A 55,514-nucleotide genomic window follows, 5' to 3' on the forward strand; every position below is an offset into this window, starting at 1 on the left:
CACGCCCTGATCTTTCCGCACGAAGACTTCGAAGGACCCGGCGGTCCGGACGTTCCGGACCGCCGAAGCGTATGCGAGAGTATTCTATGAACCAGAACACCGACCTCTTGACGCTGCGGTCCGTCTCGAAATCCTACGGCACCGTTCCGGTGCTGCACGACATCGACCTGTCGATCAAGGACGGTGAGTTCCTGACCGTTCTTGGGCCGTCAGGCTCCGGCAAGACCACGGTGCTGCGGCTGATCGGCGGGCTGGAACCACTGACGTCGGGCGAGATCCGGCTGGACGGCCACGACATCAGCCGCATGCCGATCAACCGGCGGCCATTCAACACCGTGTTCCAGGACTATGCGCTGTTCCCGCATCTGACCGTTTCCGGCAATGTCGGCTACGGGCTTTCGGTTCGCCACCTGCCGCGCAAGGAGATTGCGCGCCGCGTCGCGGAGGCGCTGGAGCTTGTCCAGCTCGGGCGTTTCACCGACCGCTTTCCGGCCCAGCTCTCCGGCGGCCAGCGCCAGCGCGTCGCCTTGGCCCGCGCGCTGATCTGCCAGCCGCGCCTGATCCTGCTCGACGAGCCGCTGGCAGCGCTCGACCTGGAGCTGCGCCGGCAAATGCAGGAGTTCCTGAAATCCATCCAGCGCGAAATCAAAACCACCTTCCTGTTCGTCACCCACGACCAGGAAGAAGCGATCGGCATGGCCGATCGGATATGCGTCATGCAGGCCGGCCATATCCGCCAGCTCGGCACACCGCACGAGCTGTACTACAAGCCGAATTGCGAGTTCGTGGCGCGCTTCTTCGGCGAAAACAATCTAGTGGCCGGAAAGCTTGGATCCGTCCAGGGCGAACTGCGATCGATCGAGACGACGCTCGGACGCCTGGTCTGTTCGATCCGTGACCAGCCGCATTTGAAGTCCGCGACGGATGGCGCCAGTGCCTTCGCTGCGTTCCGTCCCGAGGCCTTGCACCTTGCCGACGCAAAGGACACGGACAACCGCTTTTCCGGCACGATCGCCGACATGGCCTTCGCCGGCTCGTCGACCGTTGCCACCATCACGGTCGGCGCCGACCATGCTGGGCAACGCTTGCGGCTGCGCATGCCGAGCCGGGTCGACGGCAGCACGCTGCAATCCGGCGCGACGATCTCCCTCGCGTTTGCGCCGCATGAAGGTCACCTGGTGCTGGCATGAGCGGAACCGGCACGATACCGCTCGCAGAACGGCGATGGTCGCTGCTGGTGACGGTGCTGGCTTTCGCCTTGCCGGTGGTCTTCGTCCTCGTGCCGCTGGCGATCTTCCTCGGCTATAGCTTCTTCAGCGTCGACCAGGGCACGATCGTTCATACGCTGTCACTGGGCAACTATGTCCGCTTCTTCACCGATCCGATCTTTCTTCCGGTATTCTGGAACACCATCGTTTTGTGTCTCTCGGTGGCGGCAATCTGCATTCTGCTCGCCTATCCCGCCGCCTATTTCCTGACGACCCTCAAGGGGCGCTGGCGCTATGCCTTGCTGATGCTGCTGTTGGTGCCGCTGCTGATGAGCTACGTCATCAAGATCTATGCGATCCGCAGCATCCTCGGCCTTAACGGCTTTCTCAACAAGGCACTGGTCGGGCTCGGCATCCTGCAGGAGCCGTCGACGCTTTTCGTGTTCAACATGAACGCCATCCTGCTGACGCTGACGCTGCTGCTGATCCCGTTCGCCATCCTGCCGATCTTCCTGTCGCTGGAGCGGATTCCGCAGGTGCTGCTGCGTGCCTCCGACGATCTGGGCGCAAGCGGCCTGCAGACGTTCCTGCGCATCACCTTGCCGCTCAGCCTGCCCGGCGTCGCCTCCGCGGCGAGCTTCGTGTTCGTATTGGCGATCGGCGATTTCCTGACGCCGCAAATGGTCGGCGGGATCAGCGGCTTCACCTTCGGCCGCATCCTCTACAGCCAGTTCGGCACGGCCTACAATTGGCCGTTCGGAGCGGCGCTGTCAGTGGCGCTGGCTGTCGTGGTGATCGCGGCAATTCTTGTCGGCGAGCGCTTCGGCCGCAACCGGGGGACAGCGATATGACCGCCCTGCCCCGGCTATCCACCGTCTTTCTGGCTGCGATCACGACATTGGTCGCGGTGCTGCTCTACAGCCCGCTGGCCGTGCCGATCGTGTCGTCGTTCTTCACCATTGCGCATGGCAATGTCGACTGGTCTTCGCCGACGCTTGCGACCTATGTCGCCCTGGCCGAAAACCACGACATTCTGGCCGCCTTGCGGACCACGCTGATCGTCGGCGTCTGCACCGTCATCCTGTCGGTGGTCAGCGGAACGCTTCTGGCGCTCTACTATCACAGCCGCCGTTCCGGGCGCACGCTGCTGCAGTTCATCATCTTCCTGCCGTTCCTGATGCCGCCGATCATCAGCGGTCTGGCGTTGCTGATCTTCTTCCGCGAGATCGGCCTTGAACGCTCGCTGCTGACGGTGGTCATCGGACATACGGTTTTCGTGCTGGCGATCGTCTATCGCACGGTGCTGATGCGGCTGCAGTCGATGAGCCGCACGCTGGTCGAAGCATCCTACGATCTCGGCGCCACCGGCTGGCAAACGTTCTGGCGCATCGTCCTGCCGAACCTGTCGAGCGCAATGGTCGGCGGCGCCATCCTGGCTTTCGCGCTGTCGTTCGACGAGACCATGATTACCATCCTGGTCACCGGCACCCAAAGCACGCTTCCGGTGAGGCTGTGGGCGATGATGCGGCTTGGCTTTTCCCCCGACATCAATGCGCTGGTGGCGCTGATCCTGATGTTCACCGTACTGCTCTGCGTGCTCGCCGCCCGTTTTCTCATCCCCAGGCAAGTCGCCACGGAACGGACCTGAGTGCGCGGCAGCCACGGCCGACGGATGTCGCGGTATCGCGTTGATTACAGGCTGGCCGCTATCATCCTGCGAAGGCAAGTGGGACCAGGTCGAAGACCCGGCCCGGATTGAGGATGTTTCTGGGGTCGAGAGCTGCCTTCAGCCGCCGCATCGTGGCGATCTCGGCATCGCTGCGGACCAGATGCAGCCACCTCTTCTTGTCGAGGCCGATGCCATGTTCGGCCGAAACGCCGCCGCCGGCTGCCGCCACGCCGCGATAGACGATATCGTATGCCGCCGCCGGATCCACCGTGCGGACCTGGTAGTGCAGATTGCCGTCACCGAGATGGCCGAAGACGTAGATGTCGGCGCCGGGATCCATGGCATGGATGGCAGCGTCCGCTTCCCGTAGGAAAGTACCCATCCGCGCCAGCGGGATGCTGATGTCGACGCCGACAAGGCCTTTGATCGAAAACAGGACGCGATTGGCGTCCTCGCGCACGGCCCACAGCGCCCGGACTTCGCGCGGCGACTGCGAGACGACCACATCGTCGACCACGCCGTCCTCGACCGCCTGCATCAAGACCTCGGCGAAGCGCTCGCCGTCACGGTCGGGTTCGCTGCCCTGGATCTCGGCCAGCACATAGACAGGCGAACCCGCCGGCAGCGGCGCCGGCATGTCCATGCTGGCGACCATCGCGTCATAGAGCGGCGCGAAGTTGACCTCATAGGCAGACAAAAGCGGGCCGAGCCTTTGCCGCAGCAGCCCAAGCAGGGCGATCGCCGCATCGAGCGATGGGAGTGCGCAGAAGGCGTTTACCTCGGACACCGGCTTCGGATGCAGCCTGAGCGCCGCGCGTGTGACGACGCCGAGCGTCCCCTCCGTGCCGATGAAGAGCTGGCCGAGGTCGTAGCCGGAATTATCCTTGGGCAGGCCCTTCATCGAGGTCAGCACGCTGCCATCGGCAAGCACCGCCTCCAGCCCCAGAACCTGCGCCCGGTACATTCCGTAGCGCAGCACGCGGATGCCACCGGCATTGGTGGCGACATTGCCGCCGATAGTGGCCGAACCGCGTGCGCCGATATCGACGCCGAACATCAGACCGGCGCCGTCGGCTGCCTCCTGCACCGCCTGCAGCGTTGCGCCGGCCTCGGCGAGGATGGTGGCAGCCTGACGATCCGGTGCATCGAGACCTGTCATGCGTTCCAGCGACAGCACAACCTCGCCAGGCTGCACGCGCGCGGCGCCAGTCAGCCCGGTGCGTCCGCCCTGCACGACAACTGGCTGGCCGAGATCGTTGCACGCGGCCAGCGCGGCAGCGACACCCTGGGTGTCGCGCGGACGCAGCACCGCTTCGGGCAGTGCGCCGAGCTTGCCATCGGGATCGTCGCGATAGCGTTGATCCACGTCGGAGCCGGCGAGCACACCGGCCGCGCCCAGCCGGTCGCCTAGAGCAGATAGAAGTTTTTCAGTTTCAGGCGACATTGGCCAATCCTGTTGATGGGCCAATCCTATTCATGATCGCCTGCCGGTCAAACCCTTGTCCGTGCAAACGATATGGTTCTCACGGCCATCCATGTACGAGACAAACTGACCGTCCGGCGTCGATCGCGATGAGATCGGATCGACGCCGGGCGAGAAGTTGTCTTACTGAAGTTTGGCTTGCAACGCGTTGACGTCGTCGGTGGTCATTTCGCCGTCGGTCGTCACCTTGCCGTCGACGATCTTCCAGAGCCGGAAGGGGCCGGTGATGTCGCCATACTTGTCGAAGGCGACGGGACCGATGACGCCTTCGTAACGGATCGGCTTGCCGTCCTTGATCAGGCCGAGCGCCTTGGCGAATTCGTCCTTGCCGGCAAAGATCGGCGTGCCGGCCGGGTCGACCGCCTTGTACATCGCGTCCTTGATCTTGGCCGGATCCTCGGAGCCGGCAATCGCGATGGCGAGGCCGACAATGGCGCCCGCATCATAGGAGCGGTCGGCCGCCGGATTGGACGGCTCGATGCCGGAAAATTCCTTGTAGTTCTTCGTGAAATAGTCGGTGGAGGCCGTCGGGCTGGTGCCGGACGACGTACCATAGGCGTCCTTCAGATAGTCGGCGCCGACGGACTCGATGAAGTCAGGGCTGTTCATGCCGTCATTGAGCAGGAACTTCTGCACGCCACCCTGCGAAATCCAGGTGCGGGCAACCGTCGCGCCGTCAACCGGCGTGCTGACGAGATAGAGCCCGTCCGGCTCGCCGGCCATCGCCGCCGTCACTTCGGAAGCATAGCTCGACTGCTTTTCGTTGTAGGGCGTGTCGGAAACGATGGTGCCGCCGAGCGCTTTGTAGGCGCGCGAGAACTCGGCCACCATGTTGACGCCGAAGTCGTTGTTGACATGGATGATCGACAGCTTCTTGAAGCCCTTGTCGACCGCGTATTTGGCGGCAGCGACGCCCTGCAGCGCATCCGAGGTGATGGTGCGGAAGAAGATGCCATTGGTCTTGCCGTCGCGGCCGAGCGCCGTCAGCGTCGGCGACGACGAAGCCGGCGACACCTGGACGATCTTGGCCGGTGCCGTGACCGAGGTCAGGATCGGGATCGACACCGACGAGATGATGCCGCCGATGATGACCGGCACTTTCTTGACCTGAACCAGCTGGGTGGCGGCGTCGACGGCGATGTTGCCCTGGCTCTGGCTGTCGCGCGTGTCGGTCGCCAGGTCGCAGCCGCGCACGCCGCCGGCGGCATTGATGTCGCGGAAGGCCATCTCTACCGATTTGGCGCCGGCCTGACCATATTCGCCGGCCGGGCCGGTCAGTTCCATGACGAGGCCGACGGTGATCTTGCAATCGGCCGCTTGCGCCGCACCGGCCATCGTTACGAGGGCGAGCGCGGTGGTGAGTTGAAGTATCGTCTTTCTCATTGTTGTTCCCCTTTGAGCTACACGAACTGGATTACATGTCTCTTTGTCTGCGCATCGAACAAACCCAAAAACCGCTTCGCACTTTTGTCGATGCTCCTGTTCAGCGTCCCGGCACCTGCAGCCAGGTTTCATGCAGATGTCGCCATAGGACGCCGTTGGGCGCCGATGAACTGGTGGTGAAGACGGCGCTCGACTGGCGGCGGCTGTGCTTGCCACCGCGCAGTTGCGCCTCGACGTAGAAAACGACGATCGTCTCGGCATCCTGCCAGCCCGGCCGGATGTCCTCGATCGAAATGGCGAAACCGTCGTCACACGTGGCGCGGCTGGTGCGGACATGGCCGACGACCGCGTCGCGATCGAGAACCTGGCCGTCCGGTGCGACCATGGCGAAGCCGTCGCCCATGACGCGCTCGAAGCGGCTGAAGTCCGCTTTATTGGCGCGCGCCGCAACGAACCAGTCGACGAAAAAGCGATGCAGGTCGACGATCTCGGCGCTGGCGCGTGAAAACAGGGAGGGCTCGCCGCTCATTGCTTCCCCGCATTGAGGTTGTAATGCATGATCGAACCGTGGCGGCCCTGGCGGTCGCGCTCCAGCGTGTAGACATCACCCTCGAGGCCGGTGCCTTGCGCGATGACGGCTGCAATCCGCGCCCGGTCCTCGGCATCGAGCGTGACATCCATGATGCCGGCGTTGGCAAGCGCATGTGCCTGGTTGCGAGCACCGACGATGACGGCCGCCACGTGCGGCTGCTCCAGCACCCAGGCGCTGGCGATGGTGGCGATGTCGACGCCGTGGCGGTCGCCGACTGCCTTCAGCGCCTGAAGCAACTGCTGGAACAGGTTCCAGCCGCCAAAGTCATCGATGATCAGCTTGTATTTGACCAGCGAGCGGTTTTCGAGCGGCGTGGCCGGCTCGGCCACGCCTAGCCATTTGTTACTGAGGAAGCCGCCGGCGACGGAACCGTAGCAGAGGAAGCTGACGCCGTTTTTCGCGGCGAGTGCCGCAAGGCTGTTGCCCGGCCTCTGGTCGAGCACGGAATACTGCAGCTGCTGGCTGACCAGCGGGATGCCGGCGGCGAGGATTTCGGCCAGCCGCGGCGTGTCGAAATTGGTGGTGCCGAGATTGCGCACCTTGCCCTCAAGCCGAAGCTCGTTGAGCCAACCCATCGCCTCGACATAGCGCGGCTGCGCATAGTCCCACCAGTGGAACTGCACGAGATCGAGCCGCTCGGTCTTCAGCCGCCGCAGCGACTGGTCGACGATACTCCTGATATAGTCGCGGCTGATGCCGGCCAGCCGTTCGAGGTCGGGCACCAGCTTGGTATGCACCTTCATCCTGGTGGCGACGTCGAGGCCGCGCTCGCTGGCCAGCCGCAGGCGCGCCGCGCCGATCAGCTCCTCGACGCCGGTGTAGATGTCGGCGCAATCATAGGTCCAGATGCCGGCATCGAAGGTGGCGATCAGATCGGTCACCGCCTGCTGGCGGTCGATGGCGCCGTGGCCGCCGGCCAGTTGCCAGCCGCCGCGGATGACGCGCGAGATGGTGTAGCCGGAGCCGAGTTCGAAAGTCTGGGTACTCATTTGTCGTCTCCCCGCTTCGGCAGCGGCACGGCCGTGGTCTCGGCATGGCTGAACCGCCGCTTGGCCACCCTGACGATCCTCAGCCGACTGGCGCAATTGGGATCGGGACAGGCGATCTCGGCGTCCGAGGTCATCCAGTCGTTCGGGTGGGTCGGGCGCTGCTTGGCTGCCAGCAACGGCAACACGGCCGATATCGAATAGATCGAAAAGCCCTGGCCAGCCGGCATCGACAGCATCTCGCCCTTGAGCTCGAAATAGTCGCCGGCCTTGGCGCCGCAATAGATCGGTTTGCCCTCCGGGATGACCGCCTCGACGCGAAGATCGAAGAGCTCGAAACTGTCGTCGGCCATCTAGCCCTCCACCAGGCTGAAGGTGACGTCGCAGGCGCCGTTGCGGCGGATGACGCCGCAGGCGGCGGCGAACCGATCGCGCTCTTCGGCGCGCACTTGCGCCACCACGCTGCCGGCGAACCAGCCGATCGGGAAAAGCAGGCGCGCGCCCTGCCCGTAGTAGAGACCGATGTCGAAGATCGCATTGGGATTGCCGCCCCACATGCGCGGCGGCACATAGGACAACACGATGTCGCCCGGCTGCGGCGTCAGCGTCGCGTTCTCGGCCGGCAAAGGCCTGGCAAAGGGCTGGCCCTCGAGATCGGCAGCGGGAACCGGACAGGAGATTTCCGGTCCCGTCCACATCGCATGGATGCCCGGGACGACGCGTGGCGTGCCGAGATATGCCTTGAGGAAGGCAGCGTTTTCCGGCGCTTTCTGCGGCAGCAACAGCGCCGTTACGGAAAGCTGCGAGCGTGGCTCGTTGATCCTGATGGCGGTCATGTCTGGTCTTTCGCGGCGGCGGATTGCAGCTTGCTGCGCAGGAAGGTGAAGGGCCGGCTGATGTCGGCGGCCAGCGACTCCCGCGCGGCCTGCGCATCCTGGGTGGCCAGTGCCGTGACGATGCGGCGGTGATACTGGGCGGTGTCGACCTCGCCGGCTTCCGAGAAGGCGTAGATGGCGACACGAATGCAGGGGCCCGATTGCAGCCACAGGCTCTCGATCATCGGGATCAGCACGGCCGAGCCGCAGGAGCGATAGATCTCGAAATGAAAGCTCTGGTTGAGCGTCACTTCGCGATCGACATCCTTCTTGTGTTTCAGAGCCCGCATCTCGTCCCATTCGCCGAGAATGGTCTCGATGGTGGCGATCTGGCGCGGTCCCATGCGGGCGGCGGCCAGCGCAATGGCCTCGCCCTCGATCAGGATGCGGGCACGCAAGAGATCGTCGAGGCGTTCAAGCGTGATCGGCGGCACCCTCACCGAACGGTTGGGCAGCGCCTCCAACGCCTTTTCGGTGATCAGCCGGCCGAGCGCCTCGCGCACCGGCATGGTCGAGGTGACCAGCGCGTCGGCCAGACCACGTATGGTCAGCACCTGGCTTGGCTCGAACAGACCGCCGATCAGGGCACGGCGCAATTCCGAATAGACGCGATCCTGCACGGTCTCGCGGCCGACCGGCGCCAGCTGGGCCGCGATGGCCTCGTTGTTCTTTTCGATGGCAGCCTTTTGCATGGAATTCCGTTCTCGGCCGGTTTTCGGCTTGCGGACGAAATTAAAGCCGAATAGCGTGATCAAAGCAAGTGTGATCACAAATCAAAAATCAGGAGGCGACAACGATCGTCTTCGGCCAGAGGGTTTGATGAGCGAGGCAGCGGAACAGCAGGGACAAGAGACCCGTGCGCCGGTCCTGACGGCAAGGAACGTCGTCAGGCGGTTCGGCGGCCTCGTCGCCGTCAACGATGTCTCGTTTGACGTCAAGGCGGGAGAAATCCTCGGCTTGATCGGGCCGAACGGCGCCGGCAAGACGACGATGTTCGATCTGCTTGCCGGCAGCATCCTGCCGACCAGCGGCGATATCCTGCTTAACGGTGCGCGCGTTTCGGGCGAAGCCGCGCATCTGCGCATCGGTCGCGGCCTTGGCCGCACCTTCCAGATCCCGCGTCCGCTGCCCAACCTGACGCTGATCGAAAACATCATGCTGGCGGCGCAGGGTCAGGCCGGCGAAAAGCTGCTTGCCAACTTCGTCGCGCCATGGCGAGTGGCGGCGCAGGAGAAAGCCGCCAGGACCAAGGCGCTAGAACTGCTGGATCTGGTCACCCTCACCCACCTCGCGCATGAACCGGCGCGCGTGTTGTCCGGCGGCCAGCGCAAGCTGCTCGAACTCGCCCGCGTGATGATGGCCGATCCGGCGATCATCCTGCTCGACGAACCGGCGGCCGGCGTCAACGCAACGCTGCTCGAAGTCATTATCGACCGCATCCGCGATATCAACGCGCGCGGCATCACCTTCCTGCTGATCGAACACAACATCGACATGGTGACGCGGCTCTGCCATCGCGTCCTCGTCATGGCGAGCGGCCAGTTGCTAAGCGAAGGCACGGCGGAAGAGGTCGCCAGCGACCCGCGCGTCATCGAGGCTTATCTCGGAGGCGCGGCATGAGCGAGACGGTCCTCGATGTCTGCAATCTCGAGGCTGGCTACGAGCCCGGCGTGCCGATCGTGCGCGGCGCCTCGATCACCGTTAGCAAGGGCGAGATCGTCGTCGTGCTCGGCCCCAATGGCGCCGGCAAGTCGAGCTTCATCAAGGCGATCGCCGGCCTTGTCCCGATCACCGGCGGCACGGTGTTTCTGGACGGCAAAGACATAACCGCCGCACCGGCGCACACCATGGTACGGCTTGGCTTGGCCTTCGTGCCGCAGACCGAAAACATCTTCCCGCTGATGTCGGTCGAGGACAATCTGAAGGTCGCCTGCGGCATTCTCGAGCGGCGCGAAATCCCTGCCCGCATCGACGAAATGTATGCAGCCTTCCCCGACCTCGTCCGCCAGCGGCGGACCGCCGCCGGCAACCTCTCGGGCGGACAGCGGCAGATGCTCGCCGTCGCGCGGGCGCTGATCGTCCACCCCAAGGTGCTGGTGCTCGATGAGCCGTCGGCCGGCCTGTCGCCGAAATTCGTGTCGATGGTGTTCGAGATGCTGGCCGGCATCCGCAAGTCCGGTGTCACCATCCTTTTGGTCGAACAGAACGCCAAGGCAGCACTGGCCATCGGCGACCGCGCCTATGTGCTGGTCGAAGGCAAGGACCGGCACGAAGGCATCGCATCCGATCTGTGGAACGACCCGGTCGTGGCCGAACTCTATCTTGGCCAGCGCCCCCTCAAGGCAGAAAAAACGCCTCACGCCGGGAAAGGAGGCGCGGCATGAGCCTGCAATTCATCGTCGACGGGCTTTTGACCGGCTCGATGATCGGCCTCGGCGCCATCGGCGTGACGCTCACCTATTCGATCCTGCGCTTCTCGAACTTCGCCCATGGCGACTTCATGGCCTGGGGCACCTATGCGACGCTGGCCGTCGTCAGCGCCATCGGCGCGACATTCGGCAAGGTGGCACCGATCGGACCGCTGTCCTTCGGCTGGCCGCTGATCGTCGCACTGATCGTCGGCATGGCCTTCACTGCTTTGCTGGCGCTGCTGCTCGACAAGGTTCTGTTTGCGCGGCTGCGCTCGCAGGGCCAGGCGATCATCGTGGTGATGGCGAGCTTCGGCGCCTCGATGGCGCTCAGAAGCCTGCTCGAATTCACCTTCACTTCGCGGCCGACCTATTTCAGCCGGGCGATCCAGATCGCCATGCCGGTCGGCTTCGGCATCCGCATCACGCCAGACCAGATTGCTCTCTTGCTGCTGACCGCCATGCTGGTGCTCGGCGTGCATCTGTTGATGACGCGCACGCAGACCGGCCGCTCAATGCAGGCGCTCAGCCAGAATGCGGCACTGGCCCGCATCGTCGGCATCGATGTCGCCAGCGTGGTGCGCGTGACCTGGATCATCGGCGGCGCGCTGGCCTGTGTCGCCGGCGTGATGATCGGCATTCTGGTGCAAATCCGCCCGTTCATGGGCTTCGACATGCTGCTGCCGATGTTCGCCGCCGCCATTCTCGGCGGCATCGGCAGCATTCCCGGCGCCGTGCTCGGCGGCCTGATCATTGGGCTCGCCGAAGCCGGCGCGGTGCAGTTGATCGGCGCCGAATGGCGCGCCGCCGTCTCCTTCATCATCCTGATGGCGGTGTTGTTCGTGCGACCAATCGGCCTGTTCGGTGTGAGGGAACGCTGATGGATCTGCTCGGCTACGGCGCCTTCTTCCTGACCACCGCTCTGATCTTTTCGCTGGTCACGCTGGGGCTCAACTTGCAATGGGGGCTGACCGGGCTGTTCAATGTCGGCCTCGCCGGCTTCGTCGCCATCGGTGCCTATACCTCGGCGCTGCTGACCACACCTGACGATGCCGCGCGACTGGGTGGCTTCGGCCTGCCGATCCTTGTCGGTTGGCTCGGCGCCATGGCCGTCGGTGGCATCGCCGCGGCACTTACCGGCATGGCCACGCTGCGGCTGAGATCCGACTATCTGGCGATCACCACGTTCGGCGTCGCCGTCGTCGTGCAGTTGGTCGCGCTCAACGCGCAGGGATTGACCGGCGGCCCGTTCGGCATCGGCTTCATCCCGCGTCCCTTCGGCAGCCTTGCTGAGACACCGCTGCTGTTCAACCTGTCCAACCTTGCCGTCGTCTCGGCGGTGACGCTGGTCGCCTATCTCGCCCTGGAGCACCTGTCGCGCAGCCCGTGGGGACGCGTCTTGAAGGCGCTGCGCGAGGACGAACGGGCGGCGATCTCGTTGGGCAAGAGCGCGCGCTTCTATCGCGTCCAGGCCTTTGCCGTCGGTGGCGCCATCATGGCGCTGGCCGGCGCGCTGCAGGCGCATTTCACCGGCTTCATCGCGCCGGACAATTACCTGCCGATCCTGACCTTCCAGGTCTGGGTGATGCTGATCGTCGGCGGCTCGGGCAGCAATGTCGGCGCTGTCGTCGGCAGCATCCTGGTCTGGGCGATATGGGCTGGATCGGGCACGTTGACCAGCGTGCTGTTTCCGCCGGAGCAGCAGGCCCGCGCCGCCGCGCTGCAGATCGCCGCCATCGGCGTCATGCTCTGTGTCATCCTGCTGATCCGGCCGAACGGCCTGTTCGGCGACCGGCCGCGGCGGCCATGGTTCGGCAAGCGGGCAAAGATGGTTGCCGGCAAGAGCAGTTCCGGGTCATGAATGCCGCGGTCCGGCAGGAAGCGCACGACGTTTCGCTCTGGCATGCCGTCAGCCGCAATCGTCGCGGCAGGCCGGCGCTGCAAGGCGGGCTCGATGTCGACCTCGCCATCGTCGGCGGTGGCTTTTCCGGCCTCTCGACCGCGCTGCACGCCGCCGGGAAAGGACTGTCGGTCGCCGTTCTCGAAGCCGAAATAATCGCTTGGGGCGCGACCGGCAGGAATGCCGGCTTCGTCGTGCCGAACTTTGCCAAAATGGACCCGGACAACATCATCCGCCATCTCGGCCCCGAGCGTGGTGAACGGCTGATCGATTTTGCCGCCGGCAGCGCCGACCTGGTCTTCGGCCTGATCCGCCGGCACGGCATCGACTGCGACGCCGTGCAGAGCGGATGGATTCAGCCGGCGCATTCCCCCGCCGTGTTCGAGAAGGTCAAATCCCGCGCCGGGCAATGGGCGCAGCGCGGCCGGCCTGCCGTTGCCTTGGACCGGCAGAGCGTCGAGGCACTGACCGGCGCGCGCGGCTATGTCGGCGGCTGGATGGATCGTTCTGGCGGCGTGCTCAATCCGGTGGACTACGCGCGTGGGCTGGCCGATGCGGCCGAGAAGGCCGGCGCGCGCATCTTCGAGCATACGCGCGTCACCGCGCTCGATCGCACGACGGATTGCTGGGTGTTGAAAACGCCAGAGGGCTCGGTACGCGCCGGCAAGGTGCTGATCGCCACCAACGCTTATGGTGGGGCGCTCAATCCGTTGCTGCAACGAACCTATGTTCCGCTTAGGGTTTTCCAGATCGCCACGGCGCCGCTGCCCCGTGAAATCCGGACGCGCCTCCTGCCTGGCGGGCAAGGCGTCGGCGACACCAGGCGCAATCTCTTCACATTCCGCTTCGACGCCGAGAACCGGCTGATCAGCGGCGGCATGCATATCCTTGGCGCCGGAGCCGATGCGCGCGTGCCGCAGACGATCTGGCGACGGCTCGCTAGGCATCTTGAATTGCCTGACCTGGCGCCGCTTGCCTATAGCTGGTCGGGAATGGCCGCGGTCGAGCCGGACTTCCTGCCGCACCTCATGGACCTCGGGCCCGGGCTCATTGCCGGTCGCGCCTGCAACGGACGGGGCATTGCCATGACGACGGCGATGGGCAAGGTGCTGGCCGACTGGGCGACTGGAGCCGATGCCCGCGATCTGCCGCTGCCGTTTGCGCCGCCGGCACCGATCCCGTTCCATGCCTTGTTGCGGCACGCGCCCAATATGCTGCTCGGCTGGAGCATGCTGCGCGACCGGTTGGACGAAACGAGATAGGCGGACCGTCACCTGGCCGCGTCAAGGTTTGACGACAGAACAGCGGCTGCCATGGCGATGTCTTGTTCGATAAAAGTCCGGACGGCGGGACCGCTGCGCTGCTCCAGCGCGGCGACGATCTTGCGGTGCGCATCGTTCGACTGCGGAACGTAGCGATCCGCCTGCATCAGCAGCTTGAGATACGGCCCGACCCGCCCCCAGAGGTCGCGGATCATATTCAGAAGGATCGGCGCGCCGGCATGCTGGTAGATGGCGAAGTGAAAGGCCTCGTTCAGCGTTAGATAGGCCCTGGCGTCGCCCGCCTCGATGGCGTGCTGCATGCCGGCGAGCGTAGCGTGGATGTCGACCAGACCGCTTTCGGTCATCCGCGACGCCGCCATCTCGCCCGCCAGACCCTCGACGGCGATGCGGATGCGCGTCAGTTCCTCGAAGGCGGGGGCGGACAGCAAGGGCACGATAACCGAGCGGTTGTTCTGCATCTCGAGCAGCCGTTCGGCGACCAGCCTTTGCAGCGCCTCGCGGATCGGCGTGGTCGATATGCCGAACGTCTCGGCGAGCTTGCGGATGACCAGTGTCTGGCCCGGGCTGAAGCCGCCGGAAATCAATTCCTGCTTGAGCGCGCCATAGGCACGGTCGTTCAGGGTTTGATGTTCAAGCTTCAGCATGCGCGGCCCGCTCCGGTCACCAGTTCGACAGTGCGCGGTCGAGCGTCTCGGCCAGTTGCTCGGCATTGTCCCTGGCAAAGGGTAGCGGCGGCCTGATCTTGAGCACATTGCCGCGCGGACCGCAGGAGGAGATCAGCACGCCGTCCTCGCGCATGGCCTCGACGACTGCCGATGTCTTGCTGGCGGCCAAGGCCTCGTCGCCCTCCGCCGTCAACTCGACACCGAAATAAAGGCCGTTTTCCCTGACGTCGGCGACCATGCCGTGCCGGCCCTTCAGTGAGCCCAGCAGATCAGCCGTATAGGCGCCGACCATGCGTGCATTCTCGATCAGCCCCTCGCCCTCAATCACCTCGAGAACGGCAATGCCGACGGCGGCAGCGACCGGGTTGCCGCCGAAGGTGTTGAAGTAACCGGTGTTTGAGCCGAAGGAGGCAACAAGCTGCGGCCGTACCATCACCGCGCCCATCGGATGCCCGTCGCCGATCGGCTTGCCCATCGTAACGATATCTGGCTCGATGCCATAATTGGCGAAGCCCCACATGCCCTGGCCGAGCCGGCCGAAGCCGGATTGGACCTCATCGGCAATGACCATGCCGCCGGCTTTTTTGATGAGGCTTGCCGCCTCGCGCATCACGGCCGCATCGGGAAAGAAGATGCCGTCGCTGGAAAACGCCGAGTCGAGAAGCATTGCCGCGGGACGGACATTGCGCGCTCGCATGTCCTCGATGGCGGCGGCGACGTTTTTCGCGAAATCGCGCGCGGCGCGGCCATGATCGCGGAACGTGTCCGGCGCCGCGACAGTACGGTGCTGCGCGGGCACCGCTTTCACTCCGACCGCGGCCGGCGACAATTGTGCGGTCGCGATCGTCGCGCCATGGTAGGCGAAGTCGGTGATGATCACCCCGGTGCCGCCGCTGGAATGCTGGGCGATGCGGATGGCAAGGTCGTTGGCCTCGCTGCCGGTGCAGGTGAACATGGCATGGCCGAGATGGGGCGGACAGGTGCCGAGCAATTTCTCGGCGTAGTCGAGGATGATCTCGCTGAGATAGCGTGTGTGCGTGTTGAGCGTCGCGGCCTGCCCCGACAGGGCCTCGACGACACGCGGGTGGCAGTGGCCGACGGAGGCGACATTGTTGTAGGCGTCGAGGAATTTTCGGCCCTGGGCATCGTAGAGCCAGACGCCGCTGCCGCGCACGAGATGGATCGGGTTGCGGTAGAAGGCGCGGTAGGTCGGGCCAAGCAGCCTGGCGCGTCGCTCGAGCAGGGCGCGCTCTTGTGCCGAAGCGCCGGCATCGGCAAGGGCATTTGCAGGCGACTGGGACACGGGCATCTACTCCGGATTGGAATGGTCGAGAAAATAGCGGCGGGCATCAGCCGGCGACAGGCCGTCCAGCCGTTCGAGCGACGCCCAGACCTCGGTGGCGAGGCGCAGGACGTAGTCGCGCTTGGCCGGGAAGCGTTCGGCCTGCCAGCTGGCGATGTTGACGATGAGCGCAAGCCGGGCCCGGATCAAATCGACGAGGATGCCCAGCTCTTCGGTCTCGAGCGGTTGCACCGACCGGTAGCCGGCAACAAAGCGCGCGGCCGGCACCAGCGGATGACCTTCAGCCGGCCAGCGATAGACGGCGCCGATGGCGAGATCGCAGATCAGCGGCGAGTGGATCATGTCGCCAAAGTCGAGAATGCCGCTCACGACCTCCGGCAGCGACGCATCCATCACCACATTGTAGGAGTTCATGTCGTTGTGGACGATCTGGGCGCGCAGTTTCGGGATGACCGGCGCCGCATGCTCCTCGAAGGCGTCGATCGCACGCTCGACCATGGCCCGCCGACCAGCGTCGGCGATATGCACCAGCATCGGCCGCGTCTTGGCCACCTTGCGGATATCCCAGAGCAGGTCGCTGCCGGCGGCCGAATGGAAGAAGCCGCGCAGCGCGCGGCCAAGGCGGGCAAGGAAGATGCCGAGATTGCGATCTTGCGCCGGTGATGCAGGCGACCGCGACAGCAACTGGCCGGGCAGATAGGTGACCAGCCGGACGATGCGTGGCGCCGATCCACCGACGCTGACCGTGAATTGCGCCTCTCCTTGCAGGCTTTTGCACACAGAGGGAACCGGCAAGGTCGGGTCGACCGCAAGGATGTGATCGAGTGCCTTGTTCTGGAAGTCGGTGAAGCCCGCTTCTTCCGCCGGATGGGAGATTTTCAGGACGAACTCGCCCTCGACGTCCGTCTGGATGTGGAAATTGTGGTCGCGTTCGCCAGGCAACGGACGCGCGGTGCCGGCAAGGCCGTAGTGCCGGCGCAGGATGACGAGCGCGTCGGCCGCCGAGACGTCAGGCGCGTCCTCGGCCAGTGTTTCCCCGAAAGCATCAGGCACTGCCGCGTTCATGGCCTGGCCTCTGGATCGACGGGCTCAAGGCCGCACCAGTCGGCGATGAACAGCGCGATGGTCTGGGTGACCTTGCGCACCGAGTCCAGGTCGACGGCCTCGTCATAGCCGTGCGGCATGCGGCAGATCGGACCGTAGACGATCGCCGGCGTGTCGGCATAGAGGCCAAAGAAGCGCGCATCGGTGGTCGCCGAGGTGACATGTTCCGTAAGCGGCTCGCCCCAGACAGCGGTATGGCTGCGGCGCAGCACGGCTTCCATCTCGTCGGCCCCTTGCAGCACATAGCCCTCGGCCATGAAGCCGTTGTAGCTCATCTTGGGCGGGCGGTTGGCCAGGAACGGATCGGCGCGGGCCGCATCGGCGATGCATGCCTCAAGCTCTGCTCTGGCATCCTCGAGCTTCTGGCCGGGATAGGTCGCGACCCGCATCTCGAAAACACAGCGCGCCGGAACGCTCGACGTCCATTCGCCGCCTTCGATCTTGCCGAGATTGAAGCGGATCGGGTGTGGATGGTCGCAAAAATGCGGGTCATCGACCTTGCGGGCGTTCCAGACGATTTCGAGCTGCTTCAGCGCTTGGATGATCACGAATGCCTTTTCGATGGCATTGGCGCCGGCCGAGAAAGCGCCCGACGCGTGCTGCGGATCGCCGTCGACCTCGACCCTGAACCAGATCGGCCCGACCTGCGCCCGCATCAGCCTCGGCTCCAACGGCTCGGGGATGAAGGCGGCATCGGCCCGGTATCCGCGCTGCAGGCAGGCGAGCGCGCCATTGCCGGTGCACTCCTCCTCGACGACCGACTGCAGGAACAATTTCGCGGCCGGTTGATAGCCGAGGCTGCGCAATGCGGTCAGCGCGTAAAGACAGGCGGACAGGCCAGCCTTCATATCACCGGCGCCGCGGCCATGCATCCAGCCGTCCTCGATCGCCGGATCGTAGGGATCGCGCGCCCAGCTGTCGAGTGGTCCCGTCGGCACGACATCGATATGGCCGTTGAGGATCAGCGAGCGACCGGTCGCGTTTCTCGGCGTATGGGTGGCAACGACATTGAAGGCATCGTCATAAGAAACCGCCACGGGTGAAAAACCCGGCAGGTCGCGAATCGCTTCGACATCGACGCGCCACATGTCGACCGCATAGCCGTCGGCCTCATAGGTGGCCGCCATGAAAGATTGCGCGGCATGCTCCTCGCCGCGCTGTGAGGGAAAGCGTACGAGATCGGCCAGGAACGCGACCTGTCGCGCGAAGCCGTCGTCGACCGCGCTGAGAATGGCCTCGTCCGCAATCCGCTCAGGCATTGTATTTCACTTTCATTTGGATGGTGTATCATATCTCATATGCCATTCTCATGAAATGCAAGAGGTAGTGCCGCCAAAAAATCCGATCCAGGCCCAGGCGCTCTTGTCAGACCATTCGCGGGTGTTGGCATCAGCGGGCGTAAGTCGATACTGCTATCGGGCAGGGATGAAGAGGAATGCGTTGATCCCCGAAGACACGATGCCGGCCGAAATCACAGACCTCGCCATTGGCTACCGGCGCCTGCCGGCGGGCAAGCTCGCCAATGCGGTGACATGGATGGAGGCGCGCGCGCCGCAGCCCGACCTCGCGCAACCCCTGGCCATGACCCGGATCACGACGCCCGACTGCGCGCCCTATCGGGCGATCTTCCTTGAGATCGGAGCCCCCTGGCTGTGGGACCGCGTGTCTGAAATGTCCGACACCGAGATAACGGAGCACTTCGCCGATCCACGCCAGCATCTCTACTACGGCCATGATGAAAGCGGCGTGCATCTCGGCATGGTCGAATTCTTCGTCGCCGACAGCAACGAGATCGAGATCACCTATTTCGGCCTGTTCCCGTCCCTGACCGGCCGCGGTTTCGGCAAACGCCTGATGGCCGGTGCGCTCGACCAGGCATGGCGCCTGAAACCAAGCCGTGTCTGGCTGCATACAAGCAGCTTCGATCATCACAGCGTGATAGGCTTCTACGGCGCCTGTGGATTTGTGCCATTCGCGTCCGGTTTTGAGATCGTCGACGATCCCCGGATAAAGGGCACCTTGCCGCGCAATGCCGCGCCGCAAATTCCGCTGATCGAAGCGGAGTGGAGCAGCTGCAGTCCGGAGAACCGACAGGTTGCGCGAGCCTAGATGAGAACAGCTCCGCAACCCACCCCGCACGCGTCGCCGCATCACCGCCGATGGGTCCGTCGCGAGACCATCCTGTCAACGCTGAAGCGTCACATCGACACGCGCATCGTGCTGTTCGCCGCGCCGGCCGGCTTCGGCAAGTCGACGACGATGGCGCAATGGGCTGCGGAAGCGGCGCGCCTCGGCCGGCTGACTGCGTGGCTGTCCTGCGAGGCATCAGACAATGATGAGGGTGCCTTCCTGTCGCATCTGGTGGGCGGGCTGCGCCACCTCGTACAGAGCCCGGCGGAGCTCGACCTTGCCTTTCAGTCGAGCCCGATCCCGCAGCTTGACGTCGTGCTCGCCGCACTGGTGGCGGGATTGGCAGCGCGCGAGGCCGACATCACCTTGTTCTTCGACGACTATCACGCCATCGAGGCGCCAGCGGTCAAGCGGTTCATGGAGCGCTTGACCCGGCAGGCGCCGGCCAATGTCGCCTTCGTCATCGGATCGCGCAGCCTGCCCGACCTGCAGCTCGGCAAGCTCAGGGTGCTGGGCGATGTCTGCGAAATCGGCCCCGACGATTTGCGCTTCGCCTCCTCCGAAGCCGAGGCCTTCTTCAACGAGAAGCTCGGTTTGAGCGTCAGCAGCGGCACTGTGGAGACCTTGTGTTCGCGCACCGAAGGATGGGCCGCCGGCCTGCAGCTCGCCTCACTGTCGCTCAGTGCCGCGCATGCGCCCGAAACCGTCATCGGCAATTTCACCGGCGCCAACCGCAACGTCGCCGATTTCCTGATGGGGGAAGTGTTTCTCGAACTGCCGCCGGCGATCGCGAAGTTCCTGCTCTACAGCTCTATCTTCGAACGCTTCAGCGCGGAGGCCTGCCGGGCGGTGATGCGGGCGGCGGATGCCGAGGCGGCGATCACCGAGATCGAGACGCGCAACCTGTTCCTGGTGCCGCTCGACGAGGAGCGGCGCTGGTTCCGCTATCATCATCTGTTCCGCGACTTCCTCAGCCGCGAGATGGAACGGCGCGAACCGGAGATGATCGCGCCGCTGCATTTGGCGGCCGCCGAATGGTTCGGCGAACGCAAGATGCTGACCGAGGCGATCGGCCACGCGCTCGCCGCCGGCGACCAGGCCCGCGCGGCGGTGTTCGTCGAGAACAACGCGCTCGACCTCATCGCCCAGTGCCAGCTTCTCTATGTGCGCCAATTGCTGGCGCTGTTGCCCAAAAAGCTGATCGACCAGCGCATCCGTCTGCAGCTTGTCGTGCTGTGGCTGGCGGTGCACAGCAGCCAACCCGAGCTTGCCCAACAGACGCTGAACGATGCGCGCAAGCTGGTCGAAACCGGGCCGGCCGACGGCAAGGATCCCGGCACGTTGACCGGCACCACGATCGATGCGGAACTGGTGGTGCTCGCCGCCGCCGTCCACAGCACGCTGGAGCAGTTCGAGCAGGCGCGCGACACCGCACTGGCGGCCCTGCGCGTCATTGCGCCCGACGCCTGGTTCATGGAGGGCGCTACCGCCAACGTCATCGGCTACAATCTCTATGCACTGGGCGACCTCGACGGTGCACGCGCGGCGGTGGACGCGGCGCGCAAGGCGCATGAGCGAAGCGGCAGCCTGCTCGGCGTCACCATCGCCAATTGCTACATGGCCGTCATCGAACGCTCGGCCGGCCGCCTGCCCGTCGCCGAACGGCTCCTGCGCGATGCAATCGCCGAGGCAAGGGCGCGGATCGGTCCTAATTCTTATGCCGAAGCGCTGGCGGGCACGCTGCTTGCCGAACTTGCCTATGAGACCAATGCGTCGAGCGAAGCGCTGACCTTGGTCGAGAATCTCGGGCCGCTGATCGAGGGAGCGGCGGTCATCGTCTATCCGCTCGCCAGCGTGCCGACCTATGCCCGCGTGCTGCAGCTGACCGGCCGCGCGGAGGCCGCACTCGATATGCTGGAGCGGGTCTACCAGCGTGTGCGCGGCTCCGTGTATCGTCGTCTCGCTTCGGTGCTCGTGCATGACCGCGTCAGGCTGCTGCTCGACCAGAACCGCGGCGCCGAGGCACGCGCCCTGCTGAACGAGCATCGCCGCGGGCGGGCCGAAACCACTCCCACCGTCGCCAACGAATTCGAGTTCTTCGCCGAGGGCCGCCTTCTGACCGCGGAGAAATCCTATGCCGATGCGGCGCGGGTCTTCGACGCGCTTCTGGAGCGCACGAAAAGCGGCGGGCGCATGCGCCGCCATATCCTGGCGCTGATCCAGCGCGCCAAGTGTGCTGGCCAGGACCAGCGCGAGGCCGATCGGTATCTGCTCGAAGCGCTGCGCCTTGCCCACCCCTCTGGCTTCATCCGCTCCTTCATCGATGAGGGAAGGCCCGTTGTCGAAGGGTTGATGCGGCTGCGTGCGGCCCAGGCAAAGACCGATCCGGCACTCTCAGCCTATGCCACGCGCATCATCGATGCCGCGCAGACGATGCCTGTGGCGACGCGCAGGCCGGCCCCGCCAGCCGTAGAGAGGGAACACCTCACCCAGCGCGAGGCCGAGCTGCTGCGCTGCCTGACGGAAGGCATGTCCAACCGCGATATCGCGCTTGCGCTGTCGGTCAGCGAAACCACGGTGAAGTGGCATCTGAAGAACATTTTCGGCAAGCTGGCGGTGAGCAACCGGGTCCAGGCCGTGCGCGCCGCGCAAGGGTCGGCAAGCCTCCAAACCCCTCCGAAAGGAGGGGCATAGATAACGGGCACAACCCCTCTTTCGGGTCGGGCCATGCCACCGCAAGCCTGTTAGCGTCACCCGGTTTTTAGAGGACGCTGCGAATGGCGACAGGTTACGTTTTTCACGAACAGCTGATGTGGCATGATACCGGCTCCAGCGCCGACATGATGCCTCCCGGCCGTTTCGTGGAACCCGGCCGGCATCTGGAATCGCCCGGCTCGAAGCGTCGGTTGAACAATTTGATCCAGGTCAGCGGCCTGTCGCGTCACCTCGTGCCGATCATTCCCGAGCCGGTTTCGGTTGAGGATCTGCTGCGCGTGCATACCCAACGCCACGTCGACGATATCCGCATGCTCAGCGAACGGGGTTCCGGCTTCGCCGGACCGCAGGCGCCGATCGGCCTCAACAGTTTCGACATCGCCTTGCTGTCGGCCGGCACCACCTATGCCGCCATGCGCGCAGTGCTGACCGGCCGGGTCGACAACGCCTATGCGCTGGCGCGGCCGCCGGGGCACCATGCCGAGCCCGACCAGGCATTGGGCAACTGCCTGTTCTCCAACATCGGCGTGTCCGTGCGCCGGCTGCAGCATGAAGGGCTGCTTGGCCGCGCAGCGGTGGTCGACTGGGATGTGCATCACGGCAACGGCACAGAGACGGTGTTCTATTCCGACCCATCAGTGCTGACCATTTCCGTGCACCAGGACAATCTCTATCCGACCGGGCGCGGTGCACTGGCCGACAACGGCAAGGATGCCGGCGAAGGCTACAACATCAACATCCCGCTGCCGGCGGGCAGCGGCACCGGCGCCTATGAATCGACCTTCGACCGGGTCATCGCCCCCGCCCTGCGCGCCTACAAGCCGGACCTCGTCATCGTCGCTTCAGGCTTCGACGCATCGGGTTTCGACCCGCTCGGCCGCATGATGCTCAACAGTGAATGCTTCCGGCGCCTAGCCGCACGCATGGTGGCGCTGGCTGCCGAGACGTCGCGGGGACGCCTGATGATGAGCCATGAAGGCGGCTATTCCGAAGGTTACGTTCCGTTCTGCGGCCATGCCGTCATCGAGACGCTGGCCAATCATCGCACCGAAGTGGTCGACCCGCTGTCGGACCATATCGACGAATGGGCAGGGCAGGAATTGCAGCCGCATCAGGCTGGTGTGATCGATGCCGCCGAAGGCCTGCTTGCCGGCCTGCGCCAACGCCTCGCCAGTGCGGCCTGACGCGATGGATTTTGTCGTCACCACGCTTCTCAACGCGCTGACGCTGATCAGCATCCTGATGCTTGTCGGGCTCGGCCTGGCGATCAGCTTCGGCCTGATGAACGTGACCAACCTCGCGCATGGCGAGTTCGTCACCGTCGGTGCCTTCGCGGTCTATTTCGTCCAGAGCATCGGCGGCTCGTTCTGGCTGGGGCTGGCCGCCGCCCCGATCGCCGGCGCGGTGGTCGGCTGCATCCTCGAGTTCGCCATCATCCGCCATCTCTATTCGCGGCCGGTCTCGACCGTGCTCGCCACCTGGGGCGTCAGCCTGATCCTGCAACAAGGGCTGGAACTGACCTTCGGTCTCGGCGCCAAGCCGGTGACGCCGCCGATCGAAGGCACGCTCGATCTCGTCTTCACCGTCTATCCGGCCTACCGGCTGATCCTGATCACTATTGCCGCGCTGACGCTGCTTGGAGTCGTCCTGCTGATCAGCCGGACATCGTTCGGCCTCGACATCCGCACCGTCATCCAGAACCGCGAGATGGCCGAGGGCGTCGGCATCAACACGCGGCGCACCTATGCCATCGCCTTCACCTTCGGTGCCGCCATTGCCGGACTGGCAGGAGGACTGGTCGCGCCGCTGGCGATCGTGCTGCCGCAGATGGGAGTGAACTATCTCGCCAACGCCTTCTTCGTCGTCATCGTCGGCGGCGTCGGTTCGATCGGCGGCCTTGTCGCCGGAAGCGTCTTCGTCGGCGGCCTGACGAGTGTCCTGAACTACCAGATATCGCCATCGCTGGCGCAAGCGATCGTGCTGCTCGCGGCCATCGTCGCCGTGCGGCTGCGGCCCAACGGCCTGTTCAACGGGGCATCGCGATGATCGCTGGGGATCGCAACTGGCTGCTGATCTTCGCCGCGTGCGTGGCGCTCGCCATCATCTATCCGCTCATTGCCGATGGCTATCAGTTGACGGTGATCCGCGACGCACTGATCTTCGGCCTGTTCGCGGCGAGCCTCGACTTCTTCTGGGGTCGCACCGGCATTCTGTGTTTCGGCCACGCCGCCTTTTTCGGCATTGGCGGCTACATCATGGCGCTGGTCACGCTCAACGACGCGATCCCCTTCGCCAGCCTGCTTGGCATCATGGGCGCGGTGGCCGGCGCGGCCGTCGTCGCCGCCATCATCGGCTATTTCCTGTTCTTCGGCGGCATCCGTGGCAGCTATTTCACCATCGTCACGCTGGCCATGGGCGTCATCTGCCAGCAGGCTGCGGTCTCCTGGAGTTCGGTCACCGGCGGCGACAGCGGTTTGATCGGCATCCCGCCGATCGAGTTCGATGTTGGCGGGCTGCATGTCGAACTCAGCCAAGACCTGCCCAGCTACATTTTCGTCGCAGCCATCGTCGCGGTGGCCGTGCTCACCCTGTGGTCGATCAGCCGCGGGCGCTGGGGCACGGTGCTCACCGCCATCCAGGACAATGAAGTCAGGGCGGCCGCGCTTGGCCACAACGCGCCCTTGCGGCTGCTCGTCACCTTCGTCCTGTCGGCGGCCATCGCCGGACTTGCCGGCGCCCTTTATGTCTGCATGGCCGGGCTGGTGGCGCCGGACCTTTCGGGACTGCTTTTGTCGACGGAAGTCATCGTCTGGGTGGCGGTCGGCGGGCGCGGCACTCTGCTTGGTCCGGTGCTCGGCGCCATCTTCATCCAGCGGGCGCAACAGACGATCAGCAGCTTCAACCCAAGCCTATGGCCGCTGCTGCTTGGCTGTGTCTTCGTCGTCATCGTCTTCATCTTGCCGGACGGCATCCTGTCGATCTACGCGCGGCTGAAGGTCCTGTTCAAAGGCCGGAGGCGCGCGCAATGAGCGATGTCCTCCTCCAGGCCGAAAATGTCGGCATCCGCTTTGGCGGCCTGCAGGCGCTGGAAGCGCTTGATCTCACCGTGCGCGACAAGGAGCTTTGCTGCATCATCGGGCCGAATGGCGCCGGCAAGAGCACCTTCCTCAACGTGCTGACCGGTACGCTGCGCCCGACCAGCGGCAGCGTGCGCTTCCTCGGCCGCGATATCGCCGGCCTGCCGCTGCACCGCATCGCCCGGCTCGGCATCGCCCGCAAGTTCCAGATCCCGTCGGTCTTCCCCAGCCTGTCGGTTGAGGACAATCTGAAGGTCGCGCGGTGGGGGGCGCCCTCACCTGTCCGCCCGGTCGCTGAATTGCTGGAACTGGTCGCGCTCGGCAATCGTGCCGCCACGCTGGCCGGCGAACTCGCGCACGGCCAGAAGCAATGGCTGGAGATCGGCATGGCGCTGGCGATCGAGCCAAGGCTGCTGCTGCTCGACGAGCCAACCGCCGGCATGACGCCGCAGGAGACGCTGGCGACGGCGGAAATGCTGCTGCGGCTCAAGGGCGAATTCTCGATCGTCGCGGTCGAACATGACATCCGCTTCGTGCGGGCGCTGAACTGCGAAACGCTGGTGCTGCATCAGGGGCGCCGGCTGCGCAGCGGTCCTTTCCATGACATCGAGACCGACGAGATGGTCCGCGACGTCTATCTGGGGAGGCGCTGACGATGCTGCGGACAATGGCGATCTCGGCTGGCTACGGCTTGCTCCCGGTGCTGAACGGCATCGACCTCAGCGTCGCGCCCGGCGAGGTCGTCGGCCTGCTCGGCCGCAACGGCGCCGGCAAGACGACGCTGCTGCGCGTCATCGCCGGAGCCTTGCGGGCGAGCGGCGGCGCCATGCTTCTCGGCGACCAGGACCTCACCAATGCGCCGGCCTTCCGGCGCGCGCGGGCCGGCATCGCGCATGTCCCGCAGGGACGCGGCATCTTCAACCAGCTGACCGTGCGGCAAAACCTGGACGTCGGCACACGCGCCGCCAAGGGGCGCGGCGACGGTGGCATTCCGGCCGACATCTTCGGCTATTTCCCGATCCTGCGTGAACGCGAAGCGCAGGTTGCCGGCACGCTCTCGGGTGGCCAGCAGCAGATGCTGGCGATCGGCCGCGCGCTGTGCGGCCTGCCGTCGGTGCTGCTGCTCGACGAACCCTCGGAAGGCATCCAGCCGAACATCGTGCAGTCGATTGCCGAGCTGGTGCCGCGCATCGCGCGCGAGCGCGGCATCGCGATCGTTCTTGTCGAGCAGAATCTCGATCTCGTTCTCAAGGCGGCGGACCGCTGCCTGGTGATGGAAAAAGGCAGGATCGTGCATGAAGGCGCGCCGGAGACGTTCGCCGACGAGACACTGCTCAAGGATCTGTTGGCTCTATAGGCGCGCTTAAAGCGCGCCCGGGATTTGTTGGCTTTGTAAGGCGTGCATGGGGCGCGCCTGGACTGGAAGGGAACACAAAAATGATAAGCAGAAGAACTGTTCTGAAATCGGGCGGCGCCGCGGCCGCCTTCGCCATGGTCGGCGCGCCGTCGATCCTGCGCGCCGCCGACACCGTCAAGGTCGGCCTATCGATCCCGATCACCGGATTGCAGGCGATCCTCGGCGAGACGCTGCTCAATTGCTACAAGCTGGCGGCTGCCGAACTCAACGCCGCCAATGGCATTGGCGGCCGCCAGGTCGAATTGTTCATCGAGGACAACCAGACCACGACCAAGGGCGCGATCGACAAGGCACGCAAGCTCATCAACGAAGACAAGGTCGACGTGATCATGGGCACCATCATCTCGCCCGAGCGCAGTGCGACGCTGTCCGTCACCTCGAAAGCCAAGAAGCTGTTCTTCTACCCGACCAACTTCGAAGGCGGCGAATGCAACCGCTACTTCGTCGCCACCGGCCCTATCCCGATGCAGCAGGTCGACCCGATGATGCCCTGGGTGGCCGAGAACCTCGGCAAGACGATCTATGTCATGGCTTCCGACTATGCCTGGCCGCAGAAGATGACCGAGGCGATCACGGCGGCCTACGAGAAGGCCGGCGGCAAGATCATCGGCGCAGACTACTATCCGTTCGGCACCACGGATTTCGGCCCGGCGTTCCAGAAGATCAAGTCGCTGAAGCCCGATGTCGTCTGGTCGATGGTGGTCGGCAACGACGCCGTCACCCAGCTCAAGCAGTATCGCAGCTTCGATATCAAGCAACCGCTGATCGCGCCGCTCGACGAGGTCTTCAACAAGGACGCGCTGCCGCCCGGCGTGGCCGCCGGAACCTACGCGCCGCAGCCCTACTGGATGGCGCTCGACAATCCGGTCAACAAGAAGTTCATCTCGAGCTTCCGCGAAAAGTTCGGCCAGGAGAAGATGGTCAACGGCATCGGCGAGGCCGGCTACAATGGGCTGCATCTCTACGCGCTGGCCGCCGAGAAGGCCGGATCGCTGAAGGACGACGATGTGCTGGCGGCATTGCCATCGATCGAGTTCGACGCACCGCAAGGCAAGATCCGCGTCGACGCCACCAACAACCACACGCTCTGCCATTCCTATGTCGGCAAGGCGGCGGCAGATGGCATCGGCTACGAGATCGCTAGGGATTTCGGCGTCATCGCACCGGTGACGCCTTACTGCAAGATATAGCGAACCAAGCTGCGCGGCTCAGGCACCGCAAGGTGGCCAGAGCCGCGCAGACGTTTGATGGCGACGCTTGCGCTCAGGCCATCGATTTCGGTAAAGCGGCCGCCAGTGCATCGACGGCCAGCCGTACCTTCAACGGCAGATGCGGCGTCTGCAGCCAAAGCGCGTGACAGTCGTAGAGATATCGCGGCTGATCCGGCAGCAGCGCCACCAGCGCGCCGGCCTGAATGCGCTCGCGCACCAGCCAATAGGGCAACCAGGCGAGGCCCATGCCTTCGGTAGCGGCATCGGCGATGGCATCGAGATCGTCGAGCCGCAGCCGGCCGGCCGGTATGAACTCCTGTGCGGCTTGCCCCTCGCGCACGAACAGCCACGGCTGAACGACCTGGCCGAGCCGGCGGTAGACAATGGCCTGATGGTCGGCGAGATCCTCGATCCGCCGTGGTTCGGCGTGGCGTTGGAGATAGGAGGGTGCCGCGCAGACGACCATGCCCTGGCGCGCGACACGACGCGCGATCATCCCTGCCTTGTCGTCCAGGGCGCCGGTCCGGATGGCGAGATCGTAACCGTCCTCGGCAAGGTCGGCGAAGCGGTCGCTGAGGGACAGGTCGAGTTCCAGCATCGGATATTGCCGCGCCAGCCGCAGCAATATGGGTGTCACGCAGTGGCGGCCGAAATGCGCCGGCATGGTGACGCGCAGTTTTCCCCGCGGTTCGGAGAACTGGTCGGCGGCGAGCGCATCGGCGGCGTCAGCCTCGGCCAGCACCACCCGGCAGCGTTCATAATAGGCGCGCCCGAAGTCGGTCAGGCTCTGCCGGCGCGTGGTCCGGTTGAGCAGCCGCACGCCCAGCCGCTCCTCGAGAAACCGGACATGCTTGCCGACCATCGGTCCGGACAGATCGAGCGCGACCGCCGCGGCCGCGAACGAGCCGAGGTCGACCGCCTTGACGAACACGGCCATGCTCTCAAGCCGATCCATATTCAGAACTCCTGGTTTCTACTGTTCTACCTTTATAGCCATTTATCGCCGAGAATCTTGCCTGCATAGCTTATTCGGTTCAGATAATTTGGAGTAACCCGAATGGCACGTCTTGTTCGCTTCCACCAGCATGGTGGTCCCGAGGTCCTGCGCATCGAGGATGTCGAGCTTCCCGGACCGGGGCCGGGCGAAGTTCAAATCCGCGTCAAGGCGCTTGGCCTCAACCGCGCCGAGGCGTTGCTGCGCGCGGGTGCCTATATCGAAACGCCGACGCTACCCTCGGGGCTTGGCCTCGAAGCGGCGGGCATCATCGAGGCGGTGGGCGAAGGTGTGAAGGACTTTGCGCCGGGCGACAGCGTCAGCATCATCCCGCCGCAGTCGATGATCCGCTGGCCCGCCTATGGCGAGCTTGCCACCTATCCTGCCGGGCTCGTCGTCAAGCACCCGCCCTCGCTCGACTGGCCAATGGCGGCGGCGGTCTGGATGCAATACCTCACCGCCTATGGCGCGCTGATCGGTATCGCCGGGCTGCACAGCGGAGATTTCGTTGTCGTCACCGCGGCATCGAGCAGTGTCGGGCTTGCAGCGATCCAGATCGCCAACAGGGTTGGAGCGACCGCGATTGCGGTGACGCGGACAACGGCCAAGAGGCAGGCCCTGCTTGACGCCGGCGCGGCCTATGTGGTGGCCTCTACGGAGGAGGATCTGGCCGCACGGCTCGATGAAATCGCCGGGCCGCAAGGCGTGCGCGTCGTGTTCGATGCGATCGGCGGCCCGATCTTCGAGCCGCTGACGGCGGCGATGTCGCGGGGTGGCATTCTCATCGAATATGGTGGCCTCAGCCACGAGCCGACGCCGTTCCCGCTGTTTGCCGTGCTGGCCAAGACACTGACGCTGCGCGGTTATCTCGTCCATGAGATCACCGGCAACCCGGCGAAGCTGGAAGCGGCCAAAGCGTTCATCCTCGAAGGCCTGGAGACCGGCGCGCTGAGGCCGATCATCGACAGAACTTTCCCGTTCGAGCAGGTCGTCGAGGCGCATCGCTTCCTGGAATCGAACCGGCAGTTCGGAAAGATTGTGGTGACGGTTTGAGCAACAATCCCCTTGAAGGCGCGCCTCTGCATTCCTAATTGCCTTGTGCGGGCCGGGCCCCTCTGACTGTCGCTTCTTTGGCGATTGTGATGTCGGACCGCTATAACGGGCCCGTTTCCATTCTTTTCGGTCAAGCGGGCTCATTCTTTTTTGGTTTGGAGCCCCTCATGACATCTTCCCTCCTTGGTTTGGTTTGCCCCTCCTGCCGCGTTGCGCTCGTGATGAGCGAACGCCAGGGGATCGAGATCGATTATTGTCCGCAGTGCCGAGGCGTCTGGCTTGATCGCGGCGAACTCGACAAGATCATCGAGCGTTCCGGCAGGGACGCCGCGCCTGTGCAACAGCCACAGCCGGCAGCGTTCTCCCAACCGCAACATGGCCAAGGGCGCGATGACGATTATTCCCGCTCGCAGGGCCACCGCTATCCCAAGCGGAAGAAATCATTCTTCGAAGAATTGTTCGACTGATCGCATGATGTCCGGCGTCCGGGCCGGCGTTTGCTGAAAATTTCCGAAACCACATCGAAAAAAGGCCACCCCCGATGATGTCTCGCTCAAGCCGATTTGCCGCCCTGATTGCAGGGCTGGTCCTTGCATTCTCCATGGTCGCGATGGATCACGCCGAGGCTCGTCGCGGCGGCAGTTTCGGCAGCCGTGGCACACGTACGTTCCAATCGGCACCGCCGACCAGAACGGCACCAGCGCCGATCGCTCCGGTCGAGCGTTCGATGACGCCCAACACCGGCGTGAACACTCCGGTGCGGCAACCGCAGGCCGGCCTGCAGAGGCCCGGTTTCATGAGCGGCTTCGGTGGAACGATGATGCGCGGCCTGCTGCTCGGTGGCCTGATCGGCCTGCTCGTCGGCCAAGGCTTCGGCGGCCTGGCCGGCATGTTCGGCTTCCTGCTTCAGGCCCTGCTGATAGGTGGCGCAATCATGCTGGCCATTCGCTTTTTCCGGTCGCAATCCGCGCGTGGCCCTGTGCTCGCGGGTGCCGGCAATGGCCAAACTTCCGATGCCCAATCTTCCAATGCTCAAGTTTCGAGATTTGAGAACCGCGCAACGGCACAGCAACAGGCGGACACGGCACGCTCCTTTACAATTCCCGGCTTTGGTGGCGGTTCGGGCGGAGGCTCTCCAGCCACCGGTTCGGAGGAGATCACGCTGGCTCAGACCGATCTTGACGCATTCCAGCAGCTGTTGACCGACGTCCAGGAAGCATTCGGGCGCGAAGACCATGCCGCCCTGCGCCGGGCGACGACCCCCGAGATGGTGTCCTATTTGTCCGAAGAGCTGGCCGACAATGCCCAGAAGGGTCTCAGGAACGACGTATCGGACATCACTTTGCTGCAGGCCGACATCGCGGAAAGCTGGCGCGAGGATGACCGCGACTACGCCACGGCCGCACTGCGCTACGAATCTCGTGACGTGATGCGCCAACGGGCCACCGGCAAGGTCGTCGAAGGCGACGATGAGCATCCGACAGAGACGACCGAGCTGTGGACATTCATGCGGGAGAACGGCTCGAACTGGAAGCTCTCGGCAATCCAACAGGCTTGAGCCCCGGCCAGTTTGTTCCGAGGCTTCTGAATTGGCATAGATGCGCGAGCCGTCCGGTGTCACCGCGAGGAATGTCGGGTTGACGTCATTGGTCTCGGCCCAGTTTTCGCGTTTCCAGCGTCGCTTCGTCGAAGCTGTAGACACCGAAACCGACACCGCGCGCCCTGAAAATACGGCGCCTCACGGTTCAGGCTGCCGACGAAGATCAGACAGGCATTGTGCAAGTTTTCCTCGCTGCCCGCCAACGCTTCGGCGCGCGGGGACAGTCAAGATTTCGCCGAGACGCGCTTGCAACGGAATCCCATATGTGAAAATACTATTTACAAAAGAAGATTGACGGAGGAGACGTCGTGCTTTCAGGCGCTTTGATGCGTGCTCCAGCACCTCTGCGGTGCCCGCCACAGGGCTGGCGGAGCCAACCATGAACGACTTCGCGCACACCGTCGGCGTCGCCTCGACGCACCCCGCCAACATGCCCGAGGATCACGCCGCCCTGCCGGTGTGGAACGCCGAGAACTGGTTCTATGAGGACTGGCCGGTCGGTCAAAAAATTCGCTCATTGCGGCGCACCATGGCGGAAGGCGACAGCCACCTGTTCAACACGCTGGTGCTCGACATCCACCCCTATGTGCAGGACCAGATGTTTGCCGAGACGGAAGGCATTTTCGGCAAGCGGCTGATCGCCGGTGCTTTCGTGTTCTCGGCTGGCCTCGGGCTGGTCGCCACCAATTGCATCAACGCCTTTTCCTATGGCTACGACAAGCTCCGCTTCATAAAGCCTGTCTTCATTGGCGATACGATTTATTCGATCCGCTCCAACCTCGACAAGAAGCCGCGCTACAAGGAGATGGGGCTGATCCGCGCCAGCTACGAGGTGTTCAAGGGCGAAGGCGAACTCGTTCTCTACTGCGAGCATCTGCAGACGGTGAAGTACCGAAACCCGGCCGACTTTGTCGGCAAGACGGAGAAATAGCGATGCCGGTAGCAGCCGAATTGCCGCTTGCCGGTCTCGTCGTCGTCGACATGAGCCAGTTCCTGTCCGGGCCTTATTGCTCGCTCAGGCTGCTCGACCTCGGCGCCCGCGTCATCAAGATCGAGCGTCCGGATGGCGGCGACCTGTCGCGCCGGCTCTACCTCAGCGACACCGAGATCGGCGGCGATTCCACCATCTTCCATGCCATCAACCGGGCCAAGGAAAGTTTCGCCATCGACCTTAAGAACGAGACCGACCTCAAGGTGCTGCGCGGCCTGCTGGCCAATGCCGATGTGCTGATCCAGAATTTCCGGCCGGGCGTCATCGAGCGGCTCGGCCTCGACTACGAAGCCGTCCGCAAGATCAACCCGCGTCTGGTCTACGCCTCGATCAGCGGCTATGGCGAGGACGGCCCCTGGGTCAAGCGGCCGGGCCAGGATCTGCTGGCGCAGTCGCGCTCCGGTGTGATGTGGCTGAACGGCGACGAAGACCAGGGCCCGGTGCCCTTCGGCCTCGCCATCGGCGACATGCTGGCCGGTGCCGCCTGCGCACAGGGCATCCTGGCGGCGCTGGTGCGGCGCGGCATCACCGGCCAGGGAAGCCATATCGAAACCAGCCTGCTGGAAGCGCTGGTCGATTTCCAGTTCGAGGTGCTGACCACGCATCTCAACGACGGCCGTCGCTTGCCCCGACGCTCCAACTTCCGCAGCGCGCATGCCTATCTTTCTGCGCCTTACGGCGTTTACCCCGCCAAGGACGGTTATCTCGCCATCGCCATGACGCCGATCCCCAAGCTGGCCGATCTGTTGTCGCTTGGCGAACTGGCGCCCTATCGCGACAAACCGGCATCGTGGTTCACGGCGCGCGACGACATCAAGGCGATCATCGCACAAAGGATCGCTACCAAGACCATCGACGAGTGGCTTGATATCCTGGAGCCGGCCGACATCTGGTGCGCCAAGGTACTGACCTGGCCGGAAATGCTGGCAAGCGAAGGGTTCCAGTCGCTCGACATGCTGCAGACGGTGACGCGCGAGGACGACGTCTCGATCCTTACCACCAGTTCGCCGCTCAGGGTCGACGGTGTCAGAGCCAAGGTCGACCGGGCGGCACCGCGCATCGGCGAGCATAGCGCTGCGATCCGCGAGGAGTTCGGGCTGTGACCACACTCGCGCCCACTCTCAGGGGCATGACCTGGAGCCATCCGCGCGGCTACGATCCGATGGTCGCCTGCTCGTCGCTATGGAAGCAGAACACCGGGGTCGCCATCGAATGGGACAAGCGTTCGCTGCAGGATTTCGAGTCCTTCCCGGTCGAGGAACTGGCGCGGGCCTATGACCTCATCGTCATCGATCATCCGCATGTCGGCCAGATCACGGCGGAGCGCTGCCTCGAGCCGCTCGACGTCACCGGCCGCGAGGCGGAGCGCGCGGCCCTTGCCTCGGGCAGCGCCGGAAAATCCTATCCGAGCTACAACTGGCAGGGACGGCAGTGGGCGTTCCCAATCGATGCGGCCAGCCAGGTCCAGGCCTGGCGACCGGATGCACTCGGTGCGCCGCCATCGCGTTGGAGCGAGGTGCTCGATCTCGCCGGGCAAGGCCGCGTGCTGTTGCCGTTGCGGCCGCCCCACGCGCTGATGGTCTTCTACACGCTTGCCGGCAATCTCGGTCATGCCTGCGCGACCGATCCCTCCCACGATCTCATCGACATTGAGACCGGCAGCGACGTCTTCGAGGCTATGCGCGAGATCGCCGCGCTGGTCGACCCGGCCTGCTTTGACATGGATCCGATCGCCGTCTCGGAGCGCATGGCAGAGACGGATTCCAGAATCGTCTGCGCGCCGCTGATCTATGGTTACGTCTCCTATGCGATGGCTGGGTTCCGCGCGCACCGCCTTGCCTTCGCCGATATCCCGGTCATCGGCGCCGGCGGTCCCATCGGTTCGGCGCTTGGCGGCACCGGCATAGCGGTTTCAGCCTTTTCCAAGGCAAAGGATGCGGCGATCGACTTCGCCTACTGGGTCGCCGGTAGCGATGTCCAGCGCGGTGCCTATGCCGCCGCGGGCGGCCAGCCCGGCCATGCCGCGGCATGGGAAGATCAGGAGGTCAACGCCGCCACCGGCAACTTTTATCGCGATACGCGCGTGACGCTGGAAGGCTCATGGGTGCGCCCGCGCCATGATGGTTACATGGCGTTCCAGCAGGCGGCGTCCGACCGCATCGTCGCCGGCCTGACATCCAGCCACCGGGCTGGCCAGGTCGTTGCCGATCTCAATCGCCTGTTCCGGGAAAGTGTTCCGGTGCAGGTGTCCCGCGCTGAGGCGAGAACGAACGAACCCAGCTAGTCGAGCCGCCACAGCTTGCGGGCATTCGCGAACAAGAGCCTGTCGCGTTCATCGACGCTGCAACCTGACAGCAGCGCATGGGTCGCCGCCACCCAGGTCGAGAGGCCGCCACCAAGCGTGCAGACCGGCCAGTCGCTGCCCCAGACAACGCGGTCCCAGCCGAACGCATCGATGGTGTGTTCGACATAGGGCCGCAGCGTCCCGGCCGTCCAACTGCCGGGATCGGCATAGGCGACGATGCCGGAAATCTTGGCCATGACATTCGGGCGGCGCGCGATCTCGCTCATGTGTTCGCGCCATGGATGTTCGCCATTGCCCTTGATATCGGGGACACCGCAATGGTCGAGCACGAACTGGACATCTGGCGCCAGGTCAACAAGCGCGATCGCCCTGGGAATCTGGTGCGGCAGCACGACCAGATCGAAGGTCAACCCGCTGCCGCCAAGCCGCTTGATGTTGTCCCGAAACAACGGGCCTTCCGAGAGATCGTCGGGTACGACATGGAGGACGCGGCGGAAACCCTTCACGAAGGGATCTGCCCGCTGCCGCTCGAGATAGGCGGCAAAGTCTGCTTGTTCCGGCCGGCAGGACGCGATCGCACCGGCCAGCATGCTGCCGGGCTGCATCGACAACTTTTCGACACGAGTGGTCTCGGCTTCGATGTCCGCCGGATCGACGTCGACCTCCATATGCAGCACGCGCCCGACGCCGACGCGGTGGGCCTCCACGGCGTATTCCTCATAGGAAAAATCGCGGTCAAGCGCCGGCACGCCGGCAAGCCAGGGATAGCGCAGCACCGAACGATCGATGAGATGCAGATGGGTATCGACGATCACTGTAGCTCCTCCTCTTGGGTCGTCAGATCATCTCACGGAGGAATTCTTCATTCAAATAAGAATTCATGTCGACGATCCGACCGCCGATCCGGCCAGGTGCGACAGCTTTTCGGCCGTGACCAGCAACAGTTCGATGGTCCTGGTGATGTCAGGCGCGGAGGGCGCGTTGACGACGGTGATGTAGGGAATCGACAGTGCCGCGATCGCCTTGCCGTCGGAACTCCGCACCGGGGCCGACAGGTTGAAGACACCGGCGGTCTGCATCGAAGCCATCATCTCGTAACCACGGTCGCGGATCTGGTCGAGCCGGGCGAAGAACTCGGCCGATTGCGCGGTCTTGTCGGTGCTGCGGACGTGCTCGGAAATCATCATCTGCCGCTCTTCCTGGGAGCGGAAGGCGAGCAACACATGGCCCGAGCCGGTGTCGAACAGGCTGATGTGCGAGCCGACGCGGATCGAGATTCCCCAGTAGTTCGGTGCCTCCTGCTGGGCGATCACGACGGCGGAACCACGATCAAAAACAACGAGTTGGTTGGCCTGCTGCGATGTCTCTGCCAGCTCGCGCATCAGCGGCGTTGCGTAGGAAACCAGCCGCCGCACCGGCGCATGCAGTTGCGCCAGGCCAAACAACTTCAGCGTCAGCGAATAGCGGTCGCCATCCAGCCGGGTGACATAGCCGCGCCGCACCAGCCGGTCGAGCATGCGGTAGAATTCGTTGGGGCTGCGGTCGAGTTTCTTGGCGATTTCGGCTTGCGTCAGGCCGCCGTCCACGCCGGCCAGCAGTTCGAGGATGTCGAGCCCCTTGTCGAGCGCCGGCGCGCGATAGCGCTCGTCTTCGCTGTCATCCATGGCGCATCTCTCCAGTGAATTCGATTCTTCATATACGCAGGAACGCAGCCGACGGAAACAAATTTCGCCTTGACGTACCCGTGAATGTTTTGTTTGTATATGAATGTAGCGCTTCTTGTCATCAGACGAGTTGCGGTCGCCACTGAGGCGCACCAAGGGAGGATACCAATGAACAGATTGCTTTCCGGCGTGTCCGCCGGCGCATTGTTGCTTGCATTCGGTGCAGGCACGGCCCTTGCCGGCGACCTGCCCGGCAAGTTCGAAGGCGTCACCATCGACGCAAAGCTGATCGGCGGCCAGCAATATGAAAAACTCTATGAGCGTATCCCCGAATGGGAGAAGCTTACCGGCGCCAAGGTCAACATCCTGACCAAGAAGAACGGCTTCGACATCGACAAGGAGCTCAAGTCCGACATCGCCTCGGGCAGCACCAACTGGTGCGTCGGCTGGAACCATTCGTCCTTCGCGCCGCAGTATACGAGCCTCTACACCGATCTCAGCAAGCTCTTGCCCAAGGCAGAGATCGACGCCTTCGTGCCTTCGACGATCAAGTCGGCAACCATCGACGGCAAGCTCGAGATGCTGCCCCGCGCGCAGTTCGACGTTTCGGCGCTCTACTACCAGAAGAGCCTGTACGAGAACGCCGACAACAAGACCAAGTTCAAGGCGAAATACGGCTATGATCTGGTGCCGCCGGACACCTGGAAGGAAGTCACCGACCAGGCTGAGTTCTTCGCCAAGCCGCCCAATTTCTACGGCACCCAGTTCGCCGGCAAGGAAGAGGCGATCAATGGTCGTTTCTACGAGATGGTGGTCGCCGAAGGCGGCGAGTACCTCGACAAGGACGGCAAGCCGGTCTTCAACTCCGAAGCAGGCATCAAGGCGCTCGACTGGTTCGTCAACCTCTACAAGGCCAAGGCAGTGCCGGCCGGCACGACCAACTATCTTTGGGACGACCTCGGCCAGGGCTTTGCCTCCGGAACCGTCGCCATCAACCTCGACTGGCCGGGCTGGGCAGGATTCTTCAACGATCCGAAGTCGTCGAAAGTCGCCGGCAATGTCGGCGTCAAGGTTGCGCCGAAGGGCTCCTCGGGCAAGCGCACCGGCTGGTCCGGTTTCCATGGCTTCTCGGTGACCGAGAACTGTCCCAACAAGGAGGCCGCGGCTTCCCTGGTGTGGTGGCTGACCAACGAGGACAGCCAGAAGCTCGAGGCTGCCGCAGGTCCGCTGCCGACCCGCACCGCGGTCTGGGACTGGGACCTGCAGCAAGCGGCAAACGACCCTTACAAGAAGGAGGTCCTTGCCGCCTTCCAGGAAGAAGCCAAGCACGCCTTTGCCGTGCCGCAGACGCCTGAGTGGATCGAGATCTCGAACGCCGTCTATCCCGAGCTGCAGGCGGCGATCCTCGGCGACAAGACTTCCAAGCAGGCACTGGATGAGGCCGCCGCCAAGGCGACGCAGATCCTCCAGGACGCCGGCAAGCTCTAGCGACTGCTCCCAAGACGGCCTCCCCCATCAGCGATGGGGGAGGCGATCGCGCCTTGCCGGGGCGAGTGTGCTGACCGATCCATGATAGCCTTCCGTTCCCCGGTCCGGGCCTCGACGAAGAAGGGGCACCGACAGTTGAATGCAACACCCCACAGGATCCTGATGAAGGGCTTCAAGCCATCCCCGCCATTCCTGCTGCTGCTTCCGGCTGTCATCGTGCTGGCGGCGGTTGTCGTGGTGCCGCTGCTTTTGTCGCTCTATTCCAGCTTCACGCCTTTCCGCCTGACGCGGCCCGAGACTTTCTTCGTCTTTATCGGCTTCAGGAACTATCTTTCGATCCTGTCCAACACCGATTTCTGGTGGGCGTTCGGTCGCACCGTGCTGCTGCTGACGATCGCGCTCAATCTCGAAATGCTGCTTGGCCTCGGCCTGGCGATGCTGGTCGAGAAGGCGACGCGCGGCCAGCGCATCCTGCGCACGCTGATGATGTTTCCGATGATGTTCTCGCCGATCCTGGTCGGCTTCCAATTCAAATTCATGTTCAACGACAATATCGGCCTGGTGAACAATGCCTTGCAGTCGCTTGGGCTCACGCAGGACGCCATACCGTGGCTGATCGAGAGCCATCTCGCCTTCATCGCCATTTCGATCGCCGAAATCTGGTCGTCGACCGCGATCTTCGCCATCCTGATCCTGGCCGGCCTGCTCGCCATGCCCAAGGAGCCGATCGAGGCGGCGCGCGTCGACGGCTGCACGCCATGGCAGACATTCCGTTATGTGACGTGGCCGTTCGTCATGCCCTTCGCCTACATCGCCATGACCATTCGCTCGCTCGACGTGGCGCGCGCCTATGACATCGTCAAGATCATGACCGATGGCGGACCGGCGGGCCGCACCGAGCTGTTGTGGACGCTGGTGGCGCGCACCGCCTATAGCGACGGACGCATGGGCATGGCCAATGCCATGGCCTATTTCTCGATCCTGCTGTCGATCGCCTTCACCGTCTACTTCTTCAACAAGCTCGCCGCGGCGCGCACGCAGATCGGTGCGGAGTGGTGAAGATGGACGAGAATTCTTCCGCCCGCTTGAAGCGCCGGCTCACAGGCATCGTCTACCGCATCGGCCTGTTCCTGGCGATGCTGACCATCTGCCTACCCGGTCTGTGGATCGTGTTGTCGTCGCTGCGGCCGACCGTCGAGATCATGGCCAAGCCCCCAGTGTGGATCCCGCAGGAAATCTCGTTCGACGCCTATGTCGCCATGTTCAGCGGCATCGGCAAGGGCGGCATCCCGGTGATCGAATATTTCCGCAACTCGCTGATCATCTCGGTGACGTCGACGATCATTGCGGTGGCCATCGGCATGGCCGGCGGCTATGCGTTTGCGCGCTACCGCTTCCGCGGAAAGTCGAGCGTCTTCCTCGGCCTGATGCTTACGCGGACGGTGCCAGGCATCGCACTGTCGCTGCCGCTGTTCTTCCTCTATGTGCGGCTTGGCATCATCGACACGCATTTCGGACTGATCCTTGCCTATGTCGCGCTCAACGTGCCGTTCACGATTTGGCTGATCGACGGCTTCTTCCGCCAGGTGCCGAAGGACCTCGCTGAAGCGGCGCAGATCGACGGCTGCACGCGCTGGCAGGCGTTCTGGCAGGTCGAGTTCCCGCTCGCCGGGCCGGGCATCGCGTCGGCCGCCATCTTCGCCTTCCTGACCTGCTGGAATGAATTCGCGCTGGCTTCGCAGCTGACCCGCTCGGTGAGCGCCAAGACGCTGCCGGTCGGCCTGCTCGACTACACGGCTGAGTTCACCATCGACTGGCGCGGCATGTGCGCGCTCGCCGTGGTGATGATCATTCCGGCGCTCACCCTCACCTACATCGTCCAGAAACACCTTGTCGGCGGCCTGACCTCCGGCGCGGTGAAAGGCTGACACCCATGGCAACCGTTTCCCTCACCAAGCTGACCAAGCGCTATGGCAATGTCGGGATCGTGCACGGTATCGACCTCGACATCGCCGACCGCGAATTCATCGCGCTGGTCGGCCCCTCCGGCTGCGGCAAGTCGACGACGCTGCGCATGATCGCCGGGCTGGAGGAGATCAGCGCCGGTTCGATCGAGATTGGTGGCCGCATCGTCAACGACCTGCCGCCGCGCTCGCGCAATATCTCGATGGTGTTCCAGTCGTATGCGCTCTATCCGCATATGACGGTGCGCGAGAATCTTGGCTTCTCCCTGAAGATCGCCGGTGCGGCCAAGGAAGACATGGACCGACGCGTCGCCGAGGCCTCGGCCATCCTGGGCCTCGACACGCTGCTGGACCGCCGCCCGTCGCAACTGTCCGGTGGCCAGCGGCAGCGCGTTGCCATGGGCCGCGCCATTGTGCGCGATCCCGACGTCTTCCTGTTCGACGAGCCGCTCTCCAACCTCGACGCCAAGCTGCGCACGCAGATGCGCACCGAGATCAAGAAACTGCATGCCAAGGTGCAGTCGACGGTGATCTATGTCACCCATGATCAGGTCGAGGCGATGACGCTTGCCGACCGCATCGTCATCATGCGCGACGGCCATATCGAACAGGTCGGCACGCCCGACGAGGTTTTCCGGCGGCCGGCGACGCGCTTCGTTGCCGGCTTCATCGGCTCGCCACCGATGAACCTGCACGAAGCCACGATCGATGACAGCCAGATGGTTTTCGCCAGCGGCGAAAAACTGCCGCTGCCCGACCAGTTCAAGTCCAATGTTGCCACCGGCGAGAAGGTCGTGTTCGGGCTGCGGCCGGACGACATCTATCCGACCGGCCATGGCATCAGTTCCGGCGGCGCCGCCGACGTCCACCAGATCGAGCTGCCGATCACCGTCACCGAACCGCTCGGCAACGAGACGCTGGTGTTCGTCGAATTCAACGGCACTGACTGGGTGTCGCGCATGCTGAACCCGAGGCCGCTGAAATCGGGCGAGCGGATCGCCATGAGTTTCGACATGTCGCAGGCACATCTGTTTGCCGCCGACACCGGGAAGACATTGCGGAGCTGACGACATGGCCAGAATCGAGAAAGTCGAACTGCGGATGGTGGACCTTGTTCCCAAGGTCAAGCGCACCGACGCAATCCAGAGCTTCGTCAGCCAGGAAACGCCCATCGTGACGATCACCGATTCCGACGGCGCGGTCGGCACCGGTTACAGCTATACGATCGGGACCGGCGGCTCGTCGGTGATGCGGCTCTTGTCCGACCATCTGGCACCGCGCCTGATCGGCCGCGACCCCGACATGATCGAGGCGATCTGGCACGATCTCGAATTTGCCACCCACGCCACCACGATCGGCGCGATCACCGCCATCGCGATCGCTGCGATCGATACGGCGCTGTGGGACCTGCGGGCGAAAAAGCAGAACCTGCCGCTGTGGAAGCTGGCCGGCGGCGCCAAGGACCGCTGCCCGCTCTACACGACCGAAGGCGGCTGGCTGCACATCGAGACTCAGGCGCTGGTCGACGATGCGCTGGCCGCCAAGGCCAAGGGCTTTCGCGGCTCAAAAGTGAAGATCGGCAGGCCGCACGGGTCGGAGGATCTTGCCCGCCTCTCGGCGGTGCGCAAGGCGGTGGGCGACGGCTACGAGATCATGACCGACGCCAATCAGGGGTTCTCTGTCGACGAAGCGATCCGGCGCGCGGCCAGGCTGCGCGAGCTCGACCTCGCCTGGATCGAAGAGCCGCTGCCGGCCGACGATATCGACGGGCATGTGCGGTTGTCGAATTCAACGCCGACGCCGATCGCCATCGGCGAGTCGCTCTATTCCATCCGCCATTTCCGCGAATACATGCAAAAAGGCGCCTGCTCGATCGTCCAGGTCGATGTCGGCCGCATCGGCGGCATCACGCCCTGGCTCAAGATCGCCCATGCAGCGGAGGCCTTCGACATTCCGGTCTGCCCGCATTTCCTGATGGAACTGCATGTCAGCCTGGCCTGCGCAGTTCAGAACGGCCGCTATGTCGAGTACATTCCGCAGCTCGACCAGTTGACCGGCAAGCATATGCGCATCGAGGATGGCCAGGCGCTGGCGCCCCACGAACCGGGCATCGGCATCGATTGGGACTGGGACGCGGTCAAGGCCATGAGCATCGCCGAATTCACCACGGCGATCACCGGATAGGAGACTGATATGCAGCGGATGGGGATGGTTCTGGGGCTGAAGCCGGAAAAGGTCGAGGAGTATGTCCGCCTTCACGCTACTGTCTGGCCGGACGTGCTGACCATGATCTCGGCCTGCAACATCAAGAACTACTCGATCTACCTGAAGCGGCCGGAGAACCTGCTGTTCAGCACGTTCGAATATCACGGCACCGACTACGCGGCCGACATGGCCAAGATGGCAGCCGACCCGAGGACGCAGGAATGGTGGGCGGTCTGCATGCCTTGCCAGGAACCGCTGGCGACGCGCGGGGAAGGCGAATGGTGGGCAGCGATGGACGAGGTCTTCCATCATGATTGAAGGCGGTTTCGACCCTGCCTCACTCGCCCAGTCCTGGCCCAAACCTTCGACGCCCCGGCCGATCGTCACCTTCGGGGCCGGGTCGATCGTCGGCGACGCGCATTTCCCGGCCTACAGGAAGGCCGGCTTCCCGATCGCCGGGCTTTACGATCCCGATCATGCTCGAGCTGAAAAACTAGCCACCCAATGGGGTGTGACAGCCTTTCGTTCCGCCGAGGAGGCTGCAGCCGTCAAGGGCGCGATCTTCGACCTCGCGACACCGCCGTCGCGCCATGCCGATGTGCTGAAATCCTTGCCTGACGGCGCGGTGGCGCTGATCCAGAAGCCAATGGGCAGCAACCTCACTGAAGCAACCACGATCCTCGAAATCTGCCGCGCCAAAAAGCTTCAGGCAGCGGTGAACTTCCAGCTGCGCTTCGCGCCGATGATGCTGGCGCTCAAGGACGCGATCGCCAAGGGCTGGCTCGGCGAGATCGTCGACTTCGACGCCTGGCTGGCGCTGGCGACACCGTGGGAACTGTGGGAATTCCTGCTCAAGGCGCCACGCGTCGAGATCGCCATGCATTCGATCCACTATCTCGACCTGATCCGGCAGTTGCTCGGTGACCCCCGAGGCGTGCACGCCAAGACGCTCGGCCATCCCAACCATGCGGTGGCGCAGACGCGCACCAGCGCCATTCTCGACTATGGCAACACGGTGCGCTGCGCGCTGTCGATCAACCATGACCACAAGTTCGGCCGCCGGCACCAGGCCTGCGAGTTCCGCATCTGCGGCACCGAGGGCGCGGCCTATCTCAAACTCGGCCTCAACCTCGACTATCCGCGCGGTGAACCGGATGTGCTGGAAATCTACCCCAAAGGCGGGACGGACTGGGTCGCGGTGCCCTTGGCCGGCGAGTGGTTTCCCGATGCCTTCGTCGGCCGCATGGCCAATGTCCAGCGTTCTGCAGCCGGCGAAGATGCGAAGCTGATCAGTCCGGTCGAGGATGCCTGGAGCACGATGGCGCTGGTCGAGGCGGCCTATCAATCGAGTGCGGCACCGGCGACACCGATCGCGGAAAGACCCTGATGGAACAGATCCAGTATTTCGAGGACTACGAGATCGGAGCGTCGCGCCTCACCAGCGGCCGCACCATCACCGAAACCGACTTTGTCGTCCATGCCGGCCACACCGGCGATTTCTTCCCGCATCACATGGACGCCGAGTTCATGAAGACGACGCCATTCGGCCAGCGCATCGCGCATGGCACGCTGGTGTTCTCGATCGGCATCGGGCTGACGGCGACCGTCGTCAATCCTGTCGCCTTTTCCTATGGTTACGACCGGCTGCGCTTCATCAAGCCGGTGTTCATCGGCGACACGATCCGGACGCGCACCACCATCGCGGCCAAGGAAGACGATCCCAAGCGGCCGGCTTCGGGACGGGTCATCGAGCGCTGCGAAGTGATCAACCAGCGCGGCGAAGTGGTGCTGGCGGCCGACCACATCTACATCGTCGAACGCAAGCCGGCGGAGAGCTGAAGTTCAGGGCACCTAACGATGGTTCCCTATGTGGATGCAAGTATGCCCGTATACGCGCGCGATGCTAGGCCATAACTTTCGTCGCCCTATTTGCGAGAATTGTCCTTGCGAACGTGGCCGCTGACCTGCACGCCGTCCTCGGCGCGCAGATACAGGAAGCCGGGAATGGACAGCAGCGGGATGATCGCGGTCAGCAGGAACACCTGATGAAAGCGCCCCGGTGTCACGATGTGGGTTTCCCCGGCAACCAGACCCAGCACCATGGCGGCGATTGAAACGCCGAGCGAAACGCTGAGCTGCTGCAGGACGCCGCCGAGGCTGGTGGCGCGGCTCAATTTGTCCGCCGGCAGGTCGGCGTAGGACAGCGTGTTGGAGGTCATGAACTGCGCCGACCGGATGATGCCGAACACGAAGACGTAGAGGCCGATCATCCAGTGTGGCGTGTCGACGCCGATCAGGGCGAAGCCCGCCACAGCGGCGGAGCCGACAAGCGCACTGCCGATCAGCACGACATTGAAACCGAAGCGCCGCAACAGCGGCGACAGCAGCGGCCGAATGAGCAAGGCGCCGAAGCTGCCGACGAATGTCAGCGAGCCGGAGGTAACCGGGCTCATGCCAAAGCCGACCTGCAGCATCAGCGGCAACAGGAACGGCACGCCGTTGAGGCCGACACGGCACAAGCCGCCGGCCAGCGTACCGACCCAGAACGAGCGAAACCGAAACAGCGTCAGGTCAACTGCCGGCGCGACGACGCGGCGCGCATAGCGCCCGAACGCGAGCAGCAGCAGGACCGCCGCTGCCAGCACCAGCACTGTCGCCGAGACAGGGATGATCGGCCGGCCGATGCTTTCCAGCCCGAATTGCAGCAGTGCGACGCCGCATCCCACCATCAGGAATCCGGCGAAGTCGAAACGTTGCACCGCTTCCTCATGGAAATCGTCGACAAAGCGCAGCGCAGCGGCAATGCCAAGGCAGCCGAACGGCACGTTGACATAGAATATCCAGCGCCACGAGGCATATGTGGTCAACAGGCCGCCGAGCAGCGGCCCGATGACAGGTCCCATGATGGCGGGCAAGGTCATGTACGTCATGGCGGTGATCAAGCCGCTGCGCGGAAAGCTGCGCAGCAGGATCAGCCGCCCGACGGGCGTCATCATGGCACCGCCCAGCCCCTGCAGCGCGCGCATCGCCAGCAGCATGCCGAAACTGCTGGCGATGCCGCACAGCGCCGAACCAAGGGTGAAGGTGAAAAGCGCCAGCGCGAATACTCTTCGTGCGCCGAACCTGTCCGCGAACCAGCCGCTGACGGGGATGAACACGGCCAAGGTCAGGATGTAGGTGGTGATCGCCAGGTTCAGCCTGACCGGTGTCGTGTCGAGGCTGCGCGCGATGGCCGGGATCGCGGTGGTGATGATGGTGGAATCGAGCTGCTCCATCAGAAACGCGATGGCGACGATGATCGGAATGATTAGCCTCAACCTCGGGTCGCGCTCGGTGGCAAATTGAGGCTGTTCCAATGCTGTGGCCAATTCCGTCATGCAGGCGGCTATATGTTGCAGCCCAAGCTGGCGCATCCGCGTTCAAAGGCAAGATTGCCTTGTGCGCGCCAGCCAGCCGAGACCTGACCGCACGGCCTGTCTTATGGTCCGACAAAAAGGCAAGCGGTAGTCAATTTGGGCTTGATGGAGGTCAACAAATCTTGACCGCGGCTATCCCTGCGAGGACATTGGCAAACGGCCGTTGCGTGGAGTTTTCCGGTTCATTTGCGTTTCAGCGAATGTCGTCCCGATTTCGTGAAGGAACGTGTCGAGTGAGAGGTCGTTTTCCTCCCCATGTATGTCTCGCATGAACAGGAGGCATCCTCATGAAAAGGCAAATAGCATTCATCACTTCCATCGTACTGGCGTTGGCCACGAGCGCGATCCCGTTGACCACCGACGCCAATGCCGCGGTCGTGAGGCACCATAGTGTCCACCACACTGCTGCCCATCACGGTGGCGCGCATCGACACGCTGTGCGTGGTGGACATGGGCACCGCGGCGGGTGGGTCAGCGGCGGTTGGACCGGCGACGATCGGGTCGGCGATGATGGCTGGATAGACGGCTACTACAATGGCTACGGCAGTTACGACGGCTACGCCGGCGACTATTGCGGAACCATCCAATGGACGCTCGACCTGTGCGGCCCCCACGGTCCCTGACCCTCATCCGGCCGTAGCGCGCCTCAGGCAGGACGCCTTTCCGCGAAGTCGAACCGGCAATGGTCGTGCCGGCCATCACAGGCGCAGTATGTCTCCTCGCATTCGACTTGCGTCGGTGCCGCAAGACCGAGCAGGAACGAGAAGGCGCCGGTGACAAAACCCTCGAACATGTAGCAGACGCGCTGGCCTGGCCCCTGCCCGGCCTCCAGCGCGAAGATCGAATTCCTCAGGCTGATGCTGCCGAAGCGCCCGCCCACATCCAGCGTGTCGATCGAGAACTGGCCCCAGCCGCGCTGCGACAGGCGCTGGAAATAATGGCGGAACGTCGCCTCCGGATCGAGGCCCTTGCCCTGCACCTGCGCCTCGCACCATTCGATGGCGGACTTTGCCGTCGCGGTGCGCAGGATGGCGCGATAGGCGTCGCGCCCGAGGGCTGCCTCGACCGCGAGATGATTGTTAACCAGGAAGTGCCTGGGCAAATAGACCATGGGCAGCCCGTCGGTCCGCCAGATGCCGCTTGTCTCGTCGACATCGATCGGAACCGCGGGCTGCATGATGCCTACGCTGCTTGGCGCTGCGCGGCGACCGAGGCCGACTGGTCCTTGTAGAGCTCGCCGTCCTTCATGATGACGACAAGGTTCTTCTCATGCACCATCATGTCGAGGTCCTTCAGTGGGTCGCCATTGACCAGCAGCAGGTCGGCGATGAAGCCTTCCTTGACCATGCCGAGCTCGTCGCCGAGCCCCATCACCTGGCCGCCGAGCCGCGTGCCGCATTGCAGCGCCTCGCTCGGCGAATAGCCGAGCAGGTCGACGAAATGCTTGAGGTCGCGCGCGTTGGTGCCTTGCGGCGTCTGCGCGAAACCATAGTCGCCACCGATCAGTGCGCGCACGCCGCGCTTGCGCAATTCGGTGTATACCTTGCGGCTGTCGTCGAGGATGCGCTGCATGCCGAACTTGACCGCCATCTCGTGGGTGAAGCCGAAGGGCTCGCCCTCGTAGAGTGTGCCGTAGATGATGCCGATGGCCGGGCCGACGAAGATGCGGTCCTTGGCCGATTCCAGCGCATCGAGCGCTTCCTCGTCGGCGGATTCGCAGTGATAGATGACGTCGACGCCGCACTTCACCGCGCGCTTCACCGAACCTGCGGCGCGGGCATGGCAGTTGATCTTCTTGCCGAAGTCGCGCGCCACCGACACCGCCGTCATCACTTCGGCTTCGCTCATCACGGTCAGGCCGCCATGCGCCGCGGGGCTCAGATCATCGCCGGAAATGTTGATCTTGATGTTGTCGGCGCCTTCGCGGCAGCACAGGCGCACCGCCTTGGTGATCTCCTCGACGCCGTCGGCGATCATGCCGAAGCTCTCGTGATACATGTGCTGCTGGCGCTCGTCGCCGAGGCCGCCGGTTACGGTGATTTCCGGACTGCCGGCGCGCATGCGCGGTCCCGGCAAGCGGCCGGCATTGATTTCGTTGCGGATGACGATGTCTAGCCTGAGCTTCGAGGTCGCGGCGCTGTAGGCGCTGGTGAAGCCATGGTCGAGCAATGTCTTGGCATTGCGCATGGTCAGCAGAAGATGCTCCTCTGGCGGAATCAGGCCAAGGTCGGAATCCTTGATCGCGCCGCCGAAGGAGATGTGGGCGTGGCCTTCGACAAGGCCCGGCATCAGCGTCATGCCGCGGCATTCGATCGTCGTCGCGCTGTCACCGGACAATTGGCCGGGCGTGCGCGCAATGGTGACGATGCGGCCATTCTCGACCAGCAGATCGGCTGGAAAGGCATCGGCGCCGGTGCCATCCCAAATCATGGCATTTCGAAACATCACTCTTGTCATGACATCGTCCTTTCGGAGTTGGCGGGGTTATTGGTTGACGGCTTGCGCAGTAATGACGTCGTCGGCAACGACATTGGACAGGATGCCGACGTCTTCCAATTCCACTTCGCAGACGTCGCCATGTTTCATGAACAGCTGCGGCTTGCGCGCCATGCCGACGCCGGACGGCGTGCCGGTGACGAGGATATCGCCCGGCTCGAGTGTGATCGCTTCACTGATGATCGAGATCAGCGAGGCGACATCGAAGATCATGTCGCTGGTCGAGGCGTTCTGGACGACCTCGCCGTTGAGGCGCGTCTGGATGCGCAGCCCCTTGCCGCCCGGCGGCAATTCGTCTGCCGTCACGAAGATCGGCCCGAAGGAGCCAGTGCCGTCGAAATTCTTGCCGACGGTCCACTGCGGCGACTTGGTCTGGAAGTCGCGGATCGAGGCGTCGTTGAAGATGGAGTAGCCGGCGACATGGCTCAGTGCCTTGCCAGGGGCAATGTGGCGGCCGGCCTTGCCGATGATCGCCACCATCTCGCCCTCGTAGTCGAGCTGGATCGAGGCCTCCGGACGGCGGATGGCCGCGCCATGCCCGATCAGGCTGGTCGAGAAGCGGGCGAACAAGGTCGGATAATTCGGCGGCACGAAGCCGCTCTCGATTGAATGGTCGACATAGTTGAGGCCGACGCAGATGATCTTGCCCGGTGCCGATAGCGGCGGCAGCCACTCGACCGCTTGAGGATCGATCCGCCGTCCGCTGGCCAGCCGCTCGCCTGCCGCCTGCAGCGCCTGCGTGCCCTCGGCGATGAGTTCCTCCAGTCGTCCGGGAAACATCGCATCGCTTTCGTCGATGCCGCGGAACTCACCTGCCGACAATGCGATTGCCAGTCCGGGTCCCCGCGGCGATTTATAGGCTGCAAATCGCACTGGCCACATGCTCGCTTGTGAAGGCTGGACTTTGTTCAGAAATTATATATCTGTCAACATAGAATATATTATTTTGCATTCTGATTCCTGCCTGGGATAATGTATGAGGGCATTCGATGGACAGATTCGGCCGCGGGCGAACCAATGGCTAGGGAAGGCTCGATCAATCTCACCCAGGGCGCGTATGAGGATTTGCGCGCCGACCTTTTGTCGTGCCGCATCGCACCGGGCAGCCGGCTCAAGGTGCAGGAACTGTGCGACAGGCTGTCCGTCAGCCTCGGCGCCATCCGCGAGGCGCTGTCGCGGCTGACGTCCGAGGGCCTTGTCGTGGCCGAACCGCAACGCGGCTTCCGCGCCGCGCCGATCTCGGCCGAGGATCTGGTCGACCTCACCAAGACGCGCATCCAGATCGAAACGCTGTGCATCCGCCGCGCCATCGAGGTCGGCGACGTCGCCTGGGAATCGCAGCTGGTCGCGGCCCTGCACCGGCTGTCGCGAACGCCAGAGCACACACCGGACCATCCGGTGCATTCGAGCGACGAATGGGCGACCGCGCATGCGGCCTTCCACAAGGCGCTGGTTGGCGGCTGCGACAGCCGCTGGCTGCTGCGCCTGCGCGACCAGCTTTACGACCAGAGCGAGCGCTACCGCCGCCGTTCGGTCTCGCTGGCACCCAATGCCCGCAACATCAGCAAGGAACATCAGGACCTCGCCAATGCCGTGCTCGACCGCAATGCCGAGAAGGCAGCCGAATTGCTGGCGGCGCATCTGGCAGTGACCACCGACATCCTGCTGGCGGCCGAAGCCGATGACCTGCCGGCGCGCGAGAAAATTGTGCGGGCGTAGCGATTCACTTTCGAGGTCCTCGGACAGGAGGCAAAACGCCGCCCGTTCGCACGGGCGGCGTTTTGCGTCATCAGCCTATTGGCGCAGATTGGTCCAGATACGATCGTAGGCGCGGATCGCCTTCTCGTCGCATGACGGCGCAAACGAGATCTTCAGATCGGCCGGCGGGTTGAACTCCGGCGAGCCGCCAATATCCGCCGCCAGGTATTTGTTGGAACCAGCGATCGCGCTCTGGTAGCCGGTGTATTTCTGCTGCAGCGCGATGTTTTCGGGATCCATCAGGAAGTTGAGGAACTTCTTGGCGTTGTCGACATTGGGCGCGGTCGAGGGCACGGCGACATTGTCCATCCAGCCGACAACGCCTTCCTTGGGATAGACGTATTTGACCGTCGACTTCTGCTGGCGTGTCGCCAGCGCCTTGCCCGACCACTGCTCGTGCATGACCGTCTCGCCAGCGACTTGGCGCTCGACGATGCCGTCGGAATTGTAAACCTTGACGAAGGGCTTTTGCGCCTCGAGCAAAGCATCGAGCTCCTTCAAATCCGCCGGATTGCTGTTGCACTGATCCTTACCGAGATAGACCAATGCCAGCGACATCACCTCGGTCGGCGAGCCGAACATGCCGACCTTGCCCTTGAGTTCCGCCGGAGGATCGAAGAGCGGCTTCAGGCTGTCGGTCGGGCCTTTGTAGACGGCGGTGTCGACCGAATAGGACGTGGTGCCCCACACCCATGGCACGGTGTATTTCGCATCCGGATCCCAGGACCTGTGCTGCCATTTCGGATCGACGTTCTTGAAGTTCGGCATCGCCCCAGCATCGACTTCCTGGAACAGCTTCTGCTTGACGAAGATCGGCACGAAGTCGTTGCTGATGATCATCACGTCGTAGCCGGCCGCACCCGAGCTCAACTTGGCGAGCGCGGTCTCGTTCGAATCGTAGGTGTCGATGGTGACCTTGATACCGGTCTCCGCCTCGAACTTCTTGATCATTTCGTCCGATGTGTAGTCGGTCCAGTTGTAGATGTGCAGTTCGCCGGAATCGGCGAGCGCCGTGGTGGTGATGGCCCCCATGATGGCGGTGGCCAAAGCTATTGCTGAAAGTCCTTCTTTCCATTTGGTCACGGTCGTTCTCCTCTGGTTTTCTTATTTCTAGGCAAGCTTATTTGCGTCGTCCGACGAGCAGCGCCGCTGCGACGAAGACGATGGAAACGGCAAGAAGGATGGTGGAGATGGCGTTGACCTCCGGCGTCACGCCAAGCCGCATCATGCCGTAGATATAGACCGGCAAGGTGGTCGAGCCGGCGTTCGACACCATCATCGAGATCAGGAAATCATCGAGCGACACGACGAAGGCCATGATGGCGCCGGCCGAGATCGCCGGGATCAGCAAGGGCAGCGTGACGCGGCGAAACAGCCGCCATTCGTCAGCATAGAGGTCGCGGCCAGCCTCCTCCAGCGTGCCGCCCATGTCGCGCAGCCGCGCCTGGATCGGCAGCAGCGCGAACGGAATGCAAAAGACAGTGTGGGCGATCATCAGGTTGATGAGCCCGTGATGCATGCCGAGCCCGGAGAAGAAGATCAGCGTGGTGATCGCCACGACGATCTCCGGCACGACCAGCGGCATCGCGATCAGCGCTGTTGCAGCACTCCGCCCGAAGCGCAGCCGGCCGCGTTCCAGCGCCAGCGCACCGGCCGTGGCTATGGCCGTCGAGGCGATGGTGGCGACGATCGCGATGATGACGCTGTTGAAGGCAGCCTCGCGGATCGAGCCGTTGTTGGCGACCGCCACGAACCATTTGAAACTGAAGCCGGCCCACACGGTGACCAGCCGGCTCGAGTTGAAGGCATAGATTACCAGGATCAGCAGCGGCGCGTAGAAGAAGAGGAATATGAGAGCGGTGTAGGCCGACAGGCCGGGCGTATGCCGCCAGTCGAAGGGTTTTGCGCCATTCATCGCCGCCCCTCCTGTGCCTTGCGCGACCGGATGACGAAGACGGTCAGCACGACGACCGTCACGACGGTCGAGAGAGCTGCCCCAAACGGCCAGTTGCGCGACGAGGTGAACTGCATCTGGATCAGACTGCCGATCAAAAGCTTCTTGCCGCCGCCAAGCAGGTCGGGCGCCAGGAACGAGCCGAGCGCCGGCGCGAAGACAAGCGTGGCGCCGGCCAGCGCGCCGGGTCTCGCCAGCGGCCAGACGATGCGGCGGAAGACCGCGGCGCGGCTGGCGTAGAGATCGTGCGCGGCCTCGATCAGACGCGGGTCGATGCGCTCCAGCGTCGAGTAGATCGGCAGCACCATGAAGGGCAGGAAGGTGTAGACGAGGCCGAGCAGGATCGACCCGTCATTGTAGAGCAGCGGCAGCGGATCGGAGATGATCCCGGCATGACGCAGCGCACCATTCGCCAGGCCTTCGTCGCGCAGGATGAGGATCCAGCAATAGGTGCGGATCAGTGTGTTGATCCAGAACGGCAGCGTGACGGCAAACAGCAGGACCCGGCGGCGCTCCGGTGCCTGGCAGACGATGTACCAGGCAACCGGCAGGCCGAGCACCAGGCAGATGAGGGTCGTGGCAATGGCGAGGTAGATCGAACGCAGGATGATCAGCGCATAGCTCGGCGAAAACACCAGGCTGTCGTCGAAGTCGCGCTGGTACAGGAACTGGAGATAGGCGTCGAATGTCGCCGGCGCCGTGACGCCGCCATAGGGGTTGGCGGTCATGAACGAATAGGCGACCGCAAGGAACAGCGGCAGCACCATGAAAATGCCGATGACCAGCATGGCGGGTGCGATCAGCAGGTAGGTGCGGTTCGGACCCATCGCCGCCTCAGTTCGCCAGTTCGCGTTCGACGTCGCGGGCCCAGTCGACGACGACCCTGTCGCCTGTCGCCAATGCCGCACCACCGCGCGAGCGCGACTGCAGCCTTGCTCCCTCTTCCAGGACAATCTCGTAGAGCGTGTCGGAGCCGAGGAAGGTGATGGCTGACACCGCTCCTCTGGCGTGGCCTGTGGCGTCATCGGATGCCGGTGATACGACGATGTGTTCGGGACGCACGACGATCGTCTTTGCAGGGTCGCGGCCAAGCGCTGCACCCGGCAGCAGGTTGGACTCGCCGATGAAATCGGCAACGAAGCGGTCCTGCGGATTGTCGTAGATGTCGCGCGGCGTGCCGACCTGCAGCACGTCGCCACTGCGCATCACCGCGATCCTATCGGACATCGCGAGCGCCTCCTCCTGGTCGTGGGTGACCAGCACGAAGGTGATGCCGGTTTCGCGCTGCAGCCGCTTCAATTCGCTCTGCATGCCCTTGCGCAGCTTGAGGTCGAGGGCCGACAGCGGCTCGTCGAGCAAAAGCACGCTCGGCTTCGGAGCAAGGGCACGCGCCACCGCGACGCGCTGCTGCTGGCCGCCCGACAGTTGCGCCGGGCGGCGCGTGGCGAAGCCTTCGAGCCGCACCATTTCCAGTGCTTCCCTGACGCGCTCGTCGATCAGCGATTTCGGCGTGTTCTGCATTTCCAGCCCGAAGGCAACATTCTCGGCGACGCTCATATGCGGGAACAGCGCGTAGCTCTGGAACACCGTGTTGACCGGCCGTTTCTGCGGCGGCAAGGCGGCGACATCGCTGCCGGCGATGCGGATGGCGCCCGAGCTCGGCGCCTCGAAGCCGGCGATCAGCCGCAACAAGGTCGTCTTGCCGCAACCGGATGGGCCAAGCAGGGTGAAGAACTCATTGTCGTAGATTTCGAGGCTGACATGATTCAGGGCTTGAACCGGATCGGCGTCCCTGGTCACGAAGGATTTTGACACGCTTTGGATGTCGATCATAACCGGCAAATTCCTGGGACTGCGGTGAGATGGCCGTGCCTGCTGGGAACCATCACGGTCATTCGAAACCGTGCCTAAAAATTCGCTCCAAAATTATATTTGTCAACAAATAATATATTGTTTTTGCTCTCTGACACGTGAAAGTGTGGCAGGGAACCGGCTATCCTCCGCGCCCACCCCTTTGCGTGTCGTGATGGTACGCCGGTAGGTTCAGAGCACCTTGCCACTGTCGGGATCGAGCAGGTGCATATGGGCCATCCCGAGCGAGAGTGTCGCCACCTCGCCCGGCTTCGGCGTCGAAGCGGGATCGATGCGCGCCGTCGCCTCCGCGCCGGCGATCAGCACATGCAGCAGCGTCTCCATGCCCATCGGCTCGACCACCTCGACCGGCGCTTTGATGTCGACGACATCGGGCCGCTCGCGCTGCTCGGTGATGTGCTCGGGACGCAGGCCGAATTCGAGTTCGCGCCCGGCATGGCTGGCATAGCGGGCCGTACGGGCAGCCGGGACGGCGAGGGCCGTGCCATCACCGAGCACGACCGCGAGCCGGTCGCCGCGCGCTTCCAGGCGGCACTTGAAAAAGTTCATGCCGGGGCTGCCGATGAAGCCGGCGACGAAGCGGCTGGCCGGTTCATGGTAGAGATCGTTGGGCGGCCCGATCTGCTCGATGCGCCCCTTGTTCATCACCACGACGCGGTCGGCCAGCGTCATCGCCTCGACTTGGTCATGGGTGACGTAGACTGTCGTGGTGGCGACCATCTGGTGCAGCTTCTTGATCTCGGCGCGCATCTTCACCCTGAGCTTGGCGTCGAGGTTGGAGAGTGGCTCGTCGAACAGGAACACCTTCGGCTGCCGCACCATGGCGCGGCCCATCGCGACGCGCTGGCGCTGGCCGCCAGACAACTGGTGCGGCTTGCGCTGCAGCAGTTCGCTGAGGTCGAGGATGTCGGCGACACGGGCGATGCGCTGCGTCACCTCGCCGTCCGGCACCTTGCGGATGCGCAGGCCGAAAGCCATGTTCTGCGCGACCGTCATCTGCGGATAGAGCGCGTAGCTCTGGAAGACCATCGCGATGTCGCGATCCCTGGCCTGCACGTTATTGACCAGCCTGCCGCCGATATGGATCTCGCCGCCGCTCGGCCGGTCCAGTCCGGCCACCATGCGCAGCGTCGTCGACTTGCCGCAGCCGGACGGTCCGACGAGGACGACGAATTCGCCCTCTGCGATATCGAGATCGATATCGTGCACCACCTTCAGATTCTGGAAGCTCTTCGAAACCTTCTTCAGTTCGACGTCTGCCATGGCGCTACTCCCTTGCCGTGGGCGCGAACATGTCGAGCGCCAGTGCCGCGGCACCGATCACGCCGGCGTCGTTGCCGTGTTCCACCGCCACGATCACTGGTGGGCGGCCGGGCTTGAGCAGCACGAAATCCCTGACATTGCGGGCGATGCGATCGGTGAAGAAAGGACCGGCCAGCGCCAGACCGCCGCCGATGATCGCCGCCTCGATGTTGAGCATGTTCGACATGATGCCGATCATCTGGCCGAGCCAGCGCGCCACCTCGTCGACGACCTGCAGCGCGACGGGGTCGCCCTGCTTGGCAAGATCGCAGACGGTCTCGGCGTTGGTGGCGTCGGTGTCCGGCTTGAGTTGGCGATAGCGATTGACGAGCGCGCGGGCGCTGGCGAGGTTCTCGACCATGCCCGGCACCGGATCGGCAAGGTCGGTGCGGGCCGGATCGAGCGAGATGCAGCCAAGCTGTGGCGGCAACCCGTCCGGGCCGTCGATCACCTTGCGGTCGATGACCATGGCGCCGCCAATGCCGGTGCCGAGCGTCAGCAGCGCAAAGCGGGAGAAGGGACGCCCGGCGCCGTGCCGCATCTCGCCATGGGTGGCGCAGACGGCATCGTTGAGGACGATGGCCGGGACGCCGAAGCGAATGCCGAACAGTTTCGACAGCGAACCCATCAACAGTGCCGGGATCGCCGGGCATCGGCCATTCAGCATACCGGTCTGGGGATTTGGCGTGCCCGGCACACCAATGCCGATGGCGGTGATGTCCGGATATTGCCGCGTCAGCTCTTCGGTGGCCTTGGTGACCAGATGGACGAAATCCGCAAACTCGATATCCCGATGTACCGGGACAGCGCCGCGCGCCAGCACCTTGCCCGAACCGTCGACGGCGCCGAGCTTGACCAGGCTGCCGCCAATGTCGATTCCGATCGCGGTTACCATCAGGCCTCCTTGCGGATGCGCACGTTGAGCCTGCGTCCGAGATTGGGATAGATCATCTTGTCCGGATCGATGCCACGCGCGATCGCCAGCTCGCAACCATACCATTGCAGCGGGATCGGCGCCCAGCAACCGGCGAGCCATTGCTGCT

At 64.0% G+C, this 55,514-nt stretch carries 58 protein-coding genes (2 of these 58 only partly in view); 33 read left to right on the plus strand and 25 right to left on the minus strand.

The features are described 5' to 3' along the window. The 4 genes from AC1D08_RS06825 to AC1D08_RS06840 form a co-directional block, all read left to right on the plus strand. Positions 1-10: the 3' portion of an ABC transporter substrate-binding protein gene (locus tag AC1D08_RS06825; RefSeq protein ID WP_457150976.1), read on the plus strand. The gene continues 1,016 nt to the left of window position 1, outside the view; only the last 10 of its 1,026 coding nucleotides appear in the window; the start codon falls outside the window, past its left edge; the stop codon is at positions 8-10. 76 nt (positions 11-86) lie between these two features. Next, positions 87-1,190, plus strand: a complete 1,104-nt coding sequence (locus tag AC1D08_RS06830; protein WP_457150977.1) for an ABC transporter ATP-binding protein — start codon at positions 87-89, stop codon at positions 1,188-1,190. Then, entirely contained in the window at positions 1,187-2,059 is an 873-nt protein-coding gene (locus tag AC1D08_RS06835) for an ABC transporter permease (protein ID WP_095080915.1), read from the plus strand. Before AC1D08_RS06830 ends, AC1D08_RS06835 begins: the two co-directional genes overlap by 4 nt. Further along, a complete protein-coding gene (locus tag AC1D08_RS06840) occupies positions 2,056-2,856 on the plus strand; it encodes an ABC transporter permease (protein WP_095080914.1) in 801 nt (266 codons plus the stop codon). The genes AC1D08_RS06835 and AC1D08_RS06840 overlap by 4 nt, the downstream gene beginning before the upstream one ends. A 61-nt stretch (positions 2,857-2,917) precedes the next feature. Here the strand turns inward: AC1D08_RS06840 and AC1D08_RS06845 are convergent, their stop codons facing one another. The 7 genes from AC1D08_RS06845 to AC1D08_RS06875 all read right to left on the minus strand — a co-directional run bounded on the left by AC1D08_RS06845 (position 2,918) and on the right by AC1D08_RS06875 (position 8,888). Then, complete coding sequence (locus tag AC1D08_RS06845) at positions 2,918-4,321, minus strand: FAD-binding oxidoreductase (protein WP_477422813.1); 1,404 nt, start codon at positions 4,319-4,321, stop codon at positions 2,918-2,920. A gap of 162 nt (positions 4,322-4,483) precedes the next feature. Then, a complete protein-coding gene (locus AC1D08_RS06850) occupies positions 4,484-5,743 on the minus strand; it encodes an ABC transporter substrate-binding protein (protein ID WP_457150385.1) in 1,260 nt (419 codons plus the stop codon). Between the two features lie 100 nt (positions 5,744-5,843). Beyond that, positions 5,844-6,272 carry a DUF4440 domain-containing protein gene (locus AC1D08_RS06855; protein WP_457150386.1) on the minus strand — a complete coding sequence of 143 codons (429 nt, stop codon included), beginning with the start codon at positions 6,270-6,272 and terminating at the stop codon, positions 5,844-5,846. Next, the gene (locus AC1D08_RS06860) at positions 6,269-7,324 is read right to left on the minus strand and encodes an aldo/keto reductase (RefSeq protein WP_457150387.1); all 1,056 of its coding nucleotides are present in this window, start codon (positions 7,322-7,324) and stop codon (positions 6,269-6,271) included. The genes AC1D08_RS06855 and AC1D08_RS06860 overlap by 4 nt, the downstream gene beginning before the upstream one ends. Continuing rightward, positions 7,321-7,674, minus strand: coding sequence for a TIGR04076 family protein (locus tag AC1D08_RS06865; RefSeq protein ID WP_457150388.1), 354 nt, complete (start codon positions 7,672-7,674; stop codon positions 7,321-7,323). Before AC1D08_RS06865 ends, AC1D08_RS06860 begins: the two co-directional genes overlap by 4 nt. Continuing rightward, positions 7,675-8,157: a DUF3830 family protein gene (locus AC1D08_RS06870; protein WP_457150389.1), complete on the minus strand. Its 483-nt coding sequence runs from the start codon at positions 8,155-8,157 to the stop codon at positions 7,675-7,677. After that, positions 8,154-8,888: a GntR family transcriptional regulator gene (locus tag AC1D08_RS06875; RefSeq protein ID WP_095081116.1), complete on the minus strand. Its 735-nt coding sequence runs from the start codon at positions 8,886-8,888 to the stop codon at positions 8,154-8,156. The genes AC1D08_RS06870 and AC1D08_RS06875 overlap by 4 nt, the downstream gene beginning before the upstream one ends. A 127-nt stretch (positions 8,889-9,015) precedes the next feature. Here AC1D08_RS06875 and AC1D08_RS06880 point away from each other — a divergent pair, with 127 nt between their 5' ends. The 5 genes from AC1D08_RS06880 to AC1D08_RS06900 are packed head-to-tail and all read left to right on the plus strand — an operon-like array spanning position 9,016 to position 13,766. Further along, positions 9,016-9,816 carry an ABC transporter ATP-binding protein gene (locus AC1D08_RS06880; RefSeq protein WP_457150390.1) on the plus strand — a complete coding sequence of 267 codons (801 nt, stop codon included), beginning with the start codon at positions 9,016-9,018 and terminating at the stop codon, positions 9,814-9,816. After that, positions 9,813-10,580, plus strand: a complete 768-nt coding sequence (locus AC1D08_RS06885; RefSeq protein WP_457150391.1) for a branched-chain amino acid ABC transporter ATP-binding protein — start codon at positions 9,813-9,815, stop codon at positions 10,578-10,580. The genes AC1D08_RS06880 and AC1D08_RS06885 overlap by 4 nt, the downstream gene beginning before the upstream one ends. Next, entirely contained in the window at positions 10,577-11,485 is a 909-nt protein-coding gene (locus tag AC1D08_RS06890) for a branched-chain amino acid ABC transporter permease (protein ID WP_457150392.1), read from the plus strand. The genes AC1D08_RS06885 and AC1D08_RS06890 overlap by 4 nt, the downstream gene beginning before the upstream one ends. Continuing rightward, on the plus strand, positions 11,482-12,465 hold the full coding sequence (locus AC1D08_RS06895; RefSeq protein WP_457150407.1) for a branched-chain amino acid ABC transporter permease: 984 nt from the start codon (positions 11,482-11,484) through the stop codon (positions 12,463-12,465). The genes AC1D08_RS06890 and AC1D08_RS06895 overlap by 4 nt, the downstream gene beginning before the upstream one ends. Next, positions 12,462-13,766 carry an NAD(P)/FAD-dependent oxidoreductase gene (locus AC1D08_RS06900; protein WP_457150393.1) on the plus strand — a complete coding sequence of 435 codons (1,305 nt, stop codon included), beginning with the start codon at positions 12,462-12,464 and terminating at the stop codon, positions 13,764-13,766. Before AC1D08_RS06895 ends, AC1D08_RS06900 begins: the two co-directional genes overlap by 4 nt. An 8-nt stretch (positions 13,767-13,774) precedes the next feature. Here AC1D08_RS06900 and AC1D08_RS06905 read toward each other — a convergent pair whose 3' ends face one another. The 4 genes from AC1D08_RS06905 to AC1D08_RS06920 are packed head-to-tail and all read right to left on the minus strand — an operon-like array spanning position 13,775 to position 18,118. After that, the gene (locus AC1D08_RS06905; protein ID WP_457150394.1) at positions 13,775-14,431 is read right to left on the minus strand and encodes a GntR family transcriptional regulator; all 657 of its coding nucleotides are present in this window, start codon (positions 14,429-14,431) and stop codon (positions 13,775-13,777) included. Positions 14,432-14,447: 16 nt separating this feature from the next. Beyond that, complete coding sequence (locus AC1D08_RS06910; protein WP_457150395.1) at positions 14,448-15,761, minus strand: aspartate aminotransferase family protein; 1,314 nt, start codon at positions 15,759-15,761, stop codon at positions 14,448-14,450. Further along, positions 15,762-16,820, minus strand: coding sequence for a phosphotransferase (locus AC1D08_RS06915; protein ID WP_457150396.1), 1,059 nt, complete (start codon positions 16,818-16,820; stop codon positions 15,762-15,764). After that, the gene (locus AC1D08_RS06920) at positions 16,817-18,118 is read right to left on the minus strand and encodes an ArgE/DapE family deacylase (RefSeq protein ID WP_457150397.1); all 1,302 of its coding nucleotides are present in this window, start codon (positions 18,116-18,118) and stop codon (positions 16,817-16,819) included. The genes AC1D08_RS06915 and AC1D08_RS06920 overlap by 4 nt, the downstream gene beginning before the upstream one ends. On the opposite strand from AC1D08_RS06920, the gene AC1D08_RS06925 reads away from it, so the two are divergent. The 8 genes from AC1D08_RS06925 to AC1D08_RS06960 all read left to right on the plus strand — a co-directional run bounded on the left by AC1D08_RS06925 (position 18,090) and on the right by AC1D08_RS06960 (position 27,388). Then, on the plus strand, positions 18,090-18,968 hold the full coding sequence (locus tag AC1D08_RS06925) for a GNAT family N-acetyltransferase (protein WP_477422818.1): 879 nt from the start codon (positions 18,090-18,092) through the stop codon (positions 18,966-18,968). The genes AC1D08_RS06920 and AC1D08_RS06925 overlap by 29 nt on opposite strands. Next, complete coding sequence (locus tag AC1D08_RS06930) at positions 18,969-21,683, plus strand: winged helix-turn-helix domain-containing protein (protein WP_477422819.1); 2,715 nt, start codon at positions 18,969-18,971, stop codon at positions 21,681-21,683. Between the two features lie 83 nt (positions 21,684-21,766). Beyond that, the gene (locus tag AC1D08_RS06935; protein WP_457150400.1) at positions 21,767-22,888 is read left to right on the plus strand and encodes a class II histone deacetylase; all 1,122 of its coding nucleotides are present in this window, start codon (positions 21,767-21,769) and stop codon (positions 22,886-22,888) included. Between the two features lie 4 nt (positions 22,889-22,892). After that, complete coding sequence (urtB, locus tag AC1D08_RS06940) at positions 22,893-23,750, plus strand: urea ABC transporter permease subunit UrtB (protein WP_457150401.1); 858 nt, start codon at positions 22,893-22,895, stop codon at positions 23,748-23,750. Further along, positions 23,747-24,733 carry a branched-chain amino acid ABC transporter permease gene (locus AC1D08_RS06945; protein WP_457150402.1) on the plus strand — a complete coding sequence of 329 codons (987 nt, stop codon included), beginning with the start codon at positions 23,747-23,749 and terminating at the stop codon, positions 24,731-24,733. Before urtB ends, AC1D08_RS06945 begins: the two co-directional genes overlap by 4 nt. Then, positions 24,730-25,434 carry an ATP-binding cassette domain-containing protein gene (locus AC1D08_RS06950; RefSeq protein ID WP_095080870.1) on the plus strand — a complete coding sequence of 235 codons (705 nt, stop codon included), beginning with the start codon at positions 24,730-24,732 and terminating at the stop codon, positions 25,432-25,434. Before AC1D08_RS06945 ends, AC1D08_RS06950 begins: the two co-directional genes overlap by 4 nt. Positions 25,435-25,436: 2 nt before the next feature. Continuing rightward, complete coding sequence (locus tag AC1D08_RS06955) at positions 25,437-26,138, plus strand: ABC transporter ATP-binding protein (RefSeq protein ID WP_457150403.1); 702 nt, start codon at positions 25,437-25,439, stop codon at positions 26,136-26,138. Between the two features lie 80 nt (positions 26,139-26,218). Continuing rightward, complete coding sequence (locus AC1D08_RS06960; protein ID WP_457150404.1) at positions 26,219-27,388, plus strand: substrate-binding protein; 1,170 nt, start codon at positions 26,219-26,221, stop codon at positions 27,386-27,388. Between the two features lie 73 nt (positions 27,389-27,461). On the opposite strand, the gene AC1D08_RS06965 is transcribed toward AC1D08_RS06960, so the two are convergent. Further along, entirely contained in the window at positions 27,462-28,364 is a 903-nt protein-coding gene (locus AC1D08_RS06965) for a LysR family transcriptional regulator (protein ID WP_457150405.1), read from the minus strand. A 102-nt stretch (positions 28,365-28,466) separates the two neighbouring features. Here AC1D08_RS06965 and AC1D08_RS06970 point away from each other — a divergent pair, with 102 nt between their 5' ends. From AC1D08_RS06970 to AC1D08_RS06995, 6 genes are all read left to right on the plus strand, one after another. Then, entirely contained in the window at positions 28,467-29,456 is a 990-nt protein-coding gene (locus AC1D08_RS06970; RefSeq protein ID WP_457150406.1) for a zinc-dependent alcohol dehydrogenase family protein, read from the plus strand. A gap of 167 nt (positions 29,457-29,623) precedes the next feature. Next, positions 29,624-29,923: a TFIIB-type zinc ribbon-containing protein gene (locus AC1D08_RS06975; RefSeq protein WP_095081108.1), complete on the plus strand. Its 300-nt coding sequence runs from the start codon at positions 29,624-29,626 to the stop codon at positions 29,921-29,923. Between the two features lie 74 nt (positions 29,924-29,997). Next, positions 29,998-31,014 carry a Tim44 domain-containing protein gene (locus AC1D08_RS06980; RefSeq protein ID WP_457153685.1) on the plus strand — a complete coding sequence of 339 codons (1,017 nt, stop codon included), beginning with the start codon at positions 29,998-30,000 and terminating at the stop codon, positions 31,012-31,014. A 421-nt stretch (positions 31,015-31,435) separates the two neighbouring features. After that, a complete protein-coding gene (locus AC1D08_RS06985) occupies positions 31,436-31,987 on the plus strand; it encodes a MaoC family dehydratase (RefSeq protein WP_457153686.1) in 552 nt (183 codons plus the stop codon). Between the two features lie 2 nt (positions 31,988-31,989). Continuing rightward, entirely contained in the window at positions 31,990-33,150 is a 1,161-nt protein-coding gene (locus AC1D08_RS06990; RefSeq protein ID WP_457153687.1) for a CaiB/BaiF CoA transferase family protein, read from the plus strand. Between the two features lie 26 nt (positions 33,151-33,176). Beyond that, positions 33,177-34,331, plus strand: a complete 1,155-nt coding sequence (locus tag AC1D08_RS06995) for an extracellular solute-binding protein (protein WP_457153689.1) — start codon at positions 33,177-33,179, stop codon at positions 34,329-34,331. Here AC1D08_RS06995 and AC1D08_RS07000 read toward each other — a convergent pair. Further along, positions 34,328-35,167, minus strand: coding sequence for an amidohydrolase family protein (locus AC1D08_RS07000; RefSeq protein ID WP_457153688.1), 840 nt, complete (start codon positions 35,165-35,167; stop codon positions 34,328-34,330). The genes AC1D08_RS06995 and AC1D08_RS07000 overlap by 4 nt on opposite strands. Before the next feature lie 63 nt (positions 35,168-35,230). Beyond that, positions 35,231-36,016, minus strand: a complete 786-nt coding sequence (locus AC1D08_RS07005; RefSeq protein WP_184871614.1) for an IclR family transcriptional regulator — start codon at positions 36,014-36,016, stop codon at positions 35,231-35,233. A 168-nt stretch (positions 36,017-36,184) separates the two neighbouring features. On the opposite strand from AC1D08_RS07005, the gene AC1D08_RS07010 reads away from it, so the two are divergent. The 8 genes from AC1D08_RS07010 to AC1D08_RS07045 all read left to right on the plus strand — a co-directional run bounded on the left by AC1D08_RS07010 (position 36,185) and on the right by AC1D08_RS07045 (position 43,512). Beyond that, positions 36,185-37,504, plus strand: coding sequence for an ABC transporter substrate-binding protein (locus AC1D08_RS07010; RefSeq protein ID WP_457155330.1), 1,320 nt, complete (start codon positions 36,185-36,187; stop codon positions 37,502-37,504). A gap of 162 nt (positions 37,505-37,666) precedes the next feature. Then, a complete protein-coding gene (locus tag AC1D08_RS07015; protein ID WP_095080847.1) occupies positions 37,667-38,563 on the plus strand; it encodes a carbohydrate ABC transporter permease in 897 nt (298 codons plus the stop codon). 2 nt (positions 38,564-38,565) lie between these two features. Continuing rightward, positions 38,566-39,432 carry a carbohydrate ABC transporter permease gene (locus AC1D08_RS07020; protein ID WP_095080845.1) on the plus strand — a complete coding sequence of 289 codons (867 nt, stop codon included), beginning with the start codon at positions 38,566-38,568 and terminating at the stop codon, positions 39,430-39,432. A 5-nt stretch (positions 39,433-39,437) separates the two neighbouring features. Then, on the plus strand, positions 39,438-40,535 hold the full coding sequence (locus AC1D08_RS07025) for an ABC transporter ATP-binding protein (RefSeq protein ID WP_477422824.1): 1,098 nt from the start codon (positions 39,438-39,440) through the stop codon (positions 40,533-40,535). A gap of 4 nt (positions 40,536-40,539) precedes the next feature. Next, positions 40,540-41,652 carry a mandelate racemase/muconate lactonizing enzyme family protein gene (locus tag AC1D08_RS07030; RefSeq protein ID WP_457153944.1) on the plus strand — a complete coding sequence of 371 codons (1,113 nt, stop codon included), beginning with the start codon at positions 40,540-40,542 and terminating at the stop codon, positions 41,650-41,652. 9 nt (positions 41,653-41,661) lie between these two features. Then, the gene (locus tag AC1D08_RS07035; protein WP_457153943.1) at positions 41,662-41,991 is read left to right on the plus strand and encodes an L-rhamnose mutarotase; all 330 of its coding nucleotides are present in this window, start codon (positions 41,662-41,664) and stop codon (positions 41,989-41,991) included. Then, positions 41,987-43,060 carry a Gfo/Idh/MocA family protein gene (locus tag AC1D08_RS07040; RefSeq protein ID WP_457153947.1) on the plus strand — a complete coding sequence of 358 codons (1,074 nt, stop codon included), beginning with the start codon at positions 41,987-41,989 and terminating at the stop codon, positions 43,058-43,060. The genes AC1D08_RS07035 and AC1D08_RS07040 overlap by 5 nt, the downstream gene beginning before the upstream one ends. Further along, the gene (locus AC1D08_RS07045) at positions 43,057-43,512 is read left to right on the plus strand and encodes a MaoC/PaaZ C-terminal domain-containing protein (RefSeq protein ID WP_167391954.1); all 456 of its coding nucleotides are present in this window, start codon (positions 43,057-43,059) and stop codon (positions 43,510-43,512) included. The genes AC1D08_RS07040 and AC1D08_RS07045 overlap by 4 nt, the downstream gene beginning before the upstream one ends. 86 nt (positions 43,513-43,598) lie before the next feature. Here AC1D08_RS07045 and AC1D08_RS07050 read toward each other — a convergent pair whose 3' ends face one another. Continuing rightward, entirely contained in the window at positions 43,599-45,029 is a 1,431-nt protein-coding gene (locus tag AC1D08_RS07050; RefSeq protein ID WP_457153942.1) for a DHA2 family efflux MFS transporter permease subunit, read from the minus strand. 347 nt (positions 45,030-45,376) lie between these two features. Here AC1D08_RS07050 and AC1D08_RS07055 point away from each other — a divergent pair, with 347 nt between their 5' ends. Further along, positions 45,377-45,712 (plus strand): hypothetical protein, encoded by a 336-nt coding sequence (locus tag AC1D08_RS07055; protein WP_477225853.1) that lies wholly within the window; start codon positions 45,377-45,379, stop codon positions 45,710-45,712. A gap of 23 nt (positions 45,713-45,735) precedes the next feature. Here AC1D08_RS07055 and AC1D08_RS07060 read toward each other — a convergent pair whose 3' ends face one another. Genes AC1D08_RS07060 through AC1D08_RS07070 form a run of 3 tightly spaced genes read right to left on the minus strand, consistent with a single transcriptional unit; the run spans position 45,736 to position 48,407 of the window. Next, positions 45,736-46,266 (minus strand): DUF5943 domain-containing protein, encoded by a 531-nt coding sequence (locus AC1D08_RS07060; RefSeq protein WP_457155144.1) that lies wholly within the window; start codon positions 46,264-46,266, stop codon positions 45,736-45,738. A gap of 5 nt (positions 46,267-46,271) precedes the next feature. Next, on the minus strand, positions 46,272-47,546 hold the full coding sequence (locus AC1D08_RS07065; protein WP_477225852.1) for a metal-dependent hydrolase family protein: 1,275 nt from the start codon (positions 47,544-47,546) through the stop codon (positions 46,272-46,274). 27 nt (positions 47,547-47,573) lie between these two features. Continuing rightward, positions 47,574-48,407 carry a fumarylacetoacetate hydrolase family protein gene (locus AC1D08_RS07070; protein ID WP_457154443.1) on the minus strand — a complete coding sequence of 278 codons (834 nt, stop codon included), beginning with the start codon at positions 48,405-48,407 and terminating at the stop codon, positions 47,574-47,576. A 195-nt stretch (positions 48,408-48,602) separates the two neighbouring features. Here AC1D08_RS07070 and AC1D08_RS07075 point away from each other — a divergent pair, with 195 nt between their 5' ends. Then, positions 48,603-49,304 (plus strand): GntR family transcriptional regulator, encoded by a 702-nt coding sequence (locus tag AC1D08_RS07075; protein ID WP_095080829.1) that lies wholly within the window; start codon positions 48,603-48,605, stop codon positions 49,302-49,304. Between the two features lie 75 nt (positions 49,305-49,379). Here the strand turns inward: AC1D08_RS07075 and AC1D08_RS07080 are convergent, their stop codons facing one another. The 7 genes from AC1D08_RS07080 to AC1D08_RS07110 form a co-directional block, all read right to left on the minus strand. After that, entirely contained in the window at positions 49,380-50,426 is a 1,047-nt protein-coding gene (locus tag AC1D08_RS07080; RefSeq protein ID WP_457154442.1) for an extracellular solute-binding protein, read from the minus strand. Between the two features lie 37 nt (positions 50,427-50,463). Then, positions 50,464-51,258, minus strand: a complete 795-nt coding sequence (locus AC1D08_RS07085) for an ABC transporter permease (RefSeq protein ID WP_457154441.1) — start codon at positions 51,256-51,258, stop codon at positions 50,464-50,466. Then, the gene (locus tag AC1D08_RS07090; RefSeq protein WP_477300935.1) at positions 51,255-52,124 is read right to left on the minus strand and encodes an ABC transporter permease; all 870 of its coding nucleotides are present in this window, start codon (positions 52,122-52,124) and stop codon (positions 51,255-51,257) included. The genes AC1D08_RS07085 and AC1D08_RS07090 overlap by 4 nt, the downstream gene beginning before the upstream one ends. Before the next feature lie 7 nt (positions 52,125-52,131). Then, positions 52,132-53,130, minus strand: a complete 999-nt coding sequence (locus AC1D08_RS07095) for an ABC transporter ATP-binding protein (protein WP_457153805.1) — start codon at positions 53,128-53,130, stop codon at positions 52,132-52,134. 210 nt (positions 53,131-53,340) lie between these two features. Beyond that, positions 53,341-54,432 (minus strand): ABC transporter ATP-binding protein, encoded by a 1,092-nt coding sequence (locus tag AC1D08_RS07100; protein WP_457153806.1) that lies wholly within the window; start codon positions 54,430-54,432, stop codon positions 53,341-53,343. A 4-nt stretch (positions 54,433-54,436) separates the two neighbouring features. After that, a complete protein-coding gene (locus AC1D08_RS07105) occupies positions 54,437-55,366 on the minus strand; it encodes an ROK family protein (protein ID WP_457153807.1) in 930 nt (309 codons plus the stop codon). Then, positions 55,366-55,514 carry the end of an SIS domain-containing protein gene (locus AC1D08_RS07110; RefSeq protein ID WP_457153808.1) on the minus strand. The gene runs 895 nt beyond the window's last position, so 149 of the gene's 1,044 nt are visible here — the last part of the coding sequence; its start codon lies beyond the right edge, outside the window — the gene reads right to left on this strand; its stop codon occupies positions 55,366-55,368. The genes AC1D08_RS07105 and AC1D08_RS07110 overlap by 1 nt, the downstream gene beginning before the upstream one ends.

Source organism: Mesorhizobium sp. P2_E6 (assembly GCF_056403835.1).

Excerpts from the sequence above, each read along its gene's own strand:
- AC1D08_RS06830 (WP_457150977.1), top strand. The coding sequence starts at position 87 with ATGAACCAGAACACCGACCTCTTGACGCTGCGGTCCGTCTCGAAATCC.
- AC1D08_RS06835 (WP_095080915.1), top strand. The coding sequence starts at position 1,187 with ATGAGCGGAACCGGCACGATACCGCTCGCAGAACGGCGATGGTCGCTG.
- AC1D08_RS06840 (WP_095080914.1), top strand. The coding sequence starts at position 2,056 with ATGACCGCCCTGCCCCGGCTATCCACCGTCTTTCTGGCTGCGATCACG.
- AC1D08_RS06845 (WP_477422813.1), bottom strand. The coding sequence starts at position 4,321 with ATGTCGCCTGAAACTGAAAAACTTCTATCTGCTCTAGGCGACCGGCTG.
- AC1D08_RS06850 (WP_457150385.1), bottom strand. The coding sequence starts at position 5,743 with ATGAGAAAGACGATACTTCAACTCACCACCGCGCTCGCCCTCGTAACG.
- AC1D08_RS06855 (WP_457150386.1), bottom strand. The coding sequence starts at position 6,272 with ATGAGCGGCGAGCCCTCCCTGTTTTCACGCGCCAGCGCCGAGATCGTC.
- AC1D08_RS06860 (WP_457150387.1), bottom strand. The coding sequence starts at position 7,324 with ATGAGTACCCAGACTTTCGAACTCGGCTCCGGCTACACCATCTCGCGC.
- AC1D08_RS06865 (WP_457150388.1), bottom strand. The coding sequence starts at position 7,674 with ATGGCCGACGACAGTTTCGAGCTCTTCGATCTTCGCGTCGAGGCGGTC.
- AC1D08_RS06870 (WP_457150389.1), bottom strand. The coding sequence starts at position 8,157 with ATGACCGCCATCAGGATCAACGAGCCACGCTCGCAGCTTTCCGTAACG.
- AC1D08_RS06875 (WP_095081116.1), bottom strand. The coding sequence starts at position 8,888 with ATGCAAAAGGCTGCCATCGAAAAGAACAACGAGGCCATCGCGGCCCAG.
- AC1D08_RS06880 (WP_457150390.1), top strand. The coding sequence starts at position 9,016 with ATGAGCGAGGCAGCGGAACAGCAGGGACAAGAGACCCGTGCGCCGGTC.
- AC1D08_RS06885 (WP_457150391.1), top strand. The coding sequence starts at position 9,813 with ATGAGCGAGACGGTCCTCGATGTCTGCAATCTCGAGGCTGGCTACGAG.
- AC1D08_RS06890 (WP_457150392.1), top strand. The coding sequence starts at position 10,577 with ATGAGCCTGCAATTCATCGTCGACGGGCTTTTGACCGGCTCGATGATC.
- AC1D08_RS06900 (WP_457150393.1), top strand. The coding sequence starts at position 12,462 with ATGAATGCCGCGGTCCGGCAGGAAGCGCACGACGTTTCGCTCTGGCAT.
- AC1D08_RS06905 (WP_457150394.1), bottom strand. The coding sequence starts at position 14,431 with ATGCTGAAGCTTGAACATCAAACCCTGAACGACCGTGCCTATGGCGCG.
- AC1D08_RS06910 (WP_457150395.1), bottom strand. The coding sequence starts at position 15,761 with ATGCCCGTGTCCCAGTCGCCTGCAAATGCCCTTGCCGATGCCGGCGCT.
- AC1D08_RS06915 (WP_457150396.1), bottom strand. The coding sequence starts at position 16,820 with ATGAACGCGGCAGTGCCTGATGCTTTCGGGGAAACACTGGCCGAGGAC.
- AC1D08_RS06925 (WP_477422818.1), top strand. The coding sequence starts at position 18,090 with ATGGCCTCGTCCGCAATCCGCTCAGGCATTGTATTTCACTTTCATTTG.
- AC1D08_RS06920 (WP_457150397.1), bottom strand. The coding sequence starts at position 18,118 with ATGCCTGAGCGGATTGCGGACGAGGCCATTCTCAGCGCGGTCGACGAC.
- AC1D08_RS06930 (WP_477422819.1), top strand. The coding sequence starts at position 18,969 with ATGAGAACAGCTCCGCAACCCACCCCGCACGCGTCGCCGCATCACCGC.
- AC1D08_RS06935 (WP_457150400.1), top strand. The coding sequence starts at position 21,767 with ATGGCGACAGGTTACGTTTTTCACGAACAGCTGATGTGGCATGATACC.
- urtB (WP_457150401.1), top strand. The coding sequence starts at position 22,893 with ATGGATTTTGTCGTCACCACGCTTCTCAACGCGCTGACGCTGATCAGC.
- AC1D08_RS06945 (WP_457150402.1), top strand. The coding sequence starts at position 23,747 with ATGATCGCTGGGGATCGCAACTGGCTGCTGATCTTCGCCGCGTGCGTG.
- AC1D08_RS06950 (WP_095080870.1), top strand. The coding sequence starts at position 24,730 with ATGAGCGATGTCCTCCTCCAGGCCGAAAATGTCGGCATCCGCTTTGGC.
- AC1D08_RS06955 (WP_457150403.1), top strand. The coding sequence starts at position 25,437 with ATGCTGCGGACAATGGCGATCTCGGCTGGCTACGGCTTGCTCCCGGTG.
- AC1D08_RS06960 (WP_457150404.1), top strand. The coding sequence starts at position 26,219 with ATGATAAGCAGAAGAACTGTTCTGAAATCGGGCGGCGCCGCGGCCGCC.
- AC1D08_RS06965 (WP_457150405.1), bottom strand. The coding sequence starts at position 28,364 with ATGGATCGGCTTGAGAGCATGGCCGTGTTCGTCAAGGCGGTCGACCTC.
- AC1D08_RS06970 (WP_457150406.1), top strand. The coding sequence starts at position 28,467 with ATGGCACGTCTTGTTCGCTTCCACCAGCATGGTGGTCCCGAGGTCCTG.
- AC1D08_RS06975 (WP_095081108.1), top strand. The coding sequence starts at position 29,624 with ATGACATCTTCCCTCCTTGGTTTGGTTTGCCCCTCCTGCCGCGTTGCG.
- AC1D08_RS06980 (WP_457153685.1), top strand. The coding sequence starts at position 29,998 with ATGATGTCTCGCTCAAGCCGATTTGCCGCCCTGATTGCAGGGCTGGTC.
- AC1D08_RS06985 (WP_457153686.1), top strand. The coding sequence starts at position 31,436 with ATGAACGACTTCGCGCACACCGTCGGCGTCGCCTCGACGCACCCCGCC.
- AC1D08_RS06990 (WP_457153687.1), top strand. The coding sequence starts at position 31,990 with ATGCCGGTAGCAGCCGAATTGCCGCTTGCCGGTCTCGTCGTCGTCGAC.
- AC1D08_RS06995 (WP_457153689.1), top strand. The coding sequence starts at position 33,177 with ATGACCTGGAGCCATCCGCGCGGCTACGATCCGATGGTCGCCTGCTCG.
- AC1D08_RS07005 (WP_184871614.1), bottom strand. The coding sequence starts at position 36,016 with ATGGATGACAGCGAAGACGAGCGCTATCGCGCGCCGGCGCTCGACAAG.
- AC1D08_RS07010 (WP_457155330.1), top strand. The coding sequence starts at position 36,185 with ATGAACAGATTGCTTTCCGGCGTGTCCGCCGGCGCATTGTTGCTTGCA.
- AC1D08_RS07015 (WP_095080847.1), top strand. The coding sequence starts at position 37,667 with ATGAAGGGCTTCAAGCCATCCCCGCCATTCCTGCTGCTGCTTCCGGCT.
- AC1D08_RS07020 (WP_095080845.1), top strand. The coding sequence starts at position 38,566 with ATGGACGAGAATTCTTCCGCCCGCTTGAAGCGCCGGCTCACAGGCATC.
- AC1D08_RS07025 (WP_477422824.1), top strand. The coding sequence starts at position 39,438 with ATGGCAACCGTTTCCCTCACCAAGCTGACCAAGCGCTATGGCAATGTC.
- AC1D08_RS07030 (WP_457153944.1), top strand. The coding sequence starts at position 40,540 with ATGGCCAGAATCGAGAAAGTCGAACTGCGGATGGTGGACCTTGTTCCC.
- AC1D08_RS07035 (WP_457153943.1), top strand. The coding sequence starts at position 41,662 with ATGCAGCGGATGGGGATGGTTCTGGGGCTGAAGCCGGAAAAGGTCGAG.
- AC1D08_RS07055 (WP_477225853.1), top strand. The coding sequence starts at position 45,377 with ATGAAAAGGCAAATAGCATTCATCACTTCCATCGTACTGGCGTTGGCC.
- AC1D08_RS07060 (WP_457155144.1), bottom strand. The coding sequence starts at position 46,266 with ATGCAGCCCGCGGTTCCGATCGATGTCGACGAGACAAGCGGCATCTGG.
- AC1D08_RS07065 (WP_477225852.1), bottom strand. The coding sequence starts at position 47,546 with ATGACAAGAGTGATGTTTCGAAATGCCATGATTTGGGATGGCACCGGC.
- AC1D08_RS07075 (WP_095080829.1), top strand. The coding sequence starts at position 48,603 with ATGGCTAGGGAAGGCTCGATCAATCTCACCCAGGGCGCGTATGAGGAT.
- AC1D08_RS07085 (WP_457154441.1), bottom strand. The coding sequence starts at position 51,258 with ATGAATGGCGCAAAACCCTTCGACTGGCGGCATACGCCCGGCCTGTCG.
- AC1D08_RS07090 (WP_477300935.1), bottom strand. The coding sequence starts at position 52,124 with ATGGGTCCGAACCGCACCTACCTGCTGATCGCACCCGCCATGCTGGTC.
- AC1D08_RS07095 (WP_457153805.1), bottom strand. The coding sequence starts at position 53,130 with ATGATCGACATCCAAAGCGTGTCAAAATCCTTCGTGACCAGGGACGCC.
- AC1D08_RS07100 (WP_457153806.1), bottom strand. The coding sequence starts at position 54,432 with ATGGCAGACGTCGAACTGAAGAAGGTTTCGAAGAGCTTCCAGAATCTG.
- AC1D08_RS07105 (WP_457153807.1), bottom strand. The coding sequence starts at position 55,366 with ATGGTAACCGCGATCGGAATCGACATTGGCGGCAGCCTGGTCAAGCTC.